The following is a 50773-nucleotide window of genomic DNA, read 5'->3' as shown; positions in this document are numbered from 1 at the left end:
ATTATATTCACTATAATTCAATTATTTTGAACAATCTCCATAAAAGCAACCGAAGAGCCATATTTTGTTTCCTGTTCATAACTGTAAATAGACAAAAAATACTTTTCTAGTACTTACAGTTAATAATGAATCTGCGTCCTAAGTCAATTATGTCAAAAGTTTTACTAAATATTTTATGCAATTCTTTATACTTTTTAACCTTCGCAGCTAATAATTTAGCATAGTAAGTACTGAAGAACCAAATTTTTTGCAAGGCGTGAATGTTTGACATAGGGATCAAGTCAATACGTTTTGATTTGTGAAAGTTATCTGTTCAGATTATTTAGGGGAGCAGGAAAGCAGGGGAGAGAAGAATAACTTGCTATGAGTCTTTCCCCAGAACTCTGTCCCTTCCCTCTCTAACCTCAAGAGCTTATCATACCCCTTGGGGGCTAAGTGGGGTACAAAATATCAAATAGCTAAATGTACCCCATGAAGCCCCCATGAAGCCCCTATGTAGGTGTCAAATTCTCGTCAAAGTCCTAATCTATTTTTGGGGTACACATAGCCCCCATATAGCCCCCATCAGAATTTTTGAAATCTTTTCTATGAACGTAGTAGAAATTAACTTACAAAAAAATAGAGAAGAAGGAATAGAAAACTTTAGTTGTGGTCTAAAGCCCACTTAAAAAAATATTTATTTCGAGACGCATAGCGCGAAATACAAAGCGCAGAGGCGGAATGTCTCCGCCTCCGCTCCTTGGTTAAATCCCACGTTTCAAAACATGGGTTCCCTACACCCTCTGAAATGGTTGACTGTTTGATTTATACTCTACTGTCAATATCTTTGTTTAAATTAGCTTCCCACCACGCAAGATGTCTAGCCAAGCTTTGATACAGTTGGAATTTACCTACGAGAAATTGGTCGCTTTCCGAGGCTATTGCCAGAGTAAAAGATTGTCTACACAAGACTTGTAAGGTCAATGCAAAACTTGATAAGCAAAACGATTTTCAAGTGCAACGACTAGAGCGTTCCCAAACTAGGGCTGAACTAGCTATCGAGGTAAATAAAACAGAAGCACAGTTAACCCAAATCCAAAAGCTTGGTCAACTGGCTAAACAAAAAATGATTACCGCCAACCTCCGGTTAGTGGTTGCGGTAGCTAAAAAATGTCACTGGAGTAACCTGGAATTTCTGGATCTGATTGAAGAGGAGTCATTCCAAGGTACGCTCTGCTCATCGACAAGGAATGAAAGCTTTACGAGGTGAGCAAGACCAGATTAAAGATTATTTGGTTTCTTGAAAACTATTTATGTCCAAGGAGAAGGAATCGCTATTGTAGAAAGCACTTCTCCCGTACTCACTCTAATAGCAGTTTGCTCATAGTTGGGGCATTGAACTTTAACTTGGATGATTGAAGATTGTCCATTATATTCTCCAACTACAGGCTCACCCGTAAACTTACAAAGTATCCCCTCTTGGCAGTCTAGAAATCTCACATGCTGAAACCGTTCGGCTGATAATTCTGGTTTGACTCTGCGGGATTCAGGCGAAAGCCATTTGGGTAGTTTAGATAGGCACTCATAGATTACATGGACATCTCCGATTCAGTGAACTAAGTCGGACGAAATAGTATTAGTCCAACTTTTTCCGAATCTCTTTTGCCTTAGCTTCTAATACAGCCAATAAATCTCTCAGTTGCTCTTGCTGGATATCTTCGACCTTAGTTGCTGAGACATCTCGAATTAGAGAACTGATTTGGTGACTTGGTTTAGGTTTTGTTTCAGGAGCATGTTCAGCAATAGTTTGGGCAACTAGAAAACGAGTTTGAGCGACTGTTAGCCTTTCTTGCAAAACTTGTGATGTAGCATCTTGTCGGATTTTAAGAGCTTTAGTTTCTTCAACTTTTAAATTTTTAGAATTTAGTTTTTGGAGCGAGCGGGCGTGGTTTGCACCAAGTCCTAATTGTCTAATCGCAATTTTTAAGTCTTCTGAAAGCCGTAAACAAGGAAAGACATTTGCATCTACTGATGCTGGATTTTGTTGAAAACGTAGTAACAACAGAAGAATACTTTGTTCTATTTCGTCCAAATTAAATTCTTTAATGCCTTCTGACTGCTCTTTTCTAGTTAAAATAACCAATTCAGTTAATTGGGGCAAAAGTTTTTTTGCGTTTAATCTAGCTATTGCTCTCCTAAGTGCTCTAACTACTTCTTCCTGCTCAAATTCCAAAGCTAACTTAGCCTGTTGAATCAAACCTTCGGCTAAATCTAGCTCATTCAAGCCTTCTCGGTGAAGACTAGTTAATAAAGTGCGTGTATGTAATTCCTCTTCAGAAAGAACTTTCTGAAGCATCACTGCATCAAGTGTTTCAATTTCTGGCTGTAACTCTTCTGCAACTGATCTCCATCTCCGTTCTCCATCAAAAATGAGATTTCCCGGTAGTAAAATAATCGGCTGTTGTTGCCCTTCCTCTCTAATTGAAACAGCCATACTCCGAATACTATCCGAAGTAAATGTTTGCCTTGCTTGTTTGGGATTGGGCCTTACTTCACTATAGTGAATTTTAAAAATCCCAGATGCTTTCAAATGTTCTCGTAGGTCTTCAATAGTTTGATTGAGGAGTGTACGTTCTTCTTCAGCAAGCTTTCCCTGTGCTTGTTCATCTTTTAATCTTGTAATCTCTGCCTGTAAATCTTCTACTCGTTCTTCAAGCTCAAATACCTGTTGAGAATCAGCAGCAGAAGCAAACATTCCAAGTACACTCGGTTTGTTTAATTTTGTCATCGATCAACCTCTTATTAGCTTAAGTTCTTGAACTAGTGCATCAACAATTGGCATAAAATCTCCTCTTGCCTCTTTACCTGGTCTGTAAATTCCCAGAGGTAGTCCTCTACCAGAAGCATTAAGAATATCAGCTGATTCTCGAATTGGGCTAAAATACTGAATTCCCAAATTCTTACAGACTAGGGGAAGTTCCTCAACAATACTTCTATGCGCTCCCCAATCACTTTTCCAACGAGTAGGAACTATACCTAATATTTTCGGAGTCGGTTTCAATCTCAGCCGCTTGCAGTTGAAATAGTACCACTCAATCATCGCCGCAGCACTTTGAGAAGCCTTGTATTCAGGTTGAATTGGAATTAACACGTGGCTAGAAGCTGCAAGAGCAGTCAGTGGTAAAGGCTCCAATGTTGCAGGACAATCAATAATTACAAAATCGTGAGATAAGGGATAATCACTCAACCGATCTGCAAGAGTATAAGCTCCACGCAGATCCTTTGAAACTTCCCGAATTGTTTCGTGTAATTCTTTTCCGCCTTTACAAACTTGAATTTTGTCAATCTTACCTTGCCAAGCTGTAACTAAAGGCCAATCCCCCTTGAAGTCTGGATCGTAAACATTAGCCATTGTTCCCTGAGTTTTAAATTCTCCCAATCCGCAAAATAATGTCAATGATTCGTTAGGATCGATGTCTAATAGTGCCACTGAATAGCCACGAACACCCAATTCATACGCAAGATTGTATGAAATAGTACTTTTTGCCACTCCTCCAGCGTTTGTCTCAATCGAAAGTGTCAAATTGGCAGGCATAATTTTTCTCTTTCTTGATTACTATATTTCCGACTCCCAGTCATGAGATAACGTTATATCAGTTTGGGCGAAGAATTTTGAGATAATGTTATATCATTTTTCTGATTTCTCTAACAAGGATTGCTATCAACACAGAGGTTGACTGCAAGTAATATCGATCTAGCTACACAGATTGCCTATTGTGGAATTGTACACAAAAAGAAATATACCCCGTCCAAGAGATATTCACTCAGCACTTGCTCAATCTAATAGTTCCGTAGGAAAGCATTATTGCCTTTGTGCAAGCTGGTTATTGAGTATAAAAACCAACGGCATAATTCTAATGTGATTTCAACCTTTAAAGCTGTGTCAACCAGCAGCTATTAATGCGACTTTTTTGAGCTTATTGAGAAGAAAAATCTTCTGTTGACATAATATAACCACCTTGCCATGAAGATTCTACGCTGAACAACAGTCTTTGTTCAAAGTGTACTCGATTGAAGCGGGATAACAATATTCTCTATCTACCTGATGTCATTATAGAAAGGGGCGCTGCCAACAAGGAATTATTTTCAATCCCCCTAGAACTATCTATTCTCACCTAACCACGAGTAATCGGCTCATTCATGCAGTGGTTATTGAGAAGTTACGTAAAAAGCATCCCAGAAGTGTAGTTGCAGTCCTTGTAACTACACTACTTTTTCTGAGCTAATCAAACATTCTCGTTCACAGCAATAAAGGTACTAGGTCGCTCACAAGGCGTAAAATTATACTTGCGTTTAACTTCTTCATCTGGATTATCTGTACTACCTTCAGCGGATTTAGTTAGCAGTACAACTTCAGAGCGAGTATAACCAGTCAACTCATCAAACTGAGTAATCATATATTGGTAAAGCGCCCAGACATCCGCCATCCGATTGCCAATACCGGAAGATATCTCATCAGGTATAAAAATATTACCGTGCCAGGATACCTTAATTCCCTCTTTCTGGAAGTAAGCGTCTATTTCTGGACGAATATAATCCGCAGTCCCTCCGCAAAACACCAGTTCTTCAATATCCTCATCCATCTTCGAGCGCAACCACCTGACGATCGCACGCCAATATTCATCTCTAGCAAGCAATAAAGCCTTGGACATCGACTCGCCATCAAGTTGAATTTCATCACCTTTGCGCTTGCGTGAGAGTTTCTGCATCACCTGGGAGTCACAACTAACTCCAGCTTCTACCAACACCTCAATAATATTGGGATTATCAGGGCTTAGTCCCGATGTCTTGGAAGTAAAATTATTCACCAGCCAAGACATACCAAAATTGCTGGTTATTCCCGCGCTAATTGAACCACTCCGAAAGGTGAAAATACTTGCATTGCGATAACCAAGCATCACGTACATCGAAGCAGGCATATTATTGCCAAGCGATCGCCTACGGTGAAAAAATATTCCACTACCCTCAGAAGCTGCATCATAACGAAGCATTTTTACCCGCATCTTACCTGCTGGTGTATCAAATCCTCGAAACGCTTCCTTTAACCGCACTTGTAACTGTTCTTTGTCTTGCATTTCACCGGGCGGCAGCAGGATGCTCAAGTAAGCTGCAACATCATTACCCAGGTTCAACTTCTCCTTAGCCAGCCAAAATGCACCACAAATTTTAGGGACTGCTAGTTCGTACTTTAGCTCCTTCAGCTGCGATATACCCCCAAACCGACGACGGGCAAGCTCTCCCAAGGCGCAATACTCATCACCTATTCCTACCCAAGTACGAGATTCAGGATTACCTTCTTGTTGAATGCTCTCAATCGAAGCTTTAGCAACGTCCGCTACTTCTGAGTCGAAAAGTAAAACAACAGGCTTTCCCTCTGGATACTCTTGAACGATCACCTTGGTTTTACTTGCACCCATGTCAATCGTAATTACTACCTTTTTTACGTCTGTTTTCTCCTTAGTTTTGGGCATATCTTTATCTTTTATTACCTTTTACTATCGTTCCCAATTTAACCGAAATGGGAAAAATACTGTGGTGTAAAACACTTTCTTTACAGGGTTTAACAGCTTTTTTACATAGAAAGTGCGTAGAGAAAAAACTATTACAGCGATGTTCTTCGATGGCGCTACAGCATTCATACCAGCTCCATTGAGTAGAGAGTCCACTGCAAACTGCCACGGGGCTAATTGAAATAACTCCATAGCACTAACACCAAATCCAAACCGTAGATTGTAAGTACACTAATGTACTAAAAACTGCTTTAATATTCACTGTTAAATCACCTCCTAAATCATGACTAAATTACCCCAATCACACCCAAATTCTGTATCAACTAAAAGTTGAATTATTAAACAAAATTAGCTTTTTGCCTGTAATTCAAACAATGCAATTGTCATCATCACACCCCGTATTACCTCAACCATCCCCGCAATTACCCCAGTAAAAAGTATCGCAATTGTGCAGTCTTGTACGATAACAAGGTATGTCAAATGGGGTCAATTACATATTTGCTTTGCTGTCAAATTTTTGATTGTAGTTTTTACAGATGAGATACATGAAGTGATTATTCTAGGCGATCGCACCTCTAAAACTAGAATGCGATCGCCTTTCCAGTTCGGTCAAATACTGTTGATGCCCTCGACCAAAGGCTTTGACCAAATGTATGGCTGAAATGGTTTCATACAACCTTTGAACAATGCAGGTGCTTAAGCGAAAACTCCTTCTAAATGCGCCCAGTGTAGTGGTGCAAAGCACTTACTGGCAACAGCGCCGCGATAGCGAAGCGCCGACCGTCGGTTCGCACTCCAGGAGATATTGCCCACAACGACAAACAGGACAAGGATAGGACTTACGCAAGTATCACAAGCAAAAGTAGAGAGTATGCTTTTCTCCAACACCTAACCACCGATATCCTCATAATCCCCTCACTCCAGACGAAATCCTGCATCAACTTCTATTTCTGCCTTAGCAATTGGATCATCCTCGTCATCATTAAAAAACCCATCATCTTCGGAATCTTCTCCCAAAACATTTGATCCGACTGGTTCTGTCGCAACAGGTAACGACACAGGACTTGGCCCAGTGGAATCAAAAAAAGAAACTGAAGGGGGAACCGAATTAGCTGAAATAGGAGTTATTTCCACGCCATTAGTTCCAACTGTTGGTTGTAACCCAGTTGTACCTTGCGAGAAAACTCCACTATGAGGATTAACAAGAACTATCTGGGGCAACCCCTCCATCCCAAACGTCCGTTTCATCTTAATGATCTGAACTTCAAGTTGCGCGATCGCATCATGGAGGGCTGACTGCAATTCAACACCAGATACCCCCGCAGCAGATAGCGCAAATGGTAGGTAATACGCCCGCAGCGCCTCACATACTAACTCAGTTTGCCCTCGCTTCTTCGACTGGAGATAGCTAATTACTATACCGTCCTCCATATCTTTATTCCGCATGATACGCGCCAACTCAACCGAATCAGCTGGCTTACTCGCTCTTGCCATAACTTCTCTTCTATATAACGTGCAAATCAAGCTTCTCAGTAAGCTATTTGTCAATACTCATACTTTAACCATACGATGGGAGAACTCACCCCCGTATTTACTCCTAACTACCCCAATTCACACGCTAATTACCCCAATCAAGTGAAATTGGGTTTGATTTTTGTCAATCAAAATAAATAATTAACTGAAAAATAAACTCTGACAATTCCCATAATTGAGGTATTCTGAGGGCAAATTAACCCAATTATTTCAGCATTACGTCAAAGGTTAATCAGCTTGGCACATAACCCCATAACCCTCTCTGCATCTGATTTACTATAGTTGCACTCCACAACAGACTATTGCTGTTACCGTACAGTCCTGTAACTAAGACAAGGTATGTTTAGTAGGGTCATTTTATTACTAAGGCTATTATCAATAAACTAGATTAATTGACAGTGCCTTTAATACCAATCGTCTTATCTTGTATCACAAAATGCTACCTTTGTAATATATCTACTGTTTGATAAATAAACAGATTGAAAAATAATACCTATAAATAATTGTAATTACGTATAATTTAATTCACGATAATGGATACCACCCACTACGCGATCGCACGCTGGCGACATAACCATACAATCTCTACAACCCAACAATTGCATCATTAAAAACAAGGTTTACGGCTTCAGTGTCAGTTACAAGACGAACCATAAGATATTACCTTGTATTATCACAAGTTACAGTACTCTCACTGGCGGCATCTAAATCAAGTATAGTTTATACCAAAAGTAGCAGCGATATTGTCCGCAATTGAGACCATACACTGTTGTCAGATTTCCGGTTATCCCCAACTCCCTCAGTGCAGTCTCTAACTATGCCACTCAGTCCCGCAGTGAAAGAAGATATGGTAAGTAATTCCATAAAGCGAACCAAATCTATCAAGGTATACCTCTTTGAGCAAGAGAAAACTACCATTGAGGAAAAAGCGATCGCCACAGGGGTAACTGCATCTGAGTATTTACGTTCCTGTGGGTTAAGGCGGGTACTAACGGCAAAACCATCTGCCGACTTGATAACTATCCGCGCTACTGCTGGAAACCTCAAAAGCGAACTGATGATGTTATCTCACTTAGCAAAGGAAACAAACAACCAGCAAATTTTGGATACTGTCAATAATGCGATCGCACTCGTAGATCAGACTATCGCAGCTGCATTTAACCTAGACGTTCCAGACAAATCACCCTCAAGCCAAGATAAATAAGGCATTACAGGTTCTATATCCCCCTACTTTCAACTCCCTCAATTTGATTCCCGTCATCTATAAAAAACCCAATTTTCTCGACACGCTCAAGTATGTCTTGGGGAAAGATGATGCTGGGATTGTCGATACTAATATGATGGGAACAAACCCAGATGAATTCAACCAGCAGTTTCTCAACATCAAGTACACCAAAAAAGCAGTTAAACGGCAGTGTGCCCACCTCATTATCTCGATAGCACACCGCCACAACTATCATGAGCATTTATCAGACAGTCAGTACAGCTATGTAGCAAGGGAATATCTCAAAGATATGGGATATTTACCCAAGGAAGAATCATCTGTAGCAGCTACGAGTCAGTTCGTTGCAGTACGCCATCACGATCGCGACCATGAACACCTGCACATAATTGCCTCCCGAATTCGGTTAGATGGCAGTTTAGTTAATGATTCCTATGATTATTTCAACTCCCAAGTCTCAACTAGACGCATCGCGGCGGAACTAGGGTTAGAGGTGACACCGACAACGAATGAAGCTGTCGCCTCTAAGTTACAGCAAGAGTACGGGATAACTGCACTCACCAGCCCCAACCGATCGAAAAGTATTAGAGCAGTCAACAGTAAGCACAAAACCCCAACAATTAAGGAAATTATTCGCCAAGCAATAGGAGAAGCCATTAAGGATAGTCCCACTGTCTCCACATTCATCCAACGCTTGGAGGAAAACAACATTGGGGTATTGCCTAAAATGCAGGGAGAGGAACTACTAGGCTTTACCTACATCCATAATGATGTGAAAATCGCTGGTTATCAAGTATACAAACCCTATAGTTGGAACAAACTGCTGTCTGAATACGGAATAACATACGACCAAGAGAAAGATAAGGAAGTAATTCAACAAGCTAAAGCCAGAGCAATTAACCGCATAAATACTAATATTATACGTAATAATAATTACTTGTGTACTGAGAGACCTACTAGCAACAGTACAAGTGATGCTAATGGCGATACCGATAGTAACTCCAAAACACTTGGGAGTACAAATGCACTAAACAATAATTATCCAGATCAAATTTCGATAATACAACCAAAATTAGAAGAGAAACCCACGTCGGAAGCAAATAAGGTTAAGAAAAAAGTACAGCCGTATCTGAAGGAACAGCACCCACAACAGGATATTTCAGAAGAAAACCGTCTATCCACTGCTCAACAAATCCTGCAAGAGCAATCTTCCGCTACTCCCCCTTTTCCTAACCTTCTCCCTTCTAACCTCAAATATCTGCCTTCTACAATCACTGACTATATGCTTGTTACCAATAATTTCCGTATCAAGGGACGGGAATTGAGTGCCAGCTTAGATGCCAATATTCTGACTGTTTACCGTCATGGGGATAATACTCCTGTGATGCAAACCTGCTATAGTCAGGGAAACTGGTACGAAGAGATACCAACTCGACTAACAACAAACGAAATCGAGCAGATTGAAAGCTTGCGTATCTTTACCCAAGAAGCATTAATGGGTAAGTTGCGATCGCAAAGAGGCATTGAGCAATAGTAAATCTGTTGGTAGAGAAAACTTAATCCACAGTGCCATTCGACTGTGGGTAAAAAGCTGTTGGGAATTACTATAGTTTGTACGAAGTGTTCAAATTTGAATACTTCGTACAAACTATATCCTACTCAGGTGAAAAAATCCTAATATCGTTTATCTCTGTGGGTTTTGTCGGTTCGTAGATAAGATGAAATTTGAACAACGGAGTTACAGGAGTTCCAGGCGACGGAATTCGCACATAAAGTGAAATCGATTGTGGGGCAAGGGTTTGAGAAAGCTAGCGAATTGGCACATAAAGTGAAATTTTGCATCTACTCACAGAAATTCACTATATTTTGTTAAATACTGATTATAATTTATACCTAAAATTCCGAATTTTCCATAGTCAAGCTGCTTGGCTACCTATGACACGAGGCGATCGCCTGGGCGTGGGGCGTAAGCCTATCGCACTTCAAAAGTACGCTTTTAAAAGCATTCGGGCTGTCGTTAAATCAAAGTCGGAAAATTTCAATTTATGTGCGAATTGAATATTTGGCTCAAACCCAGACTCCACAATGAATTTCACTTTATGCGCGAATATCGGTACCTGGAACCCTTATAAATTCGTTGTCAGAATTTCATCTTATCTGCGAACCCACACTGAGAAGTCAAGCTTTGTATGTCAAGCCACTTTGTTCTAGTTACTTTAAATAAAATAATAGCTAGAACAAAGGACAACTCCAAATTGAAAAACTACAGAAGGGTAAAAAATTAGGCAGACATAAAATTATCAAGCTGCTGCCACACTAATTTAGCTTTCTCTCTCAAACTACAAACATCAGCACAATGGCAAACATTAAGAATGTTACTACTGATTTAGCATTAAGCAAGAAGTAATTGAGAAGTTTGTATATTTTTTTCATACTTAAATTTTGATATCGCGCCGAATAGGTCTTCAGGAGACTGGATCTAAGTAATAACTACATTAATCTGTATTAACAATTACATTTATTTTGGAAATAGAAATTAGAAAATTGTTTAATAAATTACCGATATAGAGAAAGTAAAATCAAGCTCTAAGGGTATTTTAGTGCCAAAAAGTAAAAATTTATATTTAAATTTATAAGTTTAATTGTTTATATATGACAATTCAAGCTAAACATTTTGACACTAGGTTAAATCAGTGGATTCATACAGATGGTAATACGGTTAATCCAGATTCACTGTTAAAAGAAGAACTTAATGATACCTTAATAGAACATTTCTTTCCTGGGGTTAACTTTTCGTTCGGGCATATGGACGAAAAGTCTAGTGTGGAACAATTAATTAATCATCCTGAAGGTCACAAATTATTATTATCATCAAAAACACGGTTGCTATATGGGCCGGAAGAATGTCTAGATAGAATTAAACAATTATGCCCTGACAACAAAGATAGAGGTGCTTACGGATCTATTTTTCTCGGTTCGTGTAAAAATAGCGTCAATAAAGAGTTAAATATTCTAATTGTTGATGACAGTAATGGTGAAAATGGTGGCGTTATTAGTAACGATCAGGCGTATCGGCTAACAGGAGACTGTTACGGGCAAATATCCACAGACTTATATCACGAATTAACCAAGCATCAAAAAGGTGATAAATATCGAGTAATTCAGCACCGCTTCGGCTGGACTGACCAAGACGGAGACGATAACAAATACCGCTTTGGCAAAGGTACTTTACGACCTGCAAACCTTGACCAAATCCTCAATTATTCAGATCCCAACAAATCAACTAAAATTGACTTAATTCTTCCCTTATCTGCATTCAAGGGAACTGATAAAGACAACCCTAATGGGCCAAGCAAGCCCCAAATTCAACCTGGACTGTACAGGCAAAATATCTGGCTAGGTGAAAAATCACAATCTGAACTCGGTAAAACAGCTATCTCGCAGTTACTCGCTTCATTCCCTAACGGGCTGAAAGACTTTACCGAACAGCTAGAACTTGAAGCCAAAAAGCTGAATGTTGTACAGGACGACCCTCGACAACTTGCACAACTTTACCGCGAAAAGTACGAGAAGCGGAAAGCTTTTCTTGAAGAACAAGCAACCACGCTAGAAGAACAAGCAGCAGAAGATCCAACAGTAGCAGAAGAGTTAGAAACTTTGCGCGATGGCGCGGGAGCGCCCGCCGTAGGCGATCGCATTGCTACTGACTCTTTCATTTACAAACTTATCAAAGCTGACCTGCAAGGAGAGGGTCAACTTCTTGAAACTGAGAAAGTACAGCGCGAACTCGCCCGGTTCGTCCAAAACGAGTGGAAAGAAATCGCCATTGGCAAAACACTCACGTTTGAGCGAGCAATGGTCATTCCCTCCAAAGACCTGCAAAATGAGGAAATCTGCATTCCACACTATCAAGACGGGGAAGAAGTTCTCAACTTCCGCTCCCCTTTCCTCAACTCAAATGGTCTGTGCGTCTCAATTAACAAAATTGTAGAAGATATTCTTGGGCCTGATGGTCAACCTCTCGTAGGTGCGATCGCTGTCTCGGACGAAACAAGCGATCGCATTTACAACCGTTTAAACAAGCAAATTAAATCTGTCCTACCCGAAGCCCAAAGTAAAAATATTCAGTTAGAAGGTATTGAAAATTACTTAGATAAAAATATCGGCAAGCTTGAAACTAAAAACAAAATCGAGTTTACCAACAAATTTAATGAGTATATTTCAGAACTAAAGTCAGCTGGTTACAAACTAGAAATTCTTCCTCAAGAGTCCGAACAAGAGCGTCAGGCACGCGACTACGACGGTGATTGTATTGGCTTCGAGCGGGCAAGCAGGTATCCAAACCTCACTGCCGAGGCAAGGGAGCGCAATCTGCCTGAAAACGCTTACGATCCAACTGTTAAACTCAAAAAACAATCTTTTTACCAGGAAGATGGTAGTCAGCCAGAATTTGAAGAAATCGCCATACACATGAGCGATGGCATTAGTGTCGGTGTTATCAACAATCACCTGACCTCAATTGAGGCATTAGAGTCAGAAATTACTATCCTGAAAAACTTTGGTAGTGAAAAAGACCAAATTGAGTACGTACGGCAGGTAGCCAAACACTACGAAGATTTATTTAAAACAGAAGCCTGGGCAAAATCCAAGGGTATTGAAGGGAAGGAAATTCCGACCAAGTATCGCGGTTACATGGAAGAGTTTATCAAAACTGTTCGGCAAGAACCCCTAAACCAGATCAATGCACTAGTAGCAATGAACACTAATACCCAGGTGTACCGCGAAATGATTGCCGAGGCAGCATTTCAAAACCAAATTGCAGTTGACCTCTTCAAAAGTGCCAAAAAACCCGAAATGGAAATTATCCGCAACAACAGTCGGATTCTCCACCGGGAAGTTAACTATATTAAGGATAAGAAAAAAGATGTTTATATTGACAATACAATTCAACCGACGGGATACTCGCCTGTTGAATTACTAATTGCTCAAACCAACCAGTATTTTGAAAAAGCTCGTCTCGAATCACGTGAAATCGCCCAATTTCAAGCTTTATTTAAAGGTGTCGAGTTTTCTAACGAACAGCGATTAAGAGCTACTCTTGTCAAAAAAGAATTCGACAAATCCTTTAACCAAGCGAGTCAGCTATCTAGACAAAAAGAAACTGAAAAAGGGCCGTCTGTAAATATTACCCTTGCTAACGGCAATCAAGTAAGTGTAACTAACCTTTTACAGTATGACAACGAATTTATCTGGAAAGCTAATAAAATTACGATCAAGCTATCAGAAATATCTGAAGACAAGCGCAACAGTAACCGCCTGCATAAATATGTAGTTTATGCCCAAATTAACGATGAGACTGAGAACGGTAAACCCAAGTTTAGGGCATTAGGAACACTTGCTAAGGAGCAAGAAAACAAACCCGAAGAGATAGGAATTGAACTTGGACAGGAAGTAACGTCTAACAAAATAGCCTTCCAAGCTGAATTAAGCGAAGGTCAAATTAAGCTTCTTTACCAAAAAGCCTACCAGATAGCAGAAGAATTTTCCAATTCCATTCCAGAAGGACAAAAGTTAGCAATGGCAGCTGCTACTTGGGCAGTATCAACTACTCGTGAGAGTAGTAATGATAAAGGTAGCGATTACCAAAAGAAAGTTTCTAATTTCGCCTTTGCTGCCTTTCCTGAAGAGATTATCAGTCAGTTAGACACACTTAGATTTAACGAGTTTAGTATCACTGGTTTCGACCGCAGTAGTGAATTATTTCATGAAAATAAACCTAAAAATATTCGATTTAATCTAGTTGAAGATGGAAAAAGTGTCATTGAAATCCAGAATCAGGAAGGTAATTACGAAACATTTGGAAATATAGAACAAAGTAACGCCCGACTACCAATTGGTAGTGTTGCTATTGCCAGCATTGAAAAAGGTGAAGTATATACCACCTCTGTTACAACCAAAGTACCCGGACTACCAGAACTTACATTTAAAGTAGGTGAAGTTAATAAGTTTGGAAATTCCCAAAGGTTTAATAATGAACCTGTAATGTTAACAATCGAAAAAGTTGACCTGATTCGTGAAGACTATAGCATTTATCTTCAAAATGGTAATAAACCTGAGAAACTAGGCAACATTGATAAAGAATCAATCAAAGAAGGTATTGCACAAGGCTGGCTAGCAGAAAAGCCTGGGAATGGGCAACAGTTACAGCTTAAAATTCAAACCATCATCACCGGACAAAATGCCTATGCAATAGCAGAGACATCTAAGGGAAATTTTTTACGAATTAATATTACTAATCAAAAGTACAAAAAACAGGAAATTAGCAACCAAGCATTTCAAGAAACTTTAGTTCGTGCATTTGATAAAAAGCACGTTTATATTGCTAAAATTGGCGATCAATCCCTCGGTATTATTGGTCAGCATACTGAACGCCTTGAAACCGAGTTAAATAGAGAGAATGTACAAAGACAGTGGCAAAGGAAAGAAAGTAGCACTGTACAAAAATTAATTGATACGGGTATTATTCGCTTAAACCAACAACGAACTAGTATCCCTGTACAGATTACCAGTAATGAAAGTACCTGTAAAATAACTATTAATCCAGAAACAGTAGAGTATCCCGACAAATGGGTTAAGCGCAGTCAGCTTATAAGTAATGAGCAACCTGTGAGAAACGAACAGCAAGAAAAACGCAACCAAATAGTCGGTAAAATTAATGAACGTCCGACAATTATATTCCAAGATAAAGAACAAAAATTAGTAGGTATTCTAGGATTAGCAGTTGATGAAAATATAACCGAAAAAACCAAAAAATATCTAGAAAAAGTAGGAGTATCATACGAACAGCTTGCCATATCACAAGCTCGGTTAGAAGCCAAAAAAGGTATGACTGTATTCGTACTTGATGAAAGTACTATTAGTGACGAACTAAAACAAACATTTATTGACCGTGCTGGTGGTAATATCAAGAGTGCAGATACACCGTCACAAATCCCTCCAGTCGTTCCAGAACAAACTGTATATTTTTATAACCCAAACCAACAATATAGTTCGCCAGATGGATCGCTCTTAGAAGCTAAAGAAGCTCTCGGATTAGTAGTTCCCGCACAAGACGCGATCGCTGTAGCTACTTGGCTAGAATCAAAATCTACTGAAAATCATTATTTTATTGAGAGTAACACAGCTACATTTATTTTTAATAAAAATGAAATTCTCGAAGAAATAAACGAAGAATTAAATAATTTACTTGGAGAACCGATTAATATCGGTGAAGTTGAGGGATTTGACCGCTATGAACAGCTTAGTGCAGAGTTAAATCAAAAAGTTGCGGCTGAAGGTAGTCGTTTAGAATTAAACCAAATTCCAGAAGATAGTGAGTACAAAAAAGCTCTACAAGCACTACCTAACCGTCCCAGAGAGCTTAATCAAGAAGATTCTCCAGTACCAATTATTCCTGCAAAAGCTGTACCAGAAAATAATATTAACATTCAATCAAATACTAACGCTACAGTTGCAGGTATTTCACAAGTTTACAAAAACGCAGTCGATATACAAGTATCAACAAACACAAAATTAGAAGCTGATAACCAAGCAATATTACTACCAAACTCGCGCCAAGCTGATCAAACCAAAGCTATCGAAATATTGGGTAAGGTAAGCGAGGAAAAAGTAGAACAATTGCGATCGCACCTTGAAACCCACCTCAAACCGATACTTGAAAACGATAAATCCAACTACGCACTACTGAGACAAGTTGCATGGGTCGGTGCAAAATGGGATTTGAAGGATAAAGACTTCAAGCCAGGGGTACAGGATGACAAGTTAATGGAACTTGTCAAACAAGTATATCCTGACGCGGATATTGTGCTGGTCACTTACTCCGAAAACCCCGGCGCTGGCATCAACTACCACCGCGACGATAGTTATGCTGCGACAGAGGCCCGCAGCATTAATATCGGAAATTCTGACTGGGGATATCGCGCTGCTAAGGAACGAATGGCATGGACTAGGGAGGAGAATCAGGACGCACCATACCAAGAGTTTAAACTTGAGTCGGGTACTGTAACCCGCTTTAACTGCAAGAATGAACACGCTGCCCTCAATACTGAGGCTGGCAGATGGTCTATCAACATCTGGTCAATTAAAAATGACTGGGGCAGAGAAAACAGCGTTCGCCAAAAATTTGAGAACTTCCTCGCCTCAAACCAACCTCCTCTTGCAGTAGTCCAAAGCAACAGCGACCTCACCATCAAAACTAACGAGTGGACTCCTGGGGGAGAAATTAAAGTAGAACGTAGCTATACAAGCCTCAGAGAAGTTGCTCAAAATACTCCCTCACACTCTTCAAACCAAGCAAATGTAGAAGAAATTATCGCCATTGGGAACTCCACTGCGGCACGCGCTGCTAACCCTCAGATTCCAGACAACCCGACTATATCTGGAAAACCAGTACCAATGGTTTATTCCCTGCATCTGCACGGCGAATCTTCCACAGTACCAGCTGATACAACTATCGATGCCATGCGCGGACACGGTAGGATACACACTACCAGAGGTGTAGATTACCAAAAAACTTATGGTGTCAAAGAGGGAGATATTGCGATCGCTCAAGGTAAAAACGGCGAGCAAGTTGCTTTCCGGGTGGGTAAGCAATACAAAATTACCCCCAAAATGATTCAAGATCCAAGTTACCAGCAAGCCTGGGCGAAATGGGAAAAGCATTCACCGAAAGAACTTACCCAAGCACAGGCGAGTAAGAGTCAGGTATATGGCTTATTCATGGAGCCGCTAGGGAATTATGTCAATGGCAAAATTGTTCCGTTCCCAACCATTCAAAAACAACCTGCAACTCCAGTAAATATCAGTCCCGACTCCAAAGATGGGCTTGGAGTAGCACTCAGTCTTGCCACTGCACTCGCAAAAGAACAAGGCAAGCTGCAAAACGATTACCAAGTTTCAGTCAATAATAATCCAGAAGCCCCTGCTGGACAGTATGGAGTAGAAACCCATGTCCAAAAACCTGAAGGACTAGCATACGCATCCGCCGAACACGCATTTAATCACCAAAAGCAGTTGTATCCATCAGCTGATGAATACAAGTTAATGGTAGAAGTGCTTCAGGCTAAACTCGAACAACACCCCCGGCTAACTGAGGCGATCGCCAAACGCGGAGGAGCTGAGTGGCTGGAAAACTGTACCAATATAACTAACGCCCAGGATAAACAGTGGAAAGGTAAGGGTAAAGAATCCGCATTTATTCAAGCCCTCAGCGAAGCATACACCAATGTAGTTGAAAAGTCACAACAAACTACAGTACAAACTCAGCAGGAAAAATCCGAACAGACTGATCGTCCGCTAACAAATCCACTATCCCAACTCGAACCTATAAACGCCGCCGTCGCTGAACACATGAAAAAAGATATTGCGATGGCACAAATAGCTACCCAGTTTATCGGTAAATCAGCTGCGTCCCCCGAAACACCTTCAAGCACCCGTAATTACGAGCAAGCATGGGGAGAACGTGCCAACACAGGAAATTACTCGAAAGACGACATTATTATGGTGTCCGGGTCTGGCCCGTGGCGCGGAGTGACAAGCGAGCAAATTGCTCAAACATTTGAAAATTACTACAAACCTTTACTTAATAAAGCAATAGAAGCGAAAAGCTCTTTCATAGTCGGAAATGCACAAGGAAGTGACCAATTAGTTCAAAATTACCTTCAAGAAAAAGGGTACAAGGTAGAACAAACTTCCCAAGGATACGCTGTATTTAATTCTGTAGAAAATGCCCTAATTAGTACCAACACTATTTCTTACAATACACAAGTATCACATAACCCATTTATTACTAATGACAAGAGCATTTTCTCTCCACAACAAAGTCAACAACCAAATATTGACCAAGCACTCGCATCACCTTCAATACAGCAGGTTGGAGCGATGGATAACATTATCGAGCGGATGAAAGCTAATACAGTGCAAAATCTTCAAGACTGGTATGTAGCATCTGAAAAGCTCGGTAAATCAGAAATATATCTCAAGAGAATTCAGGAGGTAACTGATTTATACATCAAAGAAAATATCAGTCTTGAGAACGCTTTTAAGGCAATGGAGCGAGATATTAAGGAGCTAGAAAAAATTAATGAAATGACCAGTCTTGCCCAAAGCTTAGTTAAAATTATTGGACAGGAAGATATCAATGGCATTATGTCAGTACAAACAGAAAAATACCAAATTGCTACAAAAGCCCAAGACAAAATTTACTTAGTTAAAGATAAAAATGACAATATATTATTATATTTCAAAGAAGGAAAAACCCAAGTAAGTAACATCAGCAATGAAACATTACAGGATTTTCAGCTCATGAATTCCCGTATCAATAATGCTCTCAAAGATGTCAAAAAAGATTTAGTGGAGAGGTAATTTTAGTATGAAAGAACTAATCGAACTTCCAGTAGAAGGTTTAACTCCAGCGATGCAAGCCAGTCTCCTCAGAGAATTGATCAAACAGCTTAACATCCCTGATGATAAATTTGAAGAATCTACAAAAAAGCCTCCAACTGCTGAGGAAACAAAAGAGGCTGTGCTAAGGTTGAATTCTGAAATTAACAGAATCAGTGAAGTAGTGCAAGATGAAGCAAAAGTAAACTCTACAGAAATTAAACCTATCACTTTTGTTAATCAAGTTAATCAAGTTAATCAAGAGTCATCTTCACAAGCCGAAGCAAGCCAGTTCACAGGAACGACAATTGAACAAAAGGTTCTAAAAAACCCCACAAATAAAAATGACGACAATAATGGAAACCCAGTAGAAGAGAGTCCAGAAGATAGAGTACAATCTCTTACCGCCGATTCTCAAATTAGACAGTTTGTTATTCCTGTAATTTTAGACCGCTTAGATATATTTGGAAAATCAGATAAAGAAACACAAGGTATCATTTATAAAAGTGAAGAATATACTGCAAGTCTAAAATTAGAAGAAGATTCACAAACTCTTAGCCTTGATAGAAATTTGCCTGATTCTGAACAAAGTCGAGAAGTACTCTTGGCATCTCATGACAATAATTCAGAAGAGTACTCTATCACCATTAATAATGTCACCAAAGAGGAATTTGAACGTTTCAAGACTCTGTTCAATGAGCAACAAGCACGCCGCGAACAGAGTCAAAAACAATTCAAAAACCAGGATTCTGCTAAAGAGCTAGATTAAATCAACCCAAACCACACGCCATACATAAAAGCTATAAATCCAAAAATCAGCTTTTTATTAAAACTCAGTGGAGTCTTGGGACAAATAACAACCGCAACAGCAAAATAGTAAAAAGACGCAGTAAAGTCAAACAAACTCGTCGGGTTAACAGGCAATCTGCCTAACCCGACCAAACATAGCATCCCTATTAAAGACCAAACAACAATCTTTTCTATCCATCCTAAAAGTTTATCGCTCTTCATAAAAAATTATCTATTCCCCTATCAATTCGCTGATAACTATTAAAACCAGTACTGATAAATAAAATTATCTAGTAAATAGATTGCTTAATGAAAACTACATAAACCACCCAATTACTTTGTAAAGTTTTTACAAATAATATAAAGATTTTAAATAAGGTAATTATTTTATAGTAATTGTAAAGATTAAACATTCTCAAAAAGGTAAGTGCTATAAGTATTATTATCAGGGACAATACCAATACCAAACCAAAAAAGCATATAATATGAAACCTATTAATGTTGTCATCATTGAAAATGAGAACATATCTAGGATTGGCGCGGCAACAATATTATCTGAAACTGGTGCAATCCAAGTATGTGGCGTTGCCAAATACGGAAAACAAGGAATAGAAATTGTTGACAAAGAAAAGCCAGATATCGTAATTATAAATATTGATTTACCGGATATCGATGGCATTGATGTAATAAGCACAATTAAATCCAAACACGCATCAATTAGAATTGTGGTTATGACTGCAAATAGCAGCAGAGATAAGCTGTTCCACATTTAAATTGCATAAATGGTAAAATAGATATATCCGTGTCTATAGCGTTATCATGCCTGCTAAAGGGTTTCTAGCTCAATCTCAAAAAGACAATTTACAAAAAGCTTTAAAAGATAGCGATCGCTCTCAATTTATACAGAGAATATTGATGTTACTTCTGATGAATGATGGAAAAACTTATCAGGAGATAAGTGAATTTTTAGGCTGTTCATGTAGAAGTGTAGCATATTGGTGTGTTCATGGTGATCCAGACAATTTAGAAAGTCTAAAAGATGGCAGGAGAAAAGGAAATTACCAGAAAGCAACAAATGAATATATTGAATTATTAATGGAAGTTATTGACAAAGAACCAAGTGAATTAGGCTATGAATTTGGACGATGGACAACAGCAAGATTAGCTACATATTTAGACAAAAGAACTGATATTAAGTTAAGCGGAGAACAAGTCAGGAGAATATTAAAGCAAAAAAAGTATGCTTACCTTTGGGCAAAATACAGTCTAGAGGATAAGCAAGATCCGATAAAAAGAGAGGTCTTTAAAGAAAAACTGCTTGGATATCTAGAAGCTTCAAAGTCTTGCCCTGAAAGGTTACAAGTCTGGTTTTGGGATGAGAGTGGTTTTAGTCTCAGGGTAATTAGACGTAAAAATTGGAGCAAAAAAGGTTCGAGTAAAAAAGTAACAGGTCAGAGGAGTCGCGGGCGTGTAAATATAATGGGAGGAGTAAGATATCACGACAGCAAGAGAATGTGTTATTTCATTGAGAAAGGGAATGGTGAAATTTTTTATGCGCAGTTAAAAAAATTAAATGAATTTGTGAAAAAAGAATGGGTTTTAGCAGGAAATCTAGAATCTAATTTTTCCGAGAATGGCCCAGTAATTTTAATTATTCTGGATAACGCTAGTTACCATAAAAAGAAAGTAATTATAGAGGCAATTGAGAAAGAGTTGCCAAACATTCAACTATATTTTCTGCCGGCATATAGCCCAGATATGAATTTAGTAGAATTGGTATGGCATTCAGCTAAAGAATATGTAGCCCACAGGTTATTTAAATCAGTCGATGAACTAAAAAATTTACTTGATAAGCTGTTAAATCAAGGAGAATTAATTATTAAATGGGGAAGAAAAATTAAGAATAAGGGTAATATTACTATTGCAACTTAAATGTGGAATAGCTTACCATTAACGCAGCAATTAGTAATGGCGCAGACTGCTACTACGCTAAAAATAGCGTTAGAGAAGAAGTAGGAGAAAGATTCGTTGAAGCAGTCATGGCTGCGTACAATAATGAATCATGGATTGACCCAACTATTAATCGTATTTTGATTGATAGTCTCAGGTCAAATGACACACCCGATAGAAATGCACTAGATTTGTTAAGTGATTTCTCTAATAAAGAGATCACAGTTCTTCAATTAGCTGCCGGAGGCATGAAAAATAATGAAATTGCCAATGTCATGTATGTTTCAGAAGGTACAGTAAGGTCATATCTACATAATTCATTTATCAAGCTAGGAGTCAAAGATAGGTTAAACGCTATCCGCGAAGCAATCCGCCTGGGAATCCTCAGCTTTACAGACATGAAAATCGAAGAAGAAGTTACTCAAGAAACCCACGCAAGAGTCAAAACAAACCAAAAAAGTCAAAAAGATACAGCTAAAACCAGTAATAAGGGATACAAAGGCTGGGTTGCCTAAAAAATTAATCAACTGCAATTATGCAGCCACCTGAATACTTTTTCTGCTGGCGGCAAGTTTTAATGATAGCGGCGTTTTTAACATAAATACTACGCGCTACCTTACCTTCATTGGATTTAGCCCAATCTAAAAGCTTTTTATCTTCAGATTGTAAGATGGCAGATCCAGAAGCCGCCGGCTGAAAAGTTATACTTCCAGCGATGGTCTTGTATGTAAAAACACCAATTGCAGTCCCTAATGCCAGTACAAAACCCAATACCCCCGCCACTTGTGCCAATCGCCAATTACTTACATCCAAGTGAGGGAAAACCCCACCAGCTTGCTTAGTCATCTTAACTAAATCCTTCGCCGCTTCTGCGATCGCACTCTTTTGTTGCTGTATAGCCACCTTAGAAGCACTATTAAGCTTATCGTCTACCATGTCAGTCCAACCCACCACAAGGGAGTCAAGCCTACCTGGTAGCTGCTGCAACGCAAACTGAGTTGTACCCAGTTCCGCATATAGGTTAAACAAGGGGTCATCAGGGCGAATACCCAATTTAAGTATCCAATCAGTAACCTCTGCTTTTTTTTCTTCAGAATATTCTGCAACAACTTTTTCAACAACTTTTGCAATATTAGTCATAGGTTGTTTTTAAACAGTCAATTTAAAGTCTCACTTTCAATTTCGTAAAGCCAATACTTACCATTTCTCAGATTCAATATCTTCAGTTACATCAAGATTGGAAGAATTTTTTTTACTTACACCCATAGAAACTAATTCTGCACAGTTCGTACTCAACCCTAGATAATTAGAAGCTATTCCATTAGAAACAATAGAGTTATGAAAATTCTCCATCCAGTTGAATGTTAGCGAACGCTGAATAGTATTAAGAGGAGAGTTAGTTTCAATTAGTTGAGTATAAGGTAAACTAGTATCCTCAAGCAACTGGTAAAAGTCATTATGCAATCCACCTAAAACTAGTTCCAAGCCGTTTAGTTTTTTAATATCAGCTTGGAATTGACTCCCCTCATAGTATCGAAATCGCTTGCCAAAGTAATGATTTTGGATAACAACATAATCAACCTGATTACCAAAATGCTGATATAAATCCTGAAGATAATCTTCAACACAGTCTTTACGGTGTGATATCGGGTGCAAGAAAGTAACACGATATCCCAGACAATTAAGGTTTTCTATCAGTGAAACATCCCTCTCAAAAAACTTGAATTCTCGGAGGTTTTGACCTGGCATATCAGTCAAAATCACTTCAATTTTCGGAAACATTTCTAAGTCGAGTAATAACCTATCAGAATCACCTCTAGAGAATCCCAAATGGTTTATCTCAAAGCGTTGTGTTTGATACATCGATAGCTTATTGCGATGCCCGTGGTAGAAAACACGCACATTGAGTTTATTTTTCAAGTACAACTCTAGTAAGAGCCTAGAAGCTGTGGACTTACCTACACGAGCATCACCCGATGTAATCACAAAACGCTTTCTAAACATAATAAACTAAGCAAACTACTAAATTAAGCAGCTATATTTTCAGATTGTAAATTTGAATCTTGATTTTTAGCTTTTTCTTTTTCTTCATTTTCTCTAAGCTCCTTAGACTTTTCAACAACTGCTGGATAGTAACAATCATCTGGTTGTATATCAAAGCCAAATAAATTAAATGCTGGCTTAATTTGCGCTTCAAACTCAGCAAGCCAAGATTTAATTCTCGATTTAATCACAATATTTGTTCCTTTATGAGTTTGACCTTCATTAAATGTCAGAGCATGACGATCAATAAAGTCGTAAGATTTATAGAATAAATCTGGCATCACAAGTTCTACCAGACCTTCTGTAAGCATATTTTGACGCAAAAAAGCGTCATTATATCGCTCAAATTTTTCTTCTTCACCATGAAATAAGTTCTTGACAACAACATAATCTACTTGATCTTTACAAAGTTCGCGCAGTTTTTCTAGAACATTTATGGAATCAAGAACCCTACTAATTACTGAAACCATCGTCACTTGACAATTAATATCGGTCTTAAGCACTTCAAAAAATGAAAGCTCTTTGACATAACTTTCAAAGAAACCTCCAGATTGTGCTGGTAAGTCTAATAGTGTAATAGGACAATCACTCTCATCTAAATTAATTAATAAATCGTCAGCACCACCTCTATGAAAAATATCAATGTAACGTATTATAGGTCGGTAGTCTTTTTGAAAATATCTTTCTAACTGAGGATTTCTTAAGTCAGCTTCATAAGTAACACAGGGTAAATTTTTATTAATGTACAGTTGAAATAGCGCTCGTGCAAAGGTGCTTTTTCCTACACCACCTTTATCACCTGTGACAATTATTAGCCGCTTTTGAGGTTTACTATTATTAATATTGGTTGTATTCTCATCAGACATGACTTTTTTACCCTTATTGTTTCTATTTGGAGACATAACATTCCTCTACAAAGCAAATACACTTTGTTGATGTAAATCGAAACTTTTAAACCTTATTTTGAAGAAAAGAATTCATTTATAATAATTAAACACATTTAGTATCAGCAACTTTTTACGATAAAACTAGTTGATTATACAGGTTCTCTGCAAACCACATAAAATAGCTATATCCTTCCATGAATATTTCTAGAATAAATAATTAAAAGTATACTCATGCAAAAATTTCAATCCGTGCATCAATTCTAAAATACTCATATTCTTGCCCTAAAAATTAGCTATATGATGGAGCCAATAAAGACTCATTATTCAATGAAACCTAACTACTTTATTTTACATAGATTGGTTTTAGTATGTAACCTTTATCTCAAAAAGCCAATCAACAAAACTTCAATATTTAACCAACATTTGTTGATATATAAATTAGTAATAAATTTTATATAGTTTTCTTTGAATACGGATAGTTTATTTATTAATAAACTTTATAGCCACGAGAAAAGTAGGCTTTTGCGAAGGTGCGCTCATCACAAAAGTGCATTCCAAAAGCATCACAGGTGTAGAGGATTTGGGTTTTGCGATGGCTACGCCCGCCGCAGGCATCGCAGATGAAAATTGTATCAGGCCAGTGTAAGTTAGGCGCACTCACAAATTCAATTTCGTGTCCCTTGCCAATATGTATATGATCGCCAGTTTTCACAACCCGCCAAGAATTGCGATCGCATACGAACCCTTTCAGAAATTGGAGCGCGACAATTGATGCTAAGACTGTAGCTCTAGGCGCTAACTGGAGGACATCTTCCAATAAACCGCTATGGTCTAGCTCTGTATGACTGACAATTATGTAATCAATTGTCTTGGGGTTCACCAAACTTTTAAGCGTGTCTAGATAGAGGTGCTAGCCCTTTTCCTAAAGTAGACACTACGCGTAGCTTGGGTACAGGCATCTTACAGCAGGCGTCTTCTCGCTAACGCTTTGTAACGGCAGTTACTCCTCGTTGTAGCGATCGCCGTTACTCCAGACGTGTAGCACAACACTTCTTGATAACTCTGCATCAAGATATCAAAACATTCTTGACACAATACCTTTCTATGTCCAATGAATCTCTTTGGAACGAAAAGCTCTATCCCAATCGTTAGCAATCACCTCCATTATATTGATCATGCCTTCATAGCCAAAATATGGCTTGTCAACATAAGTTTCTCTGTTAGTGGGGCTAAATACATCAAAAGCAATTTTTATTCCTAGTTCCTCTGCCATGTATTTTTCCCATGCCGAGCCAATCACAGCATCAACATCAAACTCTTCTAAAGTCTGTTTTACCTGATAGCCATCTGCCGAAAATATTACGCGGGAAGTAAGACCGAGGCTGTGCAGTTCTCGCTCCAGAATTGAACGAGAATCAGGCATCGCCGAGCGGAATAATAAGACTTCAGGAATCATCTCTAATTCTTCAAAAAGCATTCTCACCAGTCCAATGCCAAGCGTCCCATCCGCAGATACGGCAATTCTACAGTTACGATATCGGGGAATAATCATCAATGCTCGTTTGCGAAGTGTATCTACGACCATTTCTTCGCCTTGTTTAATTAGCGGCTCGACTTTTTCATCTATCTTGAAATGTGCCGCCAATGCCTTCAACCATCGAGTAGTGTTATTTACACCTATCGGTAAAGGTATATCATCAAGGATCAAAGGGATGTCATGGGTCTGTTGCATTTTGCGAGCAAACTTATACCCAACATCATGACTGAGAACAATATTGGCGGTTGCCTCACCAGCTTGCTCTAGTTCTTCAAAGGAGGTATTATGAGAGAAGACTGTCTGTACTTTAATCCTTAAAGATTTTAACGTCTGCTTTACCCATTCCAAATCAGCCCACCAAGTAGGATTCAGATTTGCCTGTGGTGCAATGATATTTACAATCCTTGGCTTCCTGCCCCTTCTCTTGGTCTGCCTTTTTTTGATAAAAGGAAGTAAAGCCTCCAAACCCATCTCCAAGCCATCGTAAGCATTGCCCCGAAACCCACCAGCCATTAAAGGAACGAGTTTGGCTTTGATATCTGGCTGAAGCTGGTTGCACAATCCCGCAATATCTTCACCAATGATGTCTGCCGCGCAAGTCCCAACGACAAACATCACCTTAGAATCAAAAGATTGATCCGCCTCTTTAATCATCCCTTTGAGTTTCTCAGACGCTCCCATCACAATGTCTGACTCAAAAAGACGAGTACAACCTACTTTCCGCTTGGTGAAATCAACCTCATGAGCATCATACCCAGCTGCGACAGTGGACGCGCAACCCTGTGGAGACTGAATCACAATACTAACATCTTTAATACCAGCAACTGTAGTTGCAATACCTTCAAGGGCACAGCCAACTACTGGGTCTTTACTATGGTTACAATTGTCAAAAGTCGTTTCAGCAGACATTTTTCCTCCTGTTTCTCTAAAGTTTAACTATGGTAAACGCGTTTCACGCAGCCTGTAGCGATTTCTGCCTCGACGTTTCCGTGTTTTGTGCAGCCTGTAACGGCTTCTGTTTTTCCTGTAGCGACTTCCGCCTTGACGTTTCCGTATTTCGCGCAGCCTGTAACAGCTTCTGCCTTCCCTGTAACGGCTTTTGCCTTGACGTTTCCGTATTTCGCGCAGCCTGTAACGGCTTCCGCCTTGACATTTTTGGCTTAAGCCTTGTCCGTATCAGTCTACGTAGGTTGGGGAGCCACTGCGTTGGGCGGCTCTGCCGACTTGAAGCAAGTGGCGTTTGAGGAACGAAACCCAACATTTCCGAAGAGTTTGTTGGGTTTCACTTCCCTACGGGACGCTGCGCGAACGTTCTACCCAACCTACAATTTTCTGCGTGAGACAAATCCATACTTTTATTTAGCAAAGTCACATTTTATTTATTACTCGTTCATACATTTTCCCCGTCTCTTCTCTGCATATACGGTACAATCAGGCATGTCTTGAGCTAATTTTCCGCTTAGTGATTGAGTAGATGCTAACCCGGAATTTTTAGGGAATACCATTTGCTTGGTTAAAGCACTCCGAGGTCTAAACCCATATTGAAGTGCTGTTTTAATACACCTTGCGACCTTTAAGGCTCCGCGATAGCCAAATCTGGGACGATTTAAGATAGCATTTAAATCGACTACGGGAATATGGGGGAAACTCAAGGAAGAACCAAAATAAACTACCGATTCTGCATCAAGACCACCAATGAAATCTAGTAATTCATCTTCCGTTTGTTTCATGGACTCGTACTTGCCAAAGGCCAGTGTCCCTTTCGTAATCAGGATTTCCGGGTCTAACCCTGTTTCCAATAGGTAGTCTACACTGGTTTCTCGTGCTTCTGTACTCCAGGGATGGAAGTTATAGATTACTACACGCATCCCAAAATCACGATCCAACATGTGAGCAAGGGATAAGCACTTGATAGCATCATGTCCTTCTATAATCGCTAACTTCCCTTCTATATAACCCTTAGCTGCTTCAAATTCAGTCTTGATTGCGGCATATTCCTTTTCCATTAGGGCAGCCGCTTGTTCTTCCATGCCTAAATATTTTGCCGCCCCTTCCAGCCATTTTTCTGTAGCAGTGATTCCATAGGGAAGGATGGTAGAGTTTAGCGGAGTACCGAACTTGTCTGACATGGCTTTACCAATGGTATAGCCAAGATCCAAACATAAAGTACAGTTTACTGCCGCACTCGGTGCTTGCTTGAGTTCTTCTAAAGTACAGTCACCAGCGATGACGCTATGAACTCGTGCCCCCATTCCTTCTATCAATCGCACCAGTTCTTTAACATCAGTTTCGACTTCTGTTCTTTCAGGGCCCATCTTTGCGCCCACAATATTGACAGCATCGGCTAGTTGTGCTTTCCGCTCTGGAGTTGGCGGCTCCATAAAGTCTACGATTTGCCGAAATACGATATCAAATCCACTGCGATACTCCCCGGCAAATCCTTCACAATGTATCGTCATGATCTCAGCATCGATTTCGCTGCGGGCTTTATTCACTACGTCATCAACACAGTCGCCAATAATACCAGACGCACAACTAGTGGCAACAACGATCGCATCGGGATGGTATTTTTCATCTACTTCTCGAATCGCGCCTGCTAATTCTTTTTCGCCACCAAAAATTACCGCCTTCTCACTCATGTTCGTAGTCACCACTGGTTCATAAGGTGAACCACTATTGCGGCTATTAGTCAGCTTGTATGCCCGCTTGACTCCATAAGCACAGCCACTCGGCCCGTGAGAAATTACAATTGCATTTTTAATCCCACTTAAAATCTTCGTTGCAGTCCAAAATTTACAGGGGCGAGTATGACTACCTTGCAAAGTGGTCTTAATCTTCCCCTCTTTTGCCAAGCGATACAGTTCACTCAAATTTCCGTAAAATACGACATTCTTATCTATACTTGTTGCAGTCATGATAGCTCTCCAGTCTTTCAATAGCTTTTTTAGCAGTTCCCTGTGAGGCAGTCTGGTCTTGGGGGTTTCCCCCAGGAGGAACTGCCGAACCCGGAGGGTGAGTCGTAAACCAGGCTACTGAGCCGCCCTCTAACTAATCAGTTAAACGGGTGCTGCCTGGTTTACAATTGATGTAGGATTGCTAAGTATCTTAAAATTCAGATGGAAATACCATCTAATAATTTGGCGAGACAGTTGGGGGTGGATGACAGAAATACCACTGTGGATAGATGCCATCCCCCATACATATCACTCTTTTACCAAACGTTTAAGAGCCACTCGCGCTCGTGCTTGTTCTCCATATCTGCAAACATGGCGTTGGCAATGTTGTCTGCTAGCCATTCTGCTCCTTTATAGCCAATCACAGGATATTTCCACAGACCTGCACGGTCAAAGCTGGGGAAGCCAACCCGAACCATCGGAATTTTGTTATCGATAGAAATATATCGACCCTTGGAATGACCTAGAATCAAGTCGATTTCCAGGGATTTATCTGTAATGCGGCGCTCCAATTCCCAGAGGTCTGCATTCCAGATGACTTCGATATCACAGGCTGCTTGCTTTTCCAACTGGGCAATTCTTGGGTCTTTGGTGCAGGCTTTGTTGTCGTCTCCCAACAACATTAGCACTGGCTCTAACTCAACTTCTAAGCAGAACTCTGCTAGACCAATTACTAAATCGGGATCTCCGTAAATAGCAACCTTCTTGTTGGCGAAGAACATGTGGGCGAGGTCGGCGATCGCATCAATAGCTTTACCACGTTCTCTAACTAAAGATTCTGGTATTGGTTTGCCAGTCAGTTTTTGGATGTTTTGCAGCCAGATGTCGGTATTTTTGATACCAATTGGTGTTGGGCCAATGATTGCAGGAACCTTAAACTTCTCTTCTAAGAATTCGGCTGCACTACCGCCTTCATATTTACATAAGGCAATAGTTCCCAACGCATTAGCAGAATCAGCAATTTCTTCAATGGTGGTATTCCCAAAGGCAAAACTTGTCTTATCGGGCATCGTGGGCGCATCGAAGGTTTCTGTATCCAGTAAGATGTTTCCTGGAACGTCCATCTCTTTTAAAATGCGCTTAACTTCAATGACATCTCCAGGGTTAAGCCACCCAGTGATGATATTCAACTTGCCAGTTGGTTCGCCTTTTTTTGCTAGGCTAGAAATAATTGCATTTACACCGACATTATAGCCAGTGACTTGACTACCTTTGTAACTGGGGGTATGTACAGGAACAAGGATAACCTTGCGATCGGGATAAGTTTCCTTTAAATAGCCGTTGAGCTTGTTAATGGTTCCTTCGATATCGTCCCCAATTGTCTCAGTTGAACAAGTCGTAATAATTGGGATAATCCGTAAATCGGGATATCGTGCTACTAAGGTCTTTACGCCTTCCTCAATGCGTGGCTGTCCTCCAAGAACAGCGCTATTTTCATGGAGTGAAGAAGAAGCAATGTCGAAATTTTCCTTCAAATGCTGGGCAAACAGGAGACGAACGAACATACTACAACCCTGTCCTCCATGCACCAGGGGAATACAATCTTTGATTCCGATGGAAGCATATTCAGCCCCAGCAGGTTGACAGGTAAATATAGGATTGATGATTCCCTTGCGTTCTTTCTGTTTTACGACTAAAGACATTCTCTTGACTCCTATGTGGTAAAAAATTGCGTGATTTTGTTTGGCGTTGCTGAACGAAGATATGAATTGTCATGTTGAGAATTAAGAAAGTGGAGCGATGTCTGCGATGAGCTAACGCTGCATCCAACCAAGAAGCAAGCTACTGATAGCATCGATTACAGAAGAAAAGTAGAATTGAATTTCTTGAAAATCTTGAAAGCTAGATGAGATGCTTCTGTAGTCAGACGGTATGCGGACACTACACTTCTTGGGAATGCTTTTGGTGTAGCCCGTCGCAGCGTTAGCGTTAGCTTGCCGCAGGCATCGCTCTCTACTCTGTAAGTCTCTACTCTGTAAGAAAATTTCTGCACAAACACTAACAGGATGACTTGACTCTATTTCATACTCCAATTCAACAACGCCGTTCGTTTAGTGAGGTAATCTGATCTTCTCCAAAGAGAGAAGGGAGACGCTAAGAGCGATCGCAAATCATAGAGCGTCACCCAGAGGTTTGAATTACCGATCTAATTGCTTTAATAAAGCGAATAATGTAATTCACCATTCTTCGACTTGGTTATTACAATATCGATCAGCATTGCCTTAACATATTCCAGTACTGCCTTCTTTTGCGAGTTTTCCATGCTATTTAACCATGAAAACCTAATTTCCAGGTCAGCCGAAAGGATCTTCGCATCTGCATAAAAACCCCTGTCGATCAAGGTTTCTAGAACCACCTTTTCTCCAGTCAAGATTTGGGCGGCCATATTGAGAACACCATTGATGTTTTCTTCCCGATCCCATGCACGAGAGTGAAACTGCCACAAACAGCGTTCTTGAATTAATTTTGTGACTTCCGCAGCTCGATCTTGAATGTATGACGCGATTTCCTTAGCTTGCAGTTGAACCTGTGGTGCAGCTTCCTTAGCTTGGGGTTGAACCTGTGGCGCAGTTTCCTTAGCTGGCTTTTGAACCTGTGGTGCAGCTTCCTTAGCTTGGGGTTGAACTTGTGGCGCAGCTTCCTTAGCTGGCTTTTGAACCTGTGAAGTGGCTTCCTTAACTTGCTGTTGAACTAAAGAAACGACTTGCTCAGATAGCTCTTTGGTTGCTTTACCGTTGCCATTAGCATTGGTACTTGGCAGATTTTTATCACCACGGATATCATCTTTAGCCAATTTCATCAAAGGGGAGTAAATGGCATTGTACATATCTCGTGCCATATTCACCGCACCTTCAAAACCCATATAAGGGCCATTGTGGTAGCCGTGACCATTCACATAAGGCAAATGCAACTTCTTCACCAATGCACCCACCCTCGGGCCAGTCAACACCAAATCAGGCTTGACCATCTCCAGCACCTCGAAGAACTCAAGTTCATTGCCATCATCAATATAGATAGTCCCTTCTTCACCTCTGGCAATTACCTTTTCAAAATCTTCTTGGTGTCCAAACTTGGACGACATCGCCACGACGTGCATCCCCAAATCATCTTCTAGAGCTTTCGTCCAGTGCCACAAACGAGGGCCGCCTGTCCAAATACAGACTTTTTTGTCAGTCAAGCGCTCTTTATACCAAGCTAACTTCGACTCATATTTAGCCACTTCTTCAGCAATCACAGCTTCGGCTCTATCTTCAATCCCAAAGAAAGCACCGATTTTGCGTAACCCTTCCTTAGCATAGTCAAAGCCCCAGGTATCCACATCGATCCGGGGAATGCCATATTTTTTCTTCAACTCATTGGCAATATAGCCAGCAGAACGGGCACAGTTAGTTACATTCAACTGCGCTCTGTGCATCCCGCGTAAGGAGTCATAAGTACCATTCCCGGTAAAATGGGCGATGATTTGGATGCCCATTTTTTCCATGTACTTTTCCATCACAAAGGTATCGCCTTGGATGTTGTAGTCACCAATCACATTAATCGTGTATGGGCTGGTAATTTCCGGCTCATAGGTTCCTACCTTGTCCGTCATCCACCCCATGTTAAACACGTGGTGTCCTTTGGATTGACTCACCCCAGCAAAACCGGGACACTCCACAGTGAAGATATCGACATCACCAAGTTCTTTTTCTACTTCTTTGACTACAGGCTTAATATCATCGCCAATCAAAGCAGTAGAGCAGGTGGTGTAGACCATCATCCGCTTGATGTCAGGAAATTCGGCAAAGGCTTCCAGCATCGCTTTTTTCAGCAGCTTTTCACCACCGAAGACAACGTGCTGTTCCTTCATGTCCGATGACCAGACATATTTGAGTTGGAAGTTGCCATTGTCGCTGGGATAGCGTTTGGTGTGCCATGTATCATAGGCACAGCCCACAGGCCCATGTATCAACTGGATAGTATCCTTGAGGACACCACCAATTACCAGCTTTGCACCACAATAGCTGCATCCGCGTTCAGATAATGAGCCGGGAATGGTTTCGACGTGGGCGCTAGGGAGAAACTGGGTTGTATCTTCTCCTTTCTCTTTAATATATATGTGCTTCTCCCGTTCGGGGATAGTTTCGTCGCACTTAAACAACTTCATTGGCATGGCTGATTGCTCCAGTTGCAATTGAGAAGAAGAATCCTTCTTCTTAGCTATTAATTTTGTCAGAAACTTCTTTGAGTTCCTTGATTCCTAAATCCTATCAACCTTTCTAATTAATAATAGTAAAGCTGATAACAATAACGCGAATTAATATTGCAAAAAAGTCATTAATCCAGTTTATAATAGACAGTTCTGTATAGATTTAAAGTAATCCCAATCATTCTATATAGAAGACTTTTAGTTAAGAGAATAGACAGACTATTCTAACTGGAAGTGAAGAGATAAATGATTTAATTTCTGTCCTCAATATAGATATCTCACCAAGTAAAAATCGACGATATTTTCTCAACTTTAAACAACAGAATAACGCAATTATCGGCTTTGAGGCTCTCTAGATGATGACTAATTGTAACCACGAATACTCTTTGTAAATTAATTCCTCAGCGCAAGTAAATTGGCCAGATGTATGATATTCTTTATTTATAGGGAATCTAAACCACTTCACGCACAAAGGATCTCCAAGCACTTGCGCTGTAGTGATGAAGCCAAATCCCATAAGTTAACCAATTGTTTGATGAACTGATGGTCTTGCTCCACAAGTTTCTGGAGGATTGTGGAAGTACATGATCGGTAGCAGTTCTGAAGTTCGGGGGGACTTTGGTCTGCTTGCAGTTCATCAATCACTTTTGGGATAAATCTTTTATTATTTACAGATAGTTTTTTCTTAAATCCTCAGAAAAAATCAAAGCTTTGGCGAATCAAAAAATAGAATAAGTAATCGATAAATAATATTATTTGCTATTTAACCAATTGGGTAAAGCAAACTTAATTGAACTTCCAGATTAATTAAATAACCTGGTGTTTAAAATGACTAAACCGAAAACAAACCGTAAATCTGTTCGCGATCGCATCCTAAGTACAGCATCAGGCTTGTTTTATCGAGAGGGAATTCGCAATGTCGGTATTGACAGAATTGTTGCGGAATCTGGCGTTGCTAAAATGTCACTCTACAATCATTTCAAGTCAAAGGATGCATTAATTGAAGCGTGGCTGCGACAACAGGATGAACAATGGTGTGAATGGCTCAAAACCACGATTGAGCAACGAGCTTCTAACCCATCCCAACAACTATTGGCAATATTTGATGCGTTACGGGAATGGTTTGAAAGCCCAGATTTCCGAGGTTGTGCATTCATTAATGCTTCAGTGGAACTAGCCAATGCTGACCATCCTGGACATCGAGTGGCATTGGAGCATCAACAATCGATTTACCGTTATATCAAGAGTCTAGCTCAAGCCGCAGAAGTTTCATCACCCGAACAGTTGGCCAGGCAACTGCTTCTCCTCGTGCAAGGTGCGATCGTGGTTGCGATGATGGAAGGAAGTTGGTCAACCGCTTCACAGGCGAAAAAAGTCGCGGCAGCACTAATTCAGACTGCATCAAAATCCGGTGTTGTCGAAACGGTTTTGACTGCCCAGTTAGAGTGCTGAGTATATTCATAAACCCGAACAAATACTTGCACCAGATGATGGTTTTAATAAGATAAATACTGCCGCGTGTAAAATTTTAGAATATTTTGCTAATTGGACTGACTAAATTCTTATTTATTCCACTATTTCTAGTATAAAACCGTCTCTCCTTCTAAACAAAATGTGCATCTTTAGGATTGAATGCTAGTTTAATTATCTCATGGGGATATACATTGCCAAATATATGATTCCGAGGCACCCTGGCGATTAAAGTTTGTTCTCCCACCTTAACCCAAATACTACAAATTCCAATACCATTTAAAACCCGTTCAACTAGTCCTTCAATAATTACCGAACACAGTTTGTGTCGCATTGAAGAACTTGCATCGTAAAGATTGAAAGTATCGCCAGATAAACAACATGTAGTAATTGGTTTTGTGATTTCCCCAGGATAGAAAAACTCTATCCCGTTTACAAGTTTGATAAAATTTCCACGGCTACTCCGTTCTACATGGCACGGAATAATATTATCTATCCCTACCAGTCTGGCAAGCTGCTCGTTAGCTGGTCGGCGGATGATAGTTTCCAAGTTATCATCCTGGACAATACAGCCGTCAAATAAAGCGATCGCTCGATCGGCAAAATGCAGTATATCTGTAAAATTATGACTGACTAATATAACTGCCGATCCCCTCGCTTGCGCCCATTGTCTAATTTTCTCGATCATCTGGGGACGTATTCCCACATCTAAAGAGGCAGAAGGCTCATCCAAAAGCAGCAATTCGGAATCAGCAACTAAACCGCAGGCAATACAAACTCGTTTCGCTTCACCACCAGACAGAGAACGAGCTGACTGATTTGCTAAGTGTTCACAGCCAAAAGTTGTTAGTGCAGTATGTACCCTTTGCTTAATCTTGTGTGTTGGTGTGCCGCGAAACTTTAATACCTTAGCAACATTATTAAAAACAGTGTCATCCAGTAGTAAGGTTTCCTGAAAGACCAAAGCCGAACGACGACGCAACAATGTTTTATTGGTATTATGGACATCCTCTCCAAATAATTGCATCTCACCACAGTAAGGTTGCAAGAGATTGATTGTTCTTAACAAAGTGCTTTTACCAGCACCATTGGGGCCAATCACAGCAACCAGTTCCCCTGGACGGACTGTAAAATTGTTAATTGACAGGATATTCTTACGTGGTTTGCTAGCGACGCTCACCTGTCGCATATTCAGAACATATTCGTTAGTACTCATAGGATTTTCTTGTCATGCTGTAGGATAGTCAGCAACACGATTACGGTGTATGTGATGATCAGGAGGATGTATGCGATCGCTATTGCAACATCGTAATTTCCTTTCCCTACCTCCGTAACGATCGCTGTAGTCAGGACTCTAGTCTGCCCCTTAATATTGCCGCCCACCATCATGGATGCACCAACTTCCGAGATGACGCGACCAAAACCAGCCATGATTGCAGCCATTAACCCTAACCGTGCTTCCTTGATTAGCAACCAGTTGGCTTGCCACTGTGTCGCCCCCATTGATAACAATCGCCAGCGTAGCTTCGGATTAATACTGATAATTGCCGCAAAACTGAAGCCAGCAACAATTGGAAAAGCAATGATGGTTTGGGCGACGATCATAGCTATGGGTGTATAAATTAAATCCAGATTTCCCAATGGGCCAGATCGCCACAAAAACATACTGACGAATAAACCGACTACGACGGGTGGTAATCCCATACCGAAGTTAATCAAACTAGTCAGAGTTTGTTTGCCGATGAAATCCACTAATGCTAGCCACAGTCCTAATGGTAGTCCCAGTAAAACGCTAATGGCTGTAGCTGTTCCAGATACAAACAATGTCATCGTCATGACTTGGAAAACGTCACTATCACCACTGGTTAATAGCTCAAAAGCTTTGAAAGCTCCTTCGATGATTGTATTCACAAATACAAATCTCTTAAAAAATTGGGAAATAATACTCAAATATGCAGTAAAGCAACTCTTAACGAGCTGATACTCAAGTTTCTTTAAAAGCCATAATCTTTCTCCGTTTTACCGGCATCAACATAAAATAGCGGTTGTTTGAACTCTTTTTTGCCGTGGGCTGCAATTATTGTCTGTCCTTCAGGAGATAAGACAAAATTAATAAACGCTTTAGCTCCTGCACTATTGACTCTGGGGTACTTCTTAGAATTTACCTCCATCACATGGTAAAGATTTAACAGTTTCTTATCTCCTTGCACCAGTACAGGCAAAGACAGATTTTTCTGCTGAAATATATACGTTGCCCGATCTGCTAAGGTATATCCCAGTTTTTGATTAGCAACTTGCAAAGTTTCCGCCATTCCTGAACCTGTTTGCTGATACCAAGTTCCAGATGGTGTGACGTTTGCCTGTTTCCATAAATCTTTTTCTAGTTTGTTAGTACCTGAGTCATCACCCCGCGATACAAACAATGCTTGATTTTTGGCAATGAGACTGAACGCTTCCACAGCATTCTTTTTCCCTCTAATCTTTGCTTTGTCTGCATCTGGCCCGACAATCACAAAGTCATTGTGCATTACCAAGTGGCGATTAATCACCGCACCACCCTCCAAAACTTTGCGTTCGGCTTTCGGTGAATTGACGAATAGCGCGTCAACCTCACCTTTTTCAGCCAGAGCCAAGGCCTGTCCGGTGCCGACTGCAACCTTTTTCAGCCTATATCCTGTTTTCTTTTCAATCGCCGGAACTAAATCATCTAGCAGCCCACTATCCTCAATACTGGTTGTCATCGCCACAATGACATTTTTACTTCCTGAAGACTGTCCAAAAGTTGGCTCTTGGTTGAATATACTACCAAAGCTGATGCAAAGAATCGCCACGAGAATTACCAAATACCTATGACGCAAAGCCCGATGATTGATCATTGCACTCTCCTAGCAATCTGTACGCCAATATTCTTTACTATGGCAAGCAAAGCTTACATTGAGGAGTATAGGCAAGATTGATTAGGAAAGCAACTATATTTATGTTGTTTTCCAGACAATTTTGATGATGAGAAGAATTCCTGACAAGATGCTGACATCTTAGTTTTTACCCAGCATGGCATTTCCTTAGAAGAACTTGACAGAAGTCCTGGTATAGCTTTAGACCGCTTTGTTTCAGTCGTTGTGACGTAGTTTAGAGATATTTGATGGAATGCGATCGCAGTCTTTGATCAACTGCGATCGCAACAGGTTCGTGTGTCCACGATGGATTTAAGAATAGTAATGGTCGGCATCCAGGCAGCCCTAGATATTAAAGGAGGCTATTCTCCTGGCATCAGTAAGCGGTAAAGGAAGTTTTTACTTACTTGGTTCTGTCTAGCCATTTCTAGAAGTAGTATATCTCCATTTTTGAGGGGGACAAAAAAGCATTGAGCATCTAGGTAATCATCGTTGCGTAATCCTTCATCAGCAACCTTTGTTTCCTCTATCTCTTCATAGTTCAAGTAATGCTCTTTGTCCTCAACATCTACTACATTAAATACGATTGGCATTGGCTTTTAAGGTACAAGAGTACATTGTCGAGCATAAATCGTATAGTTGCTCCAATTCGTTGGTTTAGTTGCAAAATACAATCCTCATGGGATGTCCTGATATGGTTCGGGATCTCAGGATTCCAAGGATATCTAATGCGCCTTTGGTATTGTAATTAAGTCATTAATTAGGCAACTTTTAACAAATGAATGCAACTATTTTTTTCAGGTATTTGGCACTCATCACTTCATCAATTATCCGCGGAGAAATGCTAACATTATTCGTGAATATGCTCTGCTATTGCAAATTATTCAGTGTTTGGTAACGGCTCCTATTTTATTATTTAATGCTGGAGCGATCGCAACGTGTTCGTGCGTCCACGATGGATTTAAGAATAGCAGCGTTGGCGGAGGCATCGCCGGATTAACTTAACTCAGTCAGAAAGTGCTAATGTCTGACTGAGCTAAACTAAACGTATATCATCTCAAAATAAGCTATATGGCTCTGGGCGAAATTTTACCAACCGTCAGTCAACTATCTCATGAAGATAAACTTCGACTAATCCACTTTCTCCTGCTTGCAGTTGCGAAAGAAGAAGGGTACAGCTTAGAAAATACTAAAGAGAGTGATTCAACGAAAGCACTTCTAAATCAACTGGCATCAACTCAAGGAGTTGTCTGGTCTCCTCAAGCAACTCCTGAAGCAATTCAAGCATTGTCAGACCTGCTAGTGGCAGCACAAGGAGCCGCCAATGCTTGATGGTCATCGCTTTCTGTTCACGGAGCGAACCGATAGTCAAGGGCGATCGAGCGTTATGCCATATTTGCCCTTAACCCTTACCAACGGAAGCCTTTCTACAGAAGCGATCGCGCTACTAGATACAGGTGCAAGTGTTAATGTTCTACCTTACGAAATTGGCTTACAGTTAGGAGCAGTTTGGCAAGAGCAGACCGTTCCTATTCAGTTGAGTGGAAATTTGGCTCTTAATGAGGCACGAGGCTTAGTGCTGTCTGGTGAAGTTGCTCCGTTCTCGCCTGTCTTGCTTGCATTTGCCTGAACTCAATCGAAAGATACACCTATAATCCTGGGACACATGAACTTTTTTGCAGAGTTTAACGTGTGTTTTTATCGACACGAGTTAGCGTTTAAAGTTTGTCCAAGAGCAAAGTGAAGGGTGTTGCACAACCAGGAGCCTAATAAGTGGTTAACAACAAGGTGTTATTGCCAGATATAAATAAGGACAAACAAAACAATCCAGATTACATCAACAAAGTGCCAAAAAATAGAAGTGGCATTTACACCAAAATGACCTGTGTCGTAGTTACCAGGAATGAAAGAGCGACCAAAAACAAGTATCTGCAATAAAATGCCAGTAAGCACGTGCAAACCGTGGAAACCTGTTAGTAAGTAGAACATCCCACCAAAAACACCTGTGGTAAAGCCAAAAGAAAGATGGCTCCATTCGATCGCTTGTCCGACTAAAAAGTAACTTCCCATTGCAATGGAAAGCATTAAAAACTGGCGAAATGTTATCAAGTCGTGGCGTGCAAGGGCGCGTTCTGCCAAGTAGATGACAAAGCTACTAGAAACAAGAATTACCGTATTAATTGCCGGATCTCTGACTTCCAGTCCAGAAACACCAGCTGGTAGCCAGTCAGGATTTGCTGTTTTATAGACAATATATGCTGTAAAAAAACCGAGAAAAATGAAAGTCTCTGACAGCAGGAAGACAATGAAGCCGAACATCTTGCTGCCTTCTTTATCATGGGTATGCTCGTGTGAGAGATGATCTGATTCTTCTGAAATAATGGAACTGTCCATTGCTTGAAACTCCTATATATTTATCTCACGCAGAGGTACAGAGAAAGAAAAGAGAGCAAAGTAGTAAGTTTGCGATCGCGTAATACCTCATCTCAAACTCTCTGCGTCTCTCTGCGTGAACCTCTGCGTACCTTTGCGTTTAAAAATCAACCATTTGGCCTGCTCTCTAATGCTCGGCCACCAATGGTTCAGATTTACCGTAGCCGTAGGGTTCACCCACAACAACTGGAATTTCCTCAAAGTTCTCAACAGGAGGTGGTGAAGCAACTAGCCACTCCAGTCCAATTGCTCGCCAAGGATTCTTCGATGCTTGTTCGCCATGTATCCAAGAACCAATCATATTTAGAATGAAGGGTAAGGTGGATACACCTAGCAAAAATCCGCCGATACTGGCGATAATATTCCAAAATTCATACTCTGGGGCATAAGAAGAAACTCGACGCAACATTCCCTGTAATCCTAGTGGGTGCATTGGAAAGAAGTTGAGGTTAGTGCCAATGAACGCCAGCCAGAAATGCAACTTGCCCAAGCCTTCGTAATACATACGTCCAGTCATCTTGGGGAACCAGAAGTAAATAGCAGCAAACATCCCCATTGTCACCGTGCCATATAGAACATAGTGGAAGTGACCCACCACATAGTAAGTGTTGTTGACATGGACATCAATAGGAACAGAGGAAAGGGTAATGCCAGTGATACCTGCAAATACAAACAATATTAATGCACCAAACGCAAACAGCATTGGTGTATCAAATCGTAGCTTGCCACCCCAAATCGTTGCAGTCCAGGCAAACACCTTAATGCCAGTGGGGACAGAAACGAACATGGTTGTGAGCATGAAAAACAGTCGCATCCAGCCTGGAGTACCACTGACGTATAAATGGTGTACCCAGACTATACCGCTAACTCCAGCAATCAGGAGTGATGAAATAGCGACAATCTTATAGCCAAACAGAGGTTTACGAGCAAAAACAGGGAATATCTCTGAAAAGACTCCGAAGACTGGCAGAATGATCACGTAAACAGCAGGGTGAGAGTAGAACCAGAAAAAGTGCTGAAATAGAACTGGGTCGCCTCCCTTGGCGGGGTCAAAAAAGCTAGTTCCAACTGTTAAGTCGAGTAAAAGCATGACTGCACCTGCTGTTAAGACAGGTAGTCCAAACAGTTGGATAATCTGGGCGCTGAATACATTCCAAACAAAGATGGGCATACGGAAGAATGTCATCCCAGGTGCGCGCATCTTCACAACCGTGGTGACAAAGTTAATCGCCCCCATAATTGAGGAAACACCTGATATTGCCACTGCTAGAAGCCAGATTACTTGACCATTGATTAAGTTTCCTGTAGGGTTTTGCAGACTAACGGGAGGATATGACCACCAACCGGCTTGCGCTGGCCCACCGGGTACAAAGAAGCTGGCCATCAGTAGGATAGCAGCGATCGGTATCATCCAGAAGGCGACAGCATTGAGTCTGGGAAACGCCATATCTCGCGCCCCAATCATCAGAGGTACAAGATAGTTAGCAAAACCTGTAAGTATGGGGAATGTCCATCCAAATAGCATCACAGTGCCGTGCATGGTGAACATTGCATTATAAACACTACGGTCAACTAGGTCTGATTCTGGGGTAATCAATTCCCCACGAATGATCATTGCAAATATGCCACCAACTAAAAAGAGAATGAAAGCGGTAACAATATACTGAATACCGATAACTTTGTGGTCTGTGCTAAAGCTAAAGTATTGTTTCCAGTCTGTTCTAGGTTTCTGTTGAGGTGCGTTACCTGTAATGTCTTCAACGGAAATATTTGTCATTTGTCCTTTGTCCTTTGTCCTTTGTGATTTGTGATTTGTCCAAAACCAATAACTAATGACTAATGACTAATTGCTGTAATTAACTACAGGGGCTTGTGCGGGTGCTACCGTAATCCAGCCTTTGATTAATTCTTTTGATTCTTGGGCATATTCGGAAGCTGCTTGATTATTTGCAGTACATGGTTTACGGTTTGCTGCTTGGTGCAGCCATTTTTTGTAATCTTCGGGGGACTCGACAACGACATTTGCCCGCATGGTTGCAAAGTAAGTACCGCTAAATTCGGAATCGGTCAATTCATATTTGCCAATACGGATGGGGGTGAATTCAAAGTCAATGTTGCGGTTGGGAATGATGTCTTGCTTGACTCGGAAAGCCGGAATATAAAAGCCGTGGAGAACATCCTCAGATTGCATAGCTAAACGGATGCGATGATTTACGGGTAAATGTAGTTCGGTGCTGGTGATTCCTGTTTTTGGATAGCGGAAAACCCAAGCCCACTGTTTGGCATTAACTTCAATGTCTTCAAATGGGATTACATTTGATGTAGCATCAGTTGATACAATTGAGGAAGTCGGGGAGGCGGAAACTATGCCTGCATCTCCGTTAATTGGTGCAGCAGATGCCGATTTCATCCCTATTGGAATATGCAGATGCATAGCTTCCATTGGGCCTTGAATCCCCATTTGCTCATAGATTTGGTAGCTGTAGGTGGCAATCCAAAACACTAGCAATACAGGAATTGCAGTCCAGACAATTTCTAGTGTGATATTTCCTTCAATTGGGGGGCCATCGCTGGTATCATACTTCTCTGCTCGATGGAAAATTGCTGAGTAGATGAGTGTTCCTGTGACTCCAAGGAAGATAAATGCTCCTAGCGTGATTAAGAAACTAAACAACTTATCGACAAGCTGCGATTCTGCTGCGGCTTGAGGAGGCATCCAGGAATACGTCCACTGCCCTATCAAAAGACTAACAGCAGTTAAGGCGATCGCGATCGCACTCAAGATCAAAATATTTCGGATTTTCATAGCCATAAAAGTCATTGGTCATTGGTCATTGGTCATTAATCATTAGTCATTGGTTATTTACAAGGGACAAATGACATAGACGCCTTAGCGGCTTCCCGCAGGGTAGGACAAGTAACTAACATCGATTACTTCAGCAGTAAGTTGGGGTCTTTGCCCAACCGCAACAATATATCAGCAGTATTGTGAACTCCAAACTCAGCAGCTAAGTGCGCCCCTAGCGTACCGTGGATAAACATGATAAACATGATGAACAGTCCAGAAACTAAATAAGTCCACTGCACTTGTTGACTGTCATTCGGACGCCAAATATAACGCTGAAATCCTCTCCAAATAGCCATCCCAAGAATCAGTGCTAGTAGAAAAACACCACCCACTCCATGCCAAAGCATTGTTTCCATAGCTGACAATCCCCAGGCACTCTTTACTCCAGTGAGTGGTTCTGCCAACATGATTTCGTAAAAACCTGCTGCTACCGTAAAAATTGTGATGAGTGCCGAACCTAGCATATTGTACCAGCCAGCATCAAAGAAGCTAGAACGAGTGGCTGGAACTGCTAAAAACTTGAAGATTGGTTGTTGTAGAGGGAAGAATGCACCAATCAAATCAAAGGTAATGCCAAGGATGAACAAACCTATAGTGAGATGAACTAAATTTGGGTGAATGGGTATAGTGTAGGGCAACCCATTTGCTCCCATCTGAGTCTTTAATTGCTCAATAACTTCAGGGTTCATTGCAGTAAGCCCTCCTTTATAGCTTCAACAACTGGTACAGTGTGCAACCCATATACCCAAACCAATTCATCTCCGAAATACACTTGTATGCCTACCAAAACAGTCAAAAATAGACTTGCTGCTAGGTAATAAACTGATATTTTTTCTGGAGTGCGGCAATGAATCACGTAACGCCAAGCTGTAATAGCTGCCAGAATTCCTGCAAGTGACCAGCCAAGGAGCGTATGTAAATTAAGTACTGGTTGAACTGCGTTATAAGGTTGTGCTAAACCTGCTTCAAATTGACCAAAAATAACGGCGATGAAGATGGAAATTGTAGCGAAAAACATATTCCACCAACTCACCTCAAAAAGACGGTAGTTGCTAGTAAAGTATCCAATGACATCACACACGAAGGCAAACAACACCATTGCAATCACAAAATGGACAATGATGGGATGTATCGTATCAGGATACGGTAAATTATGGTTATTCAGAAGATTCTCAAGCATGGTATTCTACTGATATGTTAGTTAGTGTTTAGTGCTGAACAATCAATACTTCACAATCTTTTGATTTCTACAACAACTTAGATTGCATTTAAAATCCTTCTAAATAACAACAGCAATTCTGATGAGGAGAATTCTTTCACAGAGTAGCTTGATTCTGATAGGCAAAAGCTCACTGGAATGAATATAGAATAGCAAGTTATCGAAAAAGGTTTTACTCGTTGGTAAATGCTGACGAACGAGTTACTACTTTCCATCTGTGAAGTCAAACAATGATGGAGAAATTGGGAGCGGCATTACTCTTACGTATTTTGGAATCATCCTTGGCTGATTGTTTTTGACCGCAATCACGTAATTATTTCCACAGTCTATGGATTAACTGGCAAGTTTTTTTGGCAGTGCAAAGAATCAAAGCTAAATACAGCATTTTTTAGCTCCAAAGCCGCAATTAAATTTTGCACTACTACGATTTCCCTCTCTTCCTTGTTTTGGATCTCTTCCATATTGACTACTAGTCCTCTTTTACTCGCAAACACTGTTACGATACTGACAAAATTCTGACATGATTTTTCGTAGTCTTGGACTGTTTCCTTAATGCTTTTACCGTCGATACGACACCACTCAGATTCTTCTATTTCAACGTAGTTTTGCGCCCAGTGATTAAATTTTGTCACCAGTTTATCAAAATCGACTCCCATCGCTATACGCCTGATAGTTGAGTATGAGGGAACACCGTGCTTTTGTATTTCAAACGTTTTGATTAACGCTCGACGATGCCGTTTGACGAAATCCCCCCACGCACGATACCCAACATATCCACTCATAGTGCCCATTATTACAAACAGCAACACCAACCATAGTGGATGTCTTCGACCATCACTTGTTCTGAAGTCTTCTACTTGCCGCAGATGTTCAATCAGACAAGCACCCATGATTCTTATCCCCTCAACACTTGCAATTTTACCTGTTTTAGGGAATGAAACAGCCCTGCCTGCTCCCTGTTCCTTGTCCTCTTCAATGACTAAATAGGCTTTGGACATTATTATGCCCTAAGCTCATAAAGAGAATTGCTAGTTTTGGAGTGTACTTTATTTTTTTGAAGAATTTTGTACTTTTTATTCTCCATATATAAAGAATATCATACATTTGTTAAATTTACTTGCGATCGCCAACTAATTTTCAAACAGTATTTGTCGTTACAATTAATCAGAAGCTAGAGAGTTTTTAGGCAACAGTTGCACTTTTTCTACTGTTTCTGGGTTAGCAATTTTGACCTGTTCAAGAAAACGAGATATCCAAGGTAAAGCCACCATAATTACTGTTAAAACCATCAGAAATAGAGCTATTCCAAAAATTTGATCGCGGGGAATTTCGAGTACACCACGTAAAATGACCTCTCTTAAAGCAGAAACAATAGTAATTTCTACTGCTGCGGTAACAGATGTTCGCTGTTGTTGTAGATGGTCAATTAACAGGCGGAACAACTCTACTAAAATCAAAATGAACAGGATATCAGATGTTACTTGTCGTAAATCTAATGGACTCAAAAAGGAGAAAAACATATCTCCCAGTCGGATGAGCATCACACAGAACAAACCAAGGCAGAGAGAAATGATAATAAAGTCTTGAAAAAATTCCAGGTTACGTACAATTGTATTTCTTTGTAACCAGTTATTGAAACTTAAAGTTATCCCCTTTAGCATGGTATTTCCTAATAGACTAGATTCATTTATCTCCATAACTGAAATAGTGCTGAGTATCTAGCATCGATTACTCAGCACTTGGAACTGTATTCAATCCCCATTTAGATATGGGGTTTAACTCAGCCCTATTAAACTATTTGGAACCGTTGAGTTTATGGGCGGTTTCGGCAGTTTTCATCTTTGATGCTGCGGTTGTTAAGTTATTCGCAGCTTTGACGATCTCTTCTAAGGTTTCGTTAACCAGATTTTCATCAAGAGAGGTTTCTGATAAGTAAGTTTCGATGAAAATCTCCACTCGACTAACAATTATTTTGCTTTGAGAGCGTAGTCTGTTGAGGTCTTTGGTAGATAGATTATTCATTGTTTGAAGTTCCTTTGGTTTCGCGGGTTAATTCTACATTTTTAGTCAGCAATTCTCAGTCAAAGAGCTATTCTTACAGGTCAGCCCTTTTTTGAAAGATAAAGCTTGCTGGAATACCCATTAAATTGTTCGCCTGTTGACTGCTTAAATGCCTTCAGATTCCCAAAATTCGTACAAAGGTTTCAAGCAGGAGAATTGCTATATCTGACAAGTTAGCGAGTCTATTTTAGGACTTACGCACTGAAAACTAAGGTTTGAGATTGCTTCTATTGGAGATGCTGCACTCGCAATGACATAATTTTGTCATGGTGCCTAAGTTCTTATCTATTGCTTAGACTTATGCACCGAAATCATCTTTTGAAACTGAAGTGTAGGGTTTTGAGTCTTTAAGTGTCAAAAGCTTTGGTGCAGATATCAGAAGTTCTCCTCTGGTCGCCGCAGCGCATAGTTTACTTGAGACGAGTAGTCTGTCAAATTCATTTTGATGGTTAAAGAGACACGATAAATCGCCGTCTCTACTCTTAATTTATCCATCAATTATTTATTGACAGACTACTAAAGATAGGGTGGATGCTTACCCTGTATCTTTGTATTCTGGCTGTTGACTCCTTTTATAACAACTTGAAGCCGAAGTTATTCAGAGTCTCACGCAAATCTTTACACCCTTTTAAATAGTCTAAAGTGGCTATTCGCTCGGCTGAATGTTGCGACCAATCACCAGCGACATTCATCTTTTGTTCAGTGTAGAACTCTTTCATGATATCATTATAGTGAGCGATCGCCTCATCTTGCTCTGCCAATTTATAGGTTTCTCGGTGGAATACAGCTGGCTGGGGTAGACGCGGCTTAACAACAGGTTGTGCTTCAGGATTGGGATAACCCACACACAACCCAAACACAGGGAATACAAAAGGTGGCAAATTCAATAACGTAGCTACCTCTTGGGTACTTTTGCGGATTGCGCCGATATATACCGTTCCTAAACCAACAGATTCAGCAGCTACGATCGCATTTTGCGCTGCGACTGAAGCATCGACTATTGCTTTAACCAACAGTTCTACGTAATCCAGAGCTACGGGAGTTAGTCCGCGACTATCAGCAACATGAGCCAGACGACCTAAATCTGCTAACCAAACGAAGAATACGGGAGCTTGGTTAATCCATACTTGGTTGTTAGCCAGCCTGCATAATTCTGCTTTGCGTTCTTGATCTTCAACTGCTACTACACTCCAGGTTTGCATATTAGCTGAACTAGGAGCAGATTGAGCAGCAGCAACTAGCCATTCCAGAGTTCCTGGTGGTAAAGGCTTAGATAGATAAGACCGGACTGAACGGTGGGCTATTAGGGTTTCTAGAGATTCGTTCCAATCAATTTCGTGATTGAAGGGAACTTCACCGTAGCGCGATCGCAGTAGTTCTGTAGGATTAGTCATAGTCAGCTTTTGAACCTGAACACTTTTTTACGATTAAGGAAGAAGCAGAAAATCAGGAGGCTGATTAACTGACAAAAATAGAGAGAAAAGACTTGATTACTACGCAGCTAGCTGGGTTTCTCCGAAATCTGAAATTAGATCGTTCCGAAAAAAAGCAACTCGTAAGGCTAGCCGATACTCAGATGCAGGACAAGTAAGCGGAGTTACCGTATGCCAAGAATTGTCAGAACGCGCGATCGCAACTGAGGAATCACTAAGGGGTAGAATATCTTGGAAGGCAGATTCCGGCTGGGAGTCTTTGAGAATTCGCAAACAGCCTCCCCAATCTACAGACCATTGTTGATTGAAAAATAGCAGATGAGTTAAAACTTTGTTCGGCTCGTCTGTATGAGGGTGATGTAAGTGTCCTGAGCTATACCGACGAAATCCAATATCCATTACACAGTCTTTTAGTTCCAACCCAGACATTTCAGCTAAAGCTTTGCGGTAAGAATCTGTCCACAATCCTTCTATCAACTGTCGCCAGACTTTACTCAGGTGTCTCAAGTCATAAGTAAGTCTGCCTTGTGCCATCCGCTCTCGCCAGCGATTATCGCTAGATTTGAGCATCAAGGAAATATCCTCGTTAGTTGCAAGCATCTTTCCCCAAGAGTATCCGTATCCCTCTCCCTCCGACAGGCGAAATTCTTCGTGGGGAAAACTCGCAGTTAGTTCTAAGCTTGCTTCTGGTGAAAGCAGGTTTTTGATCAAAGCCCAATTGTATGGGACTTTTTGCATTGCTGTGGTACGAATGGAATCAAAATTAAGCATGGTAGAAAAAAGGTATTGCTAAAATTAACCAATCATGATTACCCTGGACATCAAGTGGTATTGAACTAGAGGCTGGGGACTAGGGAATGGGGACTGGGGAATGGGGAATGGGGAATGGGGAATGGGGATTAGGCACTAGGCACTAGGGAATGGGGACTGAGAAGATTTAAGATGGGAATTTAGATCCCAAGCAAATCTGATTCATATTTTCTTGCCCAGTACCCAGTACTCATTACCCAGTCCTGAAGCGCCCTGATCGCAATAATTTTGTAGGATTTGTCATTGTCATAGCCAACTTTTGAACTTGAACGCTTTTTTACGATTTCAGAGGGATTACCAACCTCATTGCAAATTTGTTTAGGTGCAAGACAACTCGCTTTACCGATAGCGGTTCTTCACCACTGCTCAAAATAAGTCCAGATCAACCTCTCCAGGATCAAACTGCTTTCCCTGCTGTTTGAGTGATTGTCCTTGGAGACTACGCAACAGGGAGCGCAAAACATCAGTCTTAGTGCGTTGGAACCGCTTGCAGTACTGCTCTAGAAGTTGCCGTTCTTCTGGAGACAATTGAAAAGTGATCCATCCTTGCTCTTTTCTCGGCATAGCTATTACCAACATAATTGGTAATATTCTAGCAATTGGTACAATAACTGCAATCGCTAACCAGAGACGGAATTGTGATGCTTTCTTAACCCTCCCGACTCCTCATTGAGTTCACCTTTGGGGAACAAAACTCAGGAGTTCTTCAACAGTGAGACTGCGCTTAACTTTTACTGACTCATGCTTTACAGCATCCAGCACTGATTGAATTTCTGGCTGACTGAGTATGATTCCATGTTCTTGTAGGACACTGATGATCAGATGCCGACCGGAATGTTTGCCTACAACAAGGCGACGTTCCCAACCAACATCTTCCGGCGCAAAAGGTTCGTAAGTACCAGGATTTTGCAACACACCGTGAGCATGAATCCCTGACTCGTGTGCAAAAGTATTTTCACCCACGATCGCTTTCCAGGGAGGAACCGGCCAATTAGCAGCTTTAGCAACTAACCGTGACAGTTCCAGCAACCGTTTTGTATTAATACCTGTTGGGATGTTGTAGAGGTGTTTCAGTGCCATCACAATTTCTTCCAGCGCCGCATTACCTGCGCGTTCACCAATCCCATTTACTGTAGTGTTAACTGATCGCGCTCCTGCTTCAATACCAGCTAGCGAGTTCGCCATTGCCAGTCCAAAATCATTATGCGTGTGCATTTCTATGGGAATGAATAGATGATGCACAAGGGAGCGAACTTTGCTGTAAGTGTTCAGAGGGTCGAGAATTCCTACAGTGTCACAAAAGCGAAACCGGAAAGCTCCCAACTCTTGAGCATAATACGCCACATCCAGTAAGAAAGATGGATCGGCTCTGGAAGAATCTTCTCCGCCAACAGATACAGCTAAACCGCGATCGCAAGCGAAATTAATCGCATCCCGCAGAAGATCCAGCATAACCTGCTGCTTACCCCCAAACTTGGCGGCAATCTGAATTTCTGAGACGGGAACGGAAATATGCACCCGTTCCAAACCACAATCTATAGATGCCTGGATATCGGACAATTTAGCACGGTTCCAGCCAAGTAACTGGGCATTTAATCCCAGATTAGCGATCGCTCGGATCGACTCTGCTTCTTCCTGTCCCATTGCCGGAACGCCAATTTCCAATTCTGGAACACCAATGGCATCAAGAAAAGTAGCGATCGCAATTTTTTCTTCAACATTAAAGGCTACACCTGCGGCTTGTTCGCCATCTCGCAAGGTTGTATCGTTAATGTGAACGGGATGTTTATTCATCGTGAAGTCATGATTCATGATCCGCTAACTTGTTGGGTGATTTTGATTTGCTTCAGTAATTCGCAATTGAAAGACAGAGCAGCTAACTTGAGTTGTGGAAAGTAAAAGACATATTTTTTAGCCGTGGGTTAATAATTACAAATTACGTTAGCGACGCGAAAAGCGAGTCTGCGTGCGTAATTACGAATTACGAATTATTTAAATATTTGCTACAACTTCCCCAATCTTGCTAGTGTCATAGCCGCCGAGAATCTCTAATTGCGATCGCACTAGCTGATGTCCCAAGATACTGAGGAACTGTTTTACTGGTTCTTCTTCCAAGTATTCTTTAATAATCACCAAGTCGTATCGCGCACTATGAAGGGGGATAAATCCCAACCCAAAAGCAGCAGCTATAGATGCCGTACTGATCCCTGCATCAGCAATTCCTGAGACTACAGATAAGGCAACATCTTGATGGCTGTGGACGATATGGGTAAATCCTTTCACAGTCTGGGATGGCACTCCTTCTTCTTGGAGTTTCCGTTCTAAAAGCATCTGACCGCCAGAACCCGCTTCATGGGTAACAATAGTTGCTCCAAATTCTACTAAGTCGGAAACTGTTTTAATTCCCCTTGGGTTTCCTGGTGGGACTAACAAACCTTCTTCCCAAACTCCAAGGGTAATCAAAACGGCACTCTTGCCTGTTAAGGCTTCCCGCACAAAGGGAATGTTATGT

The 50773-nt window shown here is 40.7% G+C and carries 41 protein-coding genes and 5 pseudogenes (1 of these 46 running past the window's edge); 14 read left to right on the top strand and 32 right to left on the bottom strand.

All coding sequences use genetic code 11. The features are described 5' to 3' along the window. Positions 1-872: 872 nt before the first annotated feature. Both CDG76_RS39735 and CDG76_RS39730 read left to right on the top strand, forming a co-directional pair. A pseudogene (locus CDG76_RS39735) lies at positions 873-932 on the top strand (sigma-70 factor domain-containing protein); the annotation flags it as partial. A 152-nt stretch (positions 933-1084) separates the two neighbouring features. Further along, positions 1085-1192, top strand: a pseudogene (locus CDG76_RS39730) (RNA polymerase sigma factor, RpoD/SigA family); the annotation flags it as partial. 423 nt (positions 1193-1615) lie between these two features. On the opposite strand, the gene CDG76_RS27805 reads toward CDG76_RS39730, so the two are convergent. The 4 genes from CDG76_RS27805 to CDG76_RS27790 all read right to left on the bottom strand — a co-directional run bounded on the left by CDG76_RS27805 (position 1616) and on the right by CDG76_RS27790 (position 5741). Further along, a complete protein-coding gene (locus CDG76_RS27805; protein WP_094352086.1) occupies positions 1616-2767 on the bottom strand; it encodes a ParB/RepB/Spo0J family partition protein in 1152 nt (383 codons plus the stop codon). Positions 2768-2770: 3 nt separating this feature from the next. Continuing rightward, a complete protein-coding gene (locus CDG76_RS27800; RefSeq protein ID WP_094352085.1) occupies positions 2771-3574 on the bottom strand; it encodes a ParA family protein in 804 nt (267 codons plus the stop codon). Positions 3575-4265: 691 nt separating this feature from the next. Beyond that, positions 4266-5510, bottom strand: coding sequence for a ParM/StbA family protein (locus CDG76_RS27795; protein ID WP_094352084.1), 1245 nt, complete (start codon positions 5508-5510; stop codon positions 4266-4268). A 24-nt stretch (positions 5511-5534) separates the two neighbouring features. Next, on the bottom strand, positions 5535-5741 hold the full coding sequence (locus CDG76_RS27790; RefSeq protein ID WP_094352083.1) for a hypothetical protein: 207 nt from the start codon (positions 5739-5741) through the stop codon (positions 5535-5537). A gap of 325 nt (positions 5742-6066) precedes the next feature. On the opposite strand from CDG76_RS27790, the gene CDG76_RS37745 reads away from it, so the two are divergent. Both CDG76_RS37745 and CDG76_RS37740 read left to right on the top strand, forming a co-directional pair. Continuing rightward, positions 6067-6210: a hypothetical protein gene (locus CDG76_RS37745; protein ID WP_190241000.1), complete on the top strand. Its 144-nt coding sequence runs from the start codon at positions 6067-6069 to the stop codon at positions 6208-6210. Between the two features lie 31 nt (positions 6211-6241). Then, the gene (locus CDG76_RS37740; protein ID WP_190240999.1) at positions 6242-6385 is read left to right on the top strand and encodes a hypothetical protein; all 144 of its coding nucleotides are present in this window, start codon (positions 6242-6244) and stop codon (positions 6383-6385) included. Positions 6386-6464: 79 nt separating this feature from the next. On the opposite strand, the gene CDG76_RS27785 is transcribed toward CDG76_RS37740, so the two are convergent. Continuing rightward, positions 6465-7043, bottom strand: coding sequence for a hypothetical protein (locus CDG76_RS27785; RefSeq protein WP_094352082.1), 579 nt, complete (start codon positions 7041-7043; stop codon positions 6465-6467). Between the two features lie 856 nt (positions 7044-7899). On the opposite strand from CDG76_RS27785, the gene CDG76_RS27780 reads away from it, so the two are divergent. From CDG76_RS27780 to CDG76_RS27765, 4 genes are all read left to right on the top strand, one after another. Beyond that, positions 7900-8286 carry a plasmid mobilization protein gene (locus CDG76_RS27780; protein ID WP_094352081.1) on the top strand — a complete coding sequence of 129 codons (387 nt, stop codon included), beginning with the start codon at positions 7900-7902 and terminating at the stop codon, positions 8284-8286. A gap of 43 nt (positions 8287-8329) precedes the next feature. Next, positions 8330-9838, top strand: a complete 1509-nt coding sequence (locus CDG76_RS27775) for a relaxase/mobilization nuclease domain-containing protein (RefSeq protein WP_223265420.1) — start codon at positions 8330-8332, stop codon at positions 9836-9838. Positions 9839-10956: 1118 nt separating this feature from the next. Next, positions 10957-18726, top strand: coding sequence for a hypothetical protein (locus CDG76_RS27770; protein ID WP_094352079.1), 7770 nt, complete (start codon positions 10957-10959; stop codon positions 18724-18726). A 7-nt stretch (positions 18727-18733) separates the two neighbouring features. Beyond that, complete coding sequence (locus CDG76_RS27765; RefSeq protein ID WP_094352078.1) at positions 18734-19513, top strand: hypothetical protein; 780 nt, start codon at positions 18734-18736, stop codon at positions 19511-19513. Here the strand turns inward: CDG76_RS27765 and CDG76_RS27760 are convergent. After that, a complete protein-coding gene (locus tag CDG76_RS27760; RefSeq protein ID WP_094352077.1) occupies positions 19510-19755 on the bottom strand; it encodes a hypothetical protein in 246 nt (81 codons plus the stop codon). The genes CDG76_RS27765 and CDG76_RS27760 overlap by 4 nt on opposite strands. Positions 19756-20018: 263 nt before the next feature. Between CDG76_RS27760 and CDG76_RS27755 the strand changes: the two genes are divergently transcribed. From CDG76_RS27755 to CDG76_RS27745, 3 genes are all read left to right on the top strand, one after another. Next, positions 20019-20306, top strand: a complete 288-nt coding sequence (locus CDG76_RS27755; protein WP_223265419.1) for a response regulator transcription factor — start codon at positions 20019-20021, stop codon at positions 20304-20306. A gap of 46 nt (positions 20307-20352) precedes the next feature. Beyond that, positions 20353-21465 (top strand): IS630 family transposase, encoded by a 1113-nt coding sequence (locus tag CDG76_RS27750; protein ID WP_094347467.1) that lies wholly within the window; start codon positions 20353-20355, stop codon positions 21463-21465. A gap of 107 nt (positions 21466-21572) precedes the next feature. After that, entirely contained in the window at positions 21573-21998 is a 426-nt protein-coding gene (locus CDG76_RS27745) for a response regulator transcription factor (protein WP_223265418.1), read from the top strand. Between the two features lie 4 nt (positions 21999-22002). On the opposite strand, the gene CDG76_RS27740 is transcribed toward CDG76_RS27745, so the two are convergent. From CDG76_RS27740 to vnfD, 9 genes and pseudogenes are all read right to left on the bottom strand, one after another. Next, positions 22003-22623, bottom strand: coding sequence for a DUF6753 family protein (locus CDG76_RS27740; protein WP_094352076.1), 621 nt, complete (start codon positions 22621-22623; stop codon positions 22003-22005). 57 nt (positions 22624-22680) lie between these two features. After that, complete coding sequence (locus CDG76_RS27735) at positions 22681-23487, bottom strand: hypothetical protein (protein WP_094352075.1); 807 nt, start codon at positions 23485-23487, stop codon at positions 22681-22683. Positions 23488-23510: 23 nt separating this feature from the next. Next, a complete protein-coding gene (locus CDG76_RS27730) occupies positions 23511-24392 on the bottom strand; it encodes a chromosome partitioning protein ParA (protein WP_094352074.1) in 882 nt (293 codons plus the stop codon). A gap of 547 nt (positions 24393-24939) precedes the next feature. Next, a pseudogene (locus CDG76_RS27725) lies at positions 24940-25320 on the bottom strand (diflavin flavoprotein A); the annotation flags it as partial. A gap of 195 nt (positions 25321-25515) precedes the next feature. Next, complete coding sequence (locus CDG76_RS27720) at positions 25516-26859, bottom strand: nitrogenase component 1 (RefSeq protein ID WP_094352073.1); 1344 nt, start codon at positions 26857-26859, stop codon at positions 25516-25518. A gap of 473 nt (positions 26860-27332) precedes the next feature. Continuing rightward, positions 27333-28865: a nitrogenase component 1 gene (locus CDG76_RS27710; RefSeq protein ID WP_094352072.1), complete on the bottom strand. Its 1533-nt coding sequence runs from the start codon at positions 28863-28865 to the stop codon at positions 27333-27335. A gap of 296 nt (positions 28866-29161) precedes the next feature. Beyond that, positions 29162-30547 carry a V-containing nitrogenase subunit beta gene (gene vnfK / locus CDG76_RS27705; protein ID WP_094352071.1) on the bottom strand — a complete coding sequence of 462 codons (1386 nt, stop codon included), beginning with the start codon at positions 30545-30547 and terminating at the stop codon, positions 29162-29164. Positions 30548-30658: 111 nt separating this feature from the next. Then, positions 30659-30937, bottom strand: coding sequence for a hypothetical protein (locus CDG76_RS36565; protein WP_143854185.1), 279 nt, complete (start codon positions 30935-30937; stop codon positions 30659-30661). A gap of 122 nt (positions 30938-31059) precedes the next feature. Beyond that, on the bottom strand, positions 31060-33057 hold the full coding sequence (vnfD, locus tag CDG76_RS27700; protein WP_094352070.1) for a nitrogenase vanadium-iron protein, alpha chain: 1998 nt from the start codon (positions 33055-33057) through the stop codon (positions 31060-31062). 864 nt (positions 33058-33921) lie between these two features. On the opposite strand from vnfD, the gene CDG76_RS27695 reads away from it, so the two are divergent. Continuing rightward, positions 33922-34545 carry a TetR/AcrR family transcriptional regulator gene (locus CDG76_RS27695; RefSeq protein ID WP_094352069.1) on the top strand — a complete coding sequence of 208 codons (624 nt, stop codon included), beginning with the start codon at positions 33922-33924 and terminating at the stop codon, positions 34543-34545. 151 nt (positions 34546-34696) lie between these two features. Here CDG76_RS27695 and CDG76_RS27690 read toward each other — a convergent pair whose 3' ends face one another. The 4 genes from CDG76_RS27690 to CDG76_RS27675 all read right to left on the bottom strand — a co-directional run bounded on the left by CDG76_RS27690 (position 34697) and on the right by CDG76_RS27675 (position 38050). Next, positions 34697-35779: an energy-coupling factor ABC transporter ATP-binding protein gene (locus CDG76_RS27690; RefSeq protein WP_094352068.1), complete on the bottom strand. Its 1083-nt coding sequence runs from the start codon at positions 35777-35779 to the stop codon at positions 34697-34699. After that, positions 35776-36474 (bottom strand): ABC transporter permease, encoded by a 699-nt coding sequence (locus tag CDG76_RS27685; protein ID WP_094352067.1) that lies wholly within the window; start codon positions 36472-36474, stop codon positions 35776-35778. The genes CDG76_RS27690 and CDG76_RS27685 overlap by 4 nt, the downstream gene beginning before the upstream one ends. A gap of 83 nt (positions 36475-36557) precedes the next feature. Next, a complete protein-coding gene (locus tag CDG76_RS27680; protein ID WP_094352066.1) occupies positions 36558-37439 on the bottom strand; it encodes a substrate-binding domain-containing protein in 882 nt (293 codons plus the stop codon). Positions 37440-37819: 380 nt separating this feature from the next. Continuing rightward, the gene (locus CDG76_RS27675; protein WP_094352065.1) at positions 37820-38050 is read right to left on the bottom strand and encodes a hypothetical protein; all 231 of its coding nucleotides are present in this window, start codon (positions 38048-38050) and stop codon (positions 37820-37822) included. 478 nt (positions 38051-38528) lie between these two features. Here CDG76_RS27675 and CDG76_RS27670 point away from each other — a divergent pair, with 478 nt between their 5' ends. Beyond that, positions 38529-38789: a hypothetical protein gene (locus CDG76_RS27670; protein ID WP_094352064.1), complete on the top strand. Its 261-nt coding sequence runs from the start codon at positions 38529-38531 to the stop codon at positions 38787-38789. Further along, a pseudogene (locus CDG76_RS27665) lies at positions 38782-39201 on the top strand (hypothetical protein). The gene CDG76_RS27670 and the pseudogene CDG76_RS27665 overlap by 8 nt, the downstream one beginning before the upstream one ends. 47 nt (positions 39202-39248) lie before the next feature. On the opposite strand, the gene CDG76_RS27660 reads toward CDG76_RS27665, so the two are convergent. The 13 genes and pseudogenes from CDG76_RS27660 to CDG76_RS27600 all read right to left on the bottom strand — a co-directional run. Then, a complete protein-coding gene (locus CDG76_RS27660; protein WP_094352063.1) occupies positions 39249-39851 on the bottom strand; it encodes a cytochrome c oxidase subunit 3 in 603 nt (200 codons plus the stop codon). Positions 39852-40017: 166 nt separating this feature from the next. Beyond that, a complete protein-coding gene (ctaD, locus tag CDG76_RS27655) occupies positions 40018-41667 on the bottom strand; it encodes a cytochrome c oxidase subunit I (protein WP_094352062.1) in 1650 nt (549 codons plus the stop codon). Positions 41668-41733: 66 nt separating this feature from the next. Beyond that, entirely contained in the window at positions 41734-42696 is a 963-nt protein-coding gene (locus tag CDG76_RS27650) for a cytochrome c oxidase subunit II (protein WP_094352107.1), read from the bottom strand. 125 nt (positions 42697-42821) lie between these two features. Then, the gene (locus CDG76_RS27645) at positions 42822-43427 is read right to left on the bottom strand and encodes a DUF2231 domain-containing protein (RefSeq protein ID WP_094352061.1); all 606 of its coding nucleotides are present in this window, start codon (positions 43425-43427) and stop codon (positions 42822-42824) included. Beyond that, a complete protein-coding gene (locus CDG76_RS27640; protein ID WP_094352060.1) occupies positions 43424-43918 on the bottom strand; it encodes a DUF2231 domain-containing protein in 495 nt (164 codons plus the stop codon). The genes CDG76_RS27645 and CDG76_RS27640 overlap by 4 nt, the downstream gene beginning before the upstream one ends. A gap of 365 nt (positions 43919-44283) precedes the next feature. Continuing rightward, a complete protein-coding gene (locus tag CDG76_RS27635; RefSeq protein WP_094352059.1) occupies positions 44284-44955 on the bottom strand; it encodes an ISAs1 family transposase in 672 nt (223 codons plus the stop codon). 162 nt (positions 44956-45117) lie between these two features. After that, positions 45118-45618, bottom strand: coding sequence for a phosphate-starvation-inducible PsiE family protein (locus CDG76_RS27630; RefSeq protein ID WP_223265417.1), 501 nt, complete (start codon positions 45616-45618; stop codon positions 45118-45120). Positions 45619-45751: 133 nt separating this feature from the next. Then, positions 45752-45979: a hypothetical protein gene (locus CDG76_RS27625; RefSeq protein ID WP_094332482.1), complete on the bottom strand. Its 228-nt coding sequence runs from the start codon at positions 45977-45979 to the stop codon at positions 45752-45754. A 611-nt stretch (positions 45980-46590) separates the two neighbouring features. After that, positions 46591-47412 carry an NADPH-dependent oxidoreductase gene (locus CDG76_RS27620; protein ID WP_094352057.1) on the bottom strand — a complete coding sequence of 274 codons (822 nt, stop codon included), beginning with the start codon at positions 47410-47412 and terminating at the stop codon, positions 46591-46593. Positions 47413-47511: 99 nt separating this feature from the next. After that, the gene (locus tag CDG76_RS27615) at positions 47512-48222 is read right to left on the bottom strand and encodes a 2OG-Fe(II) oxygenase (RefSeq protein ID WP_094352056.1); all 711 of its coding nucleotides are present in this window, start codon (positions 48220-48222) and stop codon (positions 47512-47514) included. Between the two features lie 462 nt (positions 48223-48684). Beyond that, positions 48685-48825 (bottom strand): annotated as a pseudogene (locus tag CDG76_RS27610) (CopG family transcriptional regulator); the annotation flags it as partial. Between the two features lie 111 nt (positions 48826-48936). Next, positions 48937-50055 carry a homocitrate synthase gene (gene nifV, locus CDG76_RS27605; RefSeq protein WP_094332489.1) on the bottom strand — a complete coding sequence of 373 codons (1119 nt, stop codon included), beginning with the start codon at positions 50053-50055 and terminating at the stop codon, positions 48937-48939. Positions 50056-50253: 198 nt separating this feature from the next. Beyond that, a protein-coding gene (locus CDG76_RS27600; RefSeq protein WP_094352055.1) for a substrate-binding domain-containing protein crosses the window boundary here: on the bottom strand, positions 50254-50773 show its 3' portion. The gene runs 731 nt beyond the window's last position; only the last 520 of its 1251 coding nucleotides appear in the window; the start codon falls outside the window, past its right edge; its stop codon occupies positions 50254-50256.

The organism is Nostoc sp. 'Peltigera membranacea cyanobiont' 210A, from assembly GCF_002246015.1.
Taxonomy (GTDB): Bacteria; Cyanobacteriota; Cyanobacteriia; order Cyanobacteriales; family Nostocaceae; genus Nostoc.
This window is presented reverse-complemented; position numbering and strand designations above follow the sequence as displayed.

Bases quoted from the DNA above. Each gene is read 5' to 3' on its own strand.
- vnfK (WP_094352071.1), bottom strand. From the start codon at position 30,547: ATGTCTTTAGTCGTAAAACAGAAAGAACGCAAGGGAATCATCAATCCT.
- CDG76_RS27645 (WP_094352061.1), bottom strand. From the start codon at position 43,427: ATGAACCCTGAAGTTATTGAGCAATTAAAGACTCAGATGGGAGCAAAT.
- CDG76_RS27690 (WP_094352068.1), bottom strand. From the start codon at position 35,779: ATGAGTACTAACGAATATGTTCTGAATATGCGACAGGTGAGCGTCGCT.
- CDG76_RS27755 (WP_223265419.1), top strand. From the start codon at position 20,019: ATGAAACCTATTAATGTTGTCATCATTGAAAATGAGAACATATCTAGG.
- CDG76_RS27750 (WP_094347467.1), top strand. From the start codon at position 20,353: ATGCCTGCTAAAGGGTTTCTAGCTCAATCTCAAAAAGACAATTTACAA.
- CDG76_RS27720 (WP_094352073.1), bottom strand. From the start codon at position 26,859: ATGTCTGCTGAAACGACTTTTGACAATTGTAACCATAGTAAAGACCCA.
- CDG76_RS27805 (WP_094352086.1), bottom strand. From the start codon at position 2,767: ATGACAAAATTAAACAAACCGAGTGTACTTGGAATGTTTGCTTCTGCT.
- CDG76_RS27675 (WP_094352065.1), bottom strand. From the start codon at position 38,050: ATGCCAATCGTATTTAATGTAGTAGATGTTGAGGACAAAGAGCATTAC.
- CDG76_RS27710 (WP_094352072.1), bottom strand. From the start codon at position 28,865: ATGACTGCAACAAGTATAGATAAGAATGTCGTATTTTACGGAAATTTG.
- CDG76_RS27660 (WP_094352063.1), bottom strand. From the start codon at position 39,851: ATGGACAGTTCCATTATTTCAGAAGAATCAGATCATCTCTCACACGAG.
- CDG76_RS27745 (WP_223265418.1), top strand. From the start codon at position 21,573: ATGGCTGCGTACAATAATGAATCATGGATTGACCCAACTATTAATCGT.
- CDG76_RS27765 (WP_094352078.1), top strand. From the start codon at position 18,734: ATGAAAGAACTAATCGAACTTCCAGTAGAAGGTTTAACTCCAGCGATG.
- nifV (WP_094332489.1), bottom strand. From the start codon at position 50,055: ATGAATAAACATCCCGTTCACATTAACGATACAACCTTGCGAGATGGC.
- CDG76_RS27730 (WP_094352074.1), bottom strand. From the start codon at position 24,392: ATGTCTGATGAGAATACAACCAATATTAATAATAGTAAACCTCAAAAG.
- CDG76_RS27800 (WP_094352085.1), bottom strand. From the start codon at position 3,574: ATGCCTGCCAATTTGACACTTTCGATTGAGACAAACGCTGGAGGAGTG.
- CDG76_RS27790 (WP_094352083.1), bottom strand. From the start codon at position 5,741: ATGGAGTTATTTCAATTAGCCCCGTGGCAGTTTGCAGTGGACTCTCTA.
- CDG76_RS27635 (WP_094352059.1), bottom strand. From the start codon at position 44,955: ATGTCCAAAGCCTATTTAGTCATTGAAGAGGACAAGGAACAGGGAGCA.
- CDG76_RS27640 (WP_094352060.1), bottom strand. From the start codon at position 43,918: ATGCTTGAGAATCTTCTGAATAACCATAATTTACCGTATCCTGATACG.
- CDG76_RS27780 (WP_094352081.1), top strand. From the start codon at position 7,900: ATGCCACTCAGTCCCGCAGTGAAAGAAGATATGGTAAGTAATTCCATA.
- CDG76_RS27740 (WP_094352076.1), bottom strand. From the start codon at position 22,623: ATGACTAATATTGCAAAAGTTGTTGAAAAAGTTGTTGCAGAATATTCT.
- CDG76_RS27695 (WP_094352069.1), top strand. From the start codon at position 33,922: ATGACTAAACCGAAAACAAACCGTAAATCTGTTCGCGATCGCATCCTA.
- CDG76_RS27625 (WP_094332482.1), bottom strand. From the start codon at position 45,979: ATGAATAATCTATCTACCAAAGACCTCAACAGACTACGCTCTCAAAGC.
- CDG76_RS27770 (WP_094352079.1), top strand. From the start codon at position 10,957: ATGACAATTCAAGCTAAACATTTTGACACTAGGTTAAATCAGTGGATT.
- CDG76_RS27620 (WP_094352057.1), bottom strand. From the start codon at position 47,412: ATGACTAATCCTACAGAACTACTGCGATCGCGCTACGGTGAAGTTCCC.
- ctaD (WP_094352062.1), bottom strand. From the start codon at position 41,667: ATGACAAATATTTCCGTTGAAGACATTACAGGTAACGCACCTCAACAG.
- CDG76_RS27670 (WP_094352064.1), top strand. From the start codon at position 38,529: ATGGCTCTGGGCGAAATTTTACCAACCGTCAGTCAACTATCTCATGAA.
- CDG76_RS27735 (WP_094352075.1), bottom strand. From the start codon at position 23,487: ATGTTTAGAAAGCGTTTTGTGATTACATCGGGTGATGCTCGTGTAGGT.
- CDG76_RS27630 (WP_223265417.1), bottom strand. From the start codon at position 45,618: ATGCTAAAGGGGATAACTTTAAGTTTCAATAACTGGTTACAAAGAAAT.
- vnfD (WP_094352070.1), bottom strand. From the start codon at position 33,057: ATGCCAATGAAGTTGTTTAAGTGCGACGAAACTATCCCCGAACGGGAG.
- CDG76_RS27615 (WP_094352056.1), bottom strand. From the start codon at position 48,222: ATGCTTAATTTTGATTCCATTCGTACCACAGCAATGCAAAAAGTCCCA.
- CDG76_RS27795 (WP_094352084.1), bottom strand. From the start codon at position 5,510: ATGCCCAAAACTAAGGAGAAAACAGACGTAAAAAAGGTAGTAATTACG.
- CDG76_RS27680 (WP_094352066.1), bottom strand. From the start codon at position 37,439: ATGATCAATCATCGGGCTTTGCGTCATAGGTATTTGGTAATTCTCGTG.
- CDG76_RS27760 (WP_094352077.1), bottom strand. From the start codon at position 19,755: ATGAAGAGCGATAAACTTTTAGGATGGATAGAAAAGATTGTTGTTTGG.
- CDG76_RS27650 (WP_094352107.1), bottom strand. From the start codon at position 42,696: ATGAAAATCCGAAATATTTTGATCTTGAGTGCGATCGCGATCGCCTTA.
- CDG76_RS27785 (WP_094352082.1), bottom strand. From the start codon at position 7,043: ATGGCAAGAGCGAGTAAGCCAGCTGATTCGGTTGAGTTGGCGCGTATC.